Origin of the sequence: Janthinobacterium paucivorans, assembly GCF_051380805.1 — a bacterium.
Taxonomy (GTDB): domain Bacteria; phylum Pseudomonadota; class Gammaproteobacteria; order Burkholderiales; family Burkholderiaceae_D; genus Janthinobacterium; species Janthinobacterium lividum_D.
The window spans coordinates 115,344-157,392 of the sequence record NZ_JBNYXR010000014.1; the positions used below are offsets into that span (position 1 = coordinate 115,344).

The 42,049-nt window shown below is 61.4% G+C and carries 38 protein-coding genes and 1 pseudogene (1 of these 39 running past the window's edge); 14 read left to right on the forward strand and 25 right to left on the reverse strand.

Going from position 1 to position 42,049, the window contains the following annotated elements:
- On the reverse strand, positions 1–162 hold the 5' portion of the coding sequence (gene rplU, locus ACQ4V8_RS16835) for a 50S ribosomal protein L21 (protein ID WP_038500602.1). 150 nt of this gene lie to the left of the window's left edge; only the first 162 of its 312 coding nucleotides appear in the window; its start codon is at positions 160–162; its stop codon lies beyond the left edge, outside the window.
- Positions 163–466: 304 nt separating this feature from the next.
- On the opposite strand from rplU, the gene ispB reads away from it, so the two are divergent.
- Positions 467–1,456 (forward strand): octaprenyl diphosphate synthase, encoded by a 990-nt coding sequence (gene ispB, locus ACQ4V8_RS16840; protein WP_043460840.1) that lies wholly within the window; start codon positions 467–469, stop codon positions 1,454–1,456.
- Between the two features lie 90 nt (positions 1,457–1,546).
- Here ispB and arsH read toward each other — a convergent pair whose 3' ends face one another.
- The 4 genes from arsH to ACQ4V8_RS16860 all read right to left on the reverse strand — a co-directional run bounded on the left by arsH (position 1,547) and on the right by ACQ4V8_RS16860 (position 3,410).
- Complete coding sequence (gene arsH / locus ACQ4V8_RS16845) at positions 1,547–2,296, reverse strand: arsenical resistance protein ArsH (protein ID WP_010395151.1); 750 nt, start codon at positions 2,294–2,296, stop codon at positions 1,547–1,549.
- A gap of 1 nt (position 2,297) precedes the next feature.
- A complete protein-coding gene (arsC, locus tag ACQ4V8_RS16850; RefSeq protein ID WP_070345735.1) occupies positions 2,298–2,720 on the reverse strand; it encodes an arsenate reductase (glutaredoxin) in 423 nt (140 codons plus the stop codon).
- Positions 2,717–3,091 (reverse strand): ArsR/SmtB family transcription factor, encoded by a 375-nt coding sequence (locus ACQ4V8_RS16855; RefSeq protein ID WP_010395149.1) that lies wholly within the window; start codon positions 3,089–3,091, stop codon positions 2,717–2,719. Before ACQ4V8_RS16855 ends, arsC begins: the two co-directional genes overlap by 4 nt.
- A 112-nt stretch (positions 3,092–3,203) precedes the next feature.
- The gene (locus ACQ4V8_RS16860) at positions 3,204–3,410 is read right to left on the reverse strand and encodes a peptidase (RefSeq protein WP_436571878.1); all 207 of its coding nucleotides are present in this window, start codon (positions 3,408–3,410) and stop codon (positions 3,204–3,206) included.
- Positions 3,411–3,537: 127 nt separating this feature from the next.
- On the opposite strand from ACQ4V8_RS16860, the gene ACQ4V8_RS16865 reads away from it, so the two are divergent.
- The gene (locus ACQ4V8_RS16865; RefSeq protein ID WP_436571896.1) at positions 3,538–3,873 is read left to right on the forward strand and encodes an SOS response-associated peptidase family protein; all 336 of its coding nucleotides are present in this window, start codon (positions 3,538–3,540) and stop codon (positions 3,871–3,873) included.
- A 232-nt stretch (positions 3,874–4,105) separates the two neighbouring features.
- Here ACQ4V8_RS16865 and ACQ4V8_RS16870 read toward each other — a convergent pair whose 3' ends face one another.
- From ACQ4V8_RS16870 to ACQ4V8_RS16880, 3 genes and pseudogenes are all read right to left on the reverse strand, one after another.
- Positions 4,106–5,425 (reverse strand): hypothetical protein, encoded by a 1,320-nt coding sequence (locus ACQ4V8_RS16870; protein WP_436571879.1) that lies wholly within the window; start codon positions 5,423–5,425, stop codon positions 4,106–4,108.
- 34 nt (positions 5,426–5,459) lie between these two features.
- Positions 5,460–6,728 (reverse strand): zinc metalloprotease, encoded by a 1,269-nt coding sequence (locus ACQ4V8_RS16875; RefSeq protein WP_142303293.1) that lies wholly within the window; start codon positions 6,726–6,728, stop codon positions 5,460–5,462.
- 420 nt (positions 6,729–7,148) lie between these two features.
- Positions 7,149–7,466: pseudogene (locus ACQ4V8_RS16880) on the reverse strand (transposase); the annotation flags it as partial.
- A gap of 262 nt (positions 7,467–7,728) precedes the next feature.
- Here ACQ4V8_RS16880 and ACQ4V8_RS16885 point away from each other — a divergent pair.
- From ACQ4V8_RS16885 to ACQ4V8_RS16905, 5 genes are read left to right on the forward strand one after another with little or no spacing between them, the layout of a single operon-like run.
- Positions 7,729–8,751 (forward strand): glycosyltransferase family 2 protein, encoded by a 1,023-nt coding sequence (locus ACQ4V8_RS16885; protein WP_142303292.1) that lies wholly within the window; start codon positions 7,729–7,731, stop codon positions 8,749–8,751.
- Positions 8,752–8,768: 17 nt separating this feature from the next.
- Entirely contained in the window at positions 8,769–9,761 is a 993-nt protein-coding gene (locus ACQ4V8_RS16890; protein WP_436571880.1) for a hypothetical protein, read from the forward strand.
- A gap of 55 nt (positions 9,762–9,816) precedes the next feature.
- A complete protein-coding gene (locus tag ACQ4V8_RS16895) occupies positions 9,817–10,476 on the forward strand; it encodes a hypothetical protein (protein WP_436571881.1) in 660 nt (219 codons plus the stop codon).
- Entirely contained in the window at positions 10,473–11,591 is a 1,119-nt protein-coding gene (locus ACQ4V8_RS16900) for a glycosyltransferase family protein (RefSeq protein WP_010395127.1), read from the forward strand. The genes ACQ4V8_RS16895 and ACQ4V8_RS16900 overlap by 4 nt, the downstream gene beginning before the upstream one ends.
- Before the next feature lie 10 nt (positions 11,592–11,601).
- Positions 11,602–12,789, forward strand: a complete 1,188-nt coding sequence (locus tag ACQ4V8_RS16905) for a fatty acid desaturase family protein (RefSeq protein ID WP_436571882.1) — start codon at positions 11,602–11,604, stop codon at positions 12,787–12,789.
- A 149-nt stretch (positions 12,790–12,938) separates the two neighbouring features.
- On the opposite strand, the gene ACQ4V8_RS16910 is transcribed toward ACQ4V8_RS16905, so the two are convergent.
- The 9 genes from ACQ4V8_RS16910 to ACQ4V8_RS16950 form a co-directional block, all read right to left on the reverse strand.
- The gene (locus tag ACQ4V8_RS16910; protein ID WP_436571883.1) at positions 12,939–13,325 is read right to left on the reverse strand and encodes a hypothetical protein; all 387 of its coding nucleotides are present in this window, start codon (positions 13,323–13,325) and stop codon (positions 12,939–12,941) included.
- Positions 13,326–13,396: 71 nt separating this feature from the next.
- Entirely contained in the window at positions 13,397–14,743 is a 1,347-nt protein-coding gene (locus tag ACQ4V8_RS16915) for a PepSY-associated TM helix domain-containing protein (protein WP_436571884.1), read from the reverse strand.
- A gap of 8 nt (positions 14,744–14,751) precedes the next feature.
- Positions 14,752–16,863 carry a TonB-dependent receptor family protein gene (locus ACQ4V8_RS16920; protein ID WP_436571885.1) on the reverse strand — a complete coding sequence of 704 codons (2,112 nt, stop codon included), beginning with the start codon at positions 16,861–16,863 and terminating at the stop codon, positions 14,752–14,754.
- A gap of 77 nt (positions 16,864–16,940) precedes the next feature.
- Complete coding sequence (locus tag ACQ4V8_RS16925) at positions 16,941–17,339, reverse strand: DUF2946 domain-containing protein (protein WP_010395120.1); 399 nt, start codon at positions 17,337–17,339, stop codon at positions 16,941–16,943.
- A gap of 53 nt (positions 17,340–17,392) precedes the next feature.
- The gene (locus tag ACQ4V8_RS16930) at positions 17,393–17,998 is read right to left on the reverse strand and encodes a PqiC family protein (protein ID WP_436571886.1); all 606 of its coding nucleotides are present in this window, start codon (positions 17,996–17,998) and stop codon (positions 17,393–17,395) included.
- On the reverse strand, positions 17,995–19,623 hold the full coding sequence (locus ACQ4V8_RS16935) for a PqiB family protein (protein WP_436571887.1): 1,629 nt from the start codon (positions 19,621–19,623) through the stop codon (positions 17,995–17,997). The genes ACQ4V8_RS16930 and ACQ4V8_RS16935 overlap by 4 nt, the downstream gene beginning before the upstream one ends.
- Positions 19,616–20,953 (reverse strand): paraquat-inducible protein A, encoded by a 1,338-nt coding sequence (locus ACQ4V8_RS16940; RefSeq protein WP_436571888.1) that lies wholly within the window; start codon positions 20,951–20,953, stop codon positions 19,616–19,618. Before ACQ4V8_RS16940 ends, ACQ4V8_RS16935 begins: the two co-directional genes overlap by 8 nt.
- A 142-nt stretch (positions 20,954–21,095) precedes the next feature.
- A complete protein-coding gene (locus ACQ4V8_RS16945) occupies positions 21,096–22,331 on the reverse strand; it encodes a M20/M25/M40 family metallo-hydrolase (protein WP_070345750.1) in 1,236 nt (411 codons plus the stop codon).
- Positions 22,328–23,560, reverse strand: a complete 1,233-nt coding sequence (locus tag ACQ4V8_RS16950) for a urate hydroxylase PuuD (RefSeq protein WP_010395112.1) — start codon at positions 23,558–23,560, stop codon at positions 22,328–22,330. Before ACQ4V8_RS16950 ends, ACQ4V8_RS16945 begins: the two co-directional genes overlap by 4 nt.
- A 131-nt stretch (positions 23,561–23,691) precedes the next feature.
- Here ACQ4V8_RS16950 and ACQ4V8_RS16955 point away from each other — a divergent pair, with 131 nt between their 5' ends.
- Together ACQ4V8_RS16955 and ACQ4V8_RS16960 are read left to right on the forward strand one after the other, a co-directional pair.
- On the forward strand, positions 23,692–24,630 hold the full coding sequence (locus ACQ4V8_RS16955; RefSeq protein WP_010395109.1) for a LysR family transcriptional regulator: 939 nt from the start codon (positions 23,692–23,694) through the stop codon (positions 24,628–24,630).
- A gap of 73 nt (positions 24,631–24,703) precedes the next feature.
- A complete protein-coding gene (locus tag ACQ4V8_RS16960; RefSeq protein ID WP_436571889.1) occupies positions 24,704–26,464 on the forward strand; it encodes an allantoate amidohydrolase in 1,761 nt (586 codons plus the stop codon).
- Here the strand turns inward: ACQ4V8_RS16960 and ACQ4V8_RS16965 are convergent.
- From ACQ4V8_RS16965 to aptA, 8 genes are all read right to left on the reverse strand, one after another.
- Positions 26,461–27,873: a tetratricopeptide repeat protein gene (locus ACQ4V8_RS16965; protein WP_010395104.1), complete on the reverse strand. Its 1,413-nt coding sequence runs from the start codon at positions 27,871–27,873 to the stop codon at positions 26,461–26,463. The two genes, ACQ4V8_RS16960 and ACQ4V8_RS16965, sit on opposite strands and share 4 nt — an antisense overlap.
- 56 nt (positions 27,874–27,929) lie before the next feature.
- Complete coding sequence (locus ACQ4V8_RS16970; protein ID WP_436571890.1) at positions 27,930–29,177, reverse strand: Zn-dependent hydrolase; 1,248 nt, start codon at positions 29,175–29,177, stop codon at positions 27,930–27,932.
- 15 nt (positions 29,178–29,192) lie between these two features.
- Entirely contained in the window at positions 29,193–30,584 is a 1,392-nt protein-coding gene (gene hydA / locus ACQ4V8_RS16975; RefSeq protein WP_196856694.1) for a dihydropyrimidinase, read from the reverse strand.
- A 21-nt stretch (positions 30,585–30,605) separates the two neighbouring features.
- Positions 30,606–32,090: an NCS1 family nucleobase:cation symporter-1 gene (locus ACQ4V8_RS16980; RefSeq protein WP_010395100.1), complete on the reverse strand. Its 1,485-nt coding sequence runs from the start codon at positions 32,088–32,090 to the stop codon at positions 30,606–30,608.
- Between the two features lie 111 nt (positions 32,091–32,201).
- Entirely contained in the window at positions 32,202–33,482 is a 1,281-nt protein-coding gene (preA, locus tag ACQ4V8_RS16985; protein ID WP_010395098.1) for an NAD-dependent dihydropyrimidine dehydrogenase subunit PreA, read from the reverse strand.
- On the reverse strand, positions 33,482–34,849 hold the full coding sequence (locus ACQ4V8_RS16990) for an NAD(P)-dependent oxidoreductase (protein ID WP_436571891.1): 1,368 nt from the start codon (positions 34,847–34,849) through the stop codon (positions 33,482–33,484). The genes preA and ACQ4V8_RS16990 overlap by 1 nt, the downstream gene beginning before the upstream one ends.
- Positions 34,850–34,896: 47 nt before the next feature.
- Positions 34,897–36,399, reverse strand: coding sequence for a CoA-acylating methylmalonate-semialdehyde dehydrogenase (locus ACQ4V8_RS16995; protein ID WP_010395093.1), 1,503 nt, complete (start codon positions 36,397–36,399; stop codon positions 34,897–34,899).
- Positions 36,400–36,407: 8 nt separating this feature from the next.
- Positions 36,408–37,724: an omega-aminotransferase AptA gene (gene aptA, locus ACQ4V8_RS17000; RefSeq protein WP_436571892.1), complete on the reverse strand. Its 1,317-nt coding sequence runs from the start codon at positions 37,722–37,724 to the stop codon at positions 36,408–36,410.
- A gap of 200 nt (positions 37,725–37,924) precedes the next feature.
- On the opposite strand from aptA, the gene ACQ4V8_RS17005 reads away from it, so the two are divergent.
- From ACQ4V8_RS17005 to ACQ4V8_RS17025, 5 genes are all read left to right on the forward strand, one after another.
- Positions 37,925–39,394, forward strand: a complete 1,470-nt coding sequence (locus ACQ4V8_RS17005; RefSeq protein WP_436571893.1) for an aminotransferase-like domain-containing protein — start codon at positions 37,925–37,927, stop codon at positions 39,392–39,394.
- A 10-nt stretch (positions 39,395–39,404) separates the two neighbouring features.
- Complete coding sequence (locus tag ACQ4V8_RS17010) at positions 39,405–40,082, forward strand: TetR/AcrR family transcriptional regulator (protein ID WP_010395086.1); 678 nt, start codon at positions 39,405–39,407, stop codon at positions 40,080–40,082.
- A gap of 91 nt (positions 40,083–40,173) precedes the next feature.
- On the forward strand, positions 40,174–40,689 hold the full coding sequence (locus ACQ4V8_RS17015) for a hypothetical protein (RefSeq protein WP_070345755.1): 516 nt from the start codon (positions 40,174–40,176) through the stop codon (positions 40,687–40,689).
- 137 nt (positions 40,690–40,826) lie between these two features.
- A complete protein-coding gene (locus ACQ4V8_RS17020; protein ID WP_436571894.1) occupies positions 40,827–41,093 on the forward strand; it encodes a hypothetical protein in 267 nt (88 codons plus the stop codon).
- A gap of 160 nt (positions 41,094–41,253) precedes the next feature.
- A complete protein-coding gene (locus ACQ4V8_RS17025) occupies positions 41,254–41,676 on the forward strand; it encodes a VOC family protein (RefSeq protein WP_070345756.1) in 423 nt (140 codons plus the stop codon).
- Positions 41,677–42,049: the final 373 nt, after the last annotated feature.

Consider the following 42,049-nt stretch of genomic DNA (forward strand, 5'->3'; position numbering starts at 1 on the left):
GACCAATGGCGCACCAAATTTAATGGTGTCGCCCGCGCCTACTGCGAGAACTTGATCGATGGTGATTTCGGAACCAATGTCTGCCGGTATCTGTTCTACTTTAAGTTTTTCGCCAGCGACAACTTTGTATTGTTTGCCACCGGTTTTTATGACCGCGTACATGATTTGAAACCTCATCAAATGTTGAAAGAATATGTCCCACTGCTACGCAAAGCAAGCCGTACACAACAGGGGGAACCTGCAATTATACATGGACTGAGAAATTGCGTCAAAAACTATTCACAAAGCTTGACGATCGTGGTATGTCGACAACCTGACCATCGTGTCAGGCTTGCGCCAAGCGGACAGGAAAGTGTGCGCCAGTGCCAATAAGGTCAAACAATTGCTCCGCAGCCATAGGCAAACATCACGCCCGCGCATGCCTTGTCGTATAATCGGCGCACCCACAATCTAATGCAGGTTCGCCTTGTCTGACGCCAACAAACACGTTAACCAAAACACCATCGTGCAAACGATTGCCGCCGACATGGATGCAGTCAACACAGTGATCCGCCAAAAACTGCACTCCGATGTGATGCTGATCAATCAGATCGCCGAATACATCATCAGCGCAGGCGGCAAACGCATTCGTCCCGTGCTGATTTTGCTAGTGGCCAATGCCCATGCCTATCGCGGCACGGCGCACCATGAACTGGCTGCCGTCGTCGAATTCATCCATACCGCCACCCTGCTGCACGACGATGTCGTCGACGAATCGTCGATGCGCCGCGGACGCCAAACGGCCAACGCCCTGTTCGGCAATGCCGCCTCGGTGCTGGTGGGCGACTTCCTGCACTCGCGCTCGTTCCAACTGATGGTATCGCTGAACAATATGCGCGTCATGCAAATTCTCTCCGACGCCACCAACGTGATCGCCGAAGGCGAAGTGCTGCAATTGCTGAACATGCACGATCCGGACGTGACGCAAGACAGCTACCTGAACGTCATCCGCTCGAAGACAGCCAAGCTGTTCGAAGCGTCGGCGCAACTGGGCGCCCTGATCGCCGGCGCCAGCGAAGACGATATCGAAGCGGCGGCCGAATACGGCCGTTCGCTGGGCACGGCTTTCCAACTGATCGACGACGTGCTCGACTATGCAGGCGATGCCAGCGAAATCGGCAAGAACGTGGGCGACGACTTGCGCGAAGGCAAGCCGACCATGCCGCTGATCTGGTTGATGGAAAACGGCACGCCGGAACAGCGCGAACTGGTGCGCAGTTGCATCGAGCAGGGCGACGAACAGCATTTCGACGCCATCCTGGCCGCCATCACCAGCAGCGGCGCGCTCGACTACACGCGCCAGCAGGCGGAAATCGCCGGCCGCCGCGCCGCCGATGCCATCGCCGGCTGGCCGGACAGCGCCTACAAGCAATCCATGCTGCAACTGTGCTCGTTTGCCGTCGACCGCAATCACTGATCGCGTTTCACTCTACACAAGGCAAAGCGGCAGCACTGCACTGTACCGCGCAAGTTGGATAGCAACTTGCGCGGTTTTTTCATGGCCGCCCTACTTGCGCTCATGCTCCATGGCCGCGTCCGCCAATGCGCGCACGACGGCCGGCTCCGCTTGCAGCCGCTCGCTGTAGCGGCTGCCCAGGTAATCGCGGCGGTCGCGTACCAGCAAAGTAAATTTATACAATTCTTCCATCACGTCGACCAGCCGCTCGTAATACGGCGACGGCTTCATGCGACCCGCATCGTCGAATTCCTGATACGCCTTGGCCACCGAAGACTGGTTCGGAATGGTCACCATGCGCATCCAGCGCCCCAGCACGCGCAAGCCGTTGACGGCGTTGAATGATTGCGAACCACCCGACACTTGCATCACGGCAAGGGTGCGTCCCTGCGTCGGGCGCACGCTGCCCGTCTCCAGCGGCAGCCAGTCGATCTGCGATTTAAACACGCCCGTGACGGCCCCATGCCGCTCTGGACTGCACCAAACTTGCCCTTCCGACCAGAGCGACAGCGCGCGCAATTCCTGCACTTTCGGATGCTCGGGCGAGACGCTGTCGACCATGGGCAAGCCATGCGGATCAAACACGCGCGTGTCGGCGCCAAAGTGGCGCAGGATGCGTTCCGCCTCCAGGGTCAGCAGCTTGCTGTACGAGCGTTCGCGCAAGGAACCGTACAGCAGCAGGATGCGCGGCGCGTGAGTAGAAACCGTGAGCGGCGCCAATTTATCCAGGCTGGGCAGGTCCAGGTGAGCGGCGCTGATGTTGGGCAGCGCATTCGATAGTTCCTCGGGAAAATCATCCATCTCAGGCTACCGGCTTGCCGCCGTCGCCCACCACGGGCTGACCATCTTCCTTGACGAAGGCGCCTAGCTGCGGCAGCGGCAAGATCTCCAGCACTTTTTCGGAAGGCCGGCACAGGCGCACGCCCCGTTCCGTGACGACGATGGGGCGGTTGATCAAAACAGGATGAGCTTGCATGGCATCGAGCAGGGCCGCATCGCTCAGCTCAAGATTGGCCAGGCCCAGTTCCTCGTACAGGGCGCCCTTGTCGCGCATCACGGCGCGCACGGACAGTCCGGCGCGCTTGATCAGGTCGACCAATTCTTCACGCGATGGCGGGTGCTTGAGGTAATCGATGATGACGGGCTCGACGCCCGTATTGCGGATCAGAGCCAAGGTGTTGCGCGAGGTGCCGCAAGCCGTGTTGTGATAAATCGTGACACTCATGGTGTGCTTTCGTTGGTTATATGGCCGCTGTCCGTGACGCAGCAAGGGGCGCCGGCGCAGCAGTTCTCGGTCAAAAAGGCCAGCAAGCCGTTCATGCCCGCATAGTTAGCGGCGTAGATGATGGAGCGCCCAGCCTTGCTCGCCGTCAGCAGATCGGCGTGCGCCAGTTCCTTCAAGTGAAACGACAGCGACGATGGCGCAATGGCCAGCGCCTCGGCGATTTTCATCGCGGCCATGCCCTCCGGCCCCGCTTGTACCAGCAGGCGGAACACGGCCAGCCGCGATTCCTGTGCCAATGCCGCCAAGGCAACGATGGCGGAAGCACTCGTCAGCGGCGTTACCCGACTGGCTATTGTCTTTTCATTTTCCATATTTCAATAATACTCGAATTATGGAATTATCTCAAGCGACAGCCCTGGCATCAGATGGCACATCAGGCGCGATGGGCTGTTGGCTTAGCGTACCGATGTATACGATTTTCTGCTACTCCACACCCAGTGCCTTGAACACCGCATCCACCGGGTCCGAGTAAAAGCTTGTCTGAAACTGGGCAAACAACTCCCCAGGAACCGTCGCAATATCGGTCACGCTCGACATTGACAGCAAAATGCGTTTGGCGCCGGCATCAAACGCGACCTGCATGCACTCAGCCAGATTGCGCACCTGCACGATGGTGCCGCCCAGGCTCAACCGCAGAGGTCTAACCGGCAACTACGGATTCATCCTCAAACGGCACATGCCGCCCGGCCAGCGCCTCACGACAATGAACGCCCATGCAGAGACCGTTGGCCAACTTAGGACGTAAAAGTCAACATGGATCAAGTCTCAGCTCTGCCTGGTCCGGATGGTCCGTTTCTTCGAGCCAAACTGGGAGCTGCCTACGCGCGTGCGGTGGTCCATCGGGATGGCTACCGGTAAGCCATTCGCCCTCGCCGGCCTTTACAGGGAATGGAAAAAAAAGAATGAAAAGAAGTCGTTTTCGTTCACCCAGCTGACTATCAACGCCGACGACCATTCTTTCATGAAACGCTTCCACCGCCAAGGTGAGGAAAAACGCTCGCTAGTCATCGTTCCAAGCGCTGACGACGACTGGCTTGGATGCAAAAAACCGAATGCGCGAGAACATACTTTCAGCCGTGCCCGGCCGAACTGATGTGTGGAGAGCCTGCACCAAAGGTAGTGCCGATTGCCAAACAAACTGAACTATTTTGAGCTTGAGTCAGCATCCCTCGTCGTCACTGCCCTTATGCCGTGGCCCGTTGATTAGAGGCTGGCGTGGCTGCTGCGTTGATTCATAACCATTACCCTGATATCCCGACGAACGCAATCCAACTCTGCCTGGCCCGGGACCGAGCTTTCAGCTGACACACCGCTGACTTCTTGTATTAACGTCCCGTGACAGCTTGCAGTGCGCGTTTACAACTGGTGGGCTGGCCATCCGGTCGCGCGGCCCGAAATGCCTTGTTGTGGATCTTGGGCGGCGCCGGCATGCCGCTGATGAAAGCCCAGGTAACAATGTCGGCGTCGTCATGATTCAGGCCCAACTTGATCACGATATTTTGTATTTCAGTGCAGACCCGGTCAGCCACCGCGGCATCTTTGACCGCGTCGCCACTGTAGGCGCCAGCTGCGGTCACGTACCACGAATTGCGGGTCACCAGATTTTCCATCGTCGCCAGCTCGCGGTTTTCGGCAAGCAGCGAGTAATTTAGCACCTGGCGAGCCGACACTTCCTGGCGCAGTGCCGCCAGCGCAGCCGCCCGGGTGGGGGCGCAGCGGATAGCAGGGTTGGCGGGGCAGATCTTCCAATCTGAAAAAATCGATGGCCGCGGCGATTCGAAAGTGATGGTCCAGCTACCCACATGGGTTAATTGTTTTTCCCATGATGACGATTCGGTGGCCGGTAACTGGAGCGACACAACGATACCCCCGGCCCGGTTCCATTTTAGGAAATCGCGGTGTACGGTATGTTCTTCCGACATGCCGTTGGAAAATAGCTGGCCGATCGCCGTGTCGATCGCCTTTGAGCGGTTTTTAGCGGACTCTGCTGTTAAGGAACTGAGTACGCCAGCCTCCGGCGCCACTTCCTTGAGTCCCGCAACAAGCAGATCGAGCGACTTGCCAACCATATTGCTGGAATATGCCTTACTACCAGCCACCTTGATATTGAAGGTGGGAATGCTGGCCTCGCCGTCAGCTTTTACCAGGAACAAAGGGAAATTGCCGAGCCGTTGAGAAATCGTGCGTGACCATTGCTCGCCATTCGAATTGCTCTGGTGGCTGAGCGTGACCAGCGGCGCGGTCGCTTCGAAGGCGCCGATTTTCATCCTGACCGACAGGTTCATATCGTATTTTTCCCCCACCAGGTAGCGCGCGAATGCGCTCCGGGATTTGTAGGGCAAAATGGCGATTTCGCCCGGAGTCTTGCTGGACAGTTCGTCAGCGACAGAACTGAAGATCAACACGCGGGTGTAAGCATTGGTAAAAATTCCGCCTTCGGCTTGGGCGGAGCCGTCGTTGTCTGCCAGTGTGGTTAGCGGCGTGACGTTGAGCATCTTGGGCCCAGTTGCTCCCACATTCCCCGGATCTGTCGGCATGGAAGGAGTCGGGGGATTCGACGTCGGTGGCGTGGTGCTGCAGCCGCTGGCCAGCAGCGTGAACAGTACGCCCGGGACGAGGCGGAACAGGCTGGATGAGTTGAACATGGCTACCTCTTCTGGATAGTTGACGGCGTTCCGTTTACAGACGGGATGCTGCGCGTAGGTTGTTTTTCAGGGTTATATCCTTGGCCGCCGTCAGCTCTTGGCTCAGCCGCTCGCGTGCACCTGAAGACAGTGCGAGCTTGCTGCGCTGATTGGCCAGCGCGACTGCCACGCCAAGTTTGTAGCGATAGCTGCTCCCGCGCATATCCTCGATCAACCCATTGATTTCGCTGCTGGACGCTGCCGGCATCAGATCTGCCAGACGGGCCCGGGCATCGCGGCGGATGAAGACGTCGCTTGATTCGAGGTCAACCTTGGCGCGGGACAGTGCATCGTCACGGGTTGGCGCACTAGCGGACTTAGGCATTGCTTTAATTGTCGCCCCGGCGATGTTGAGTTCGCCGGTTGGAGCAGTGCCCGTATTTGGTGGATACATGATAGCGACGCCTTTCTTGTCTAGTCGCGAAATCTCATAGTTCACATTGCTATAGCAGGGACTATTTTCACCTTTTTTGAACACCTGCGCCGGTAGCCAATACTTCAGGTTAGAGTCCTTGTCCCCCTCGCCCACGATGTTTTCCGCTTGGCTGTCCACATCCAGGTTGAACTTGACTTTGTCGCGCTGCCAGTAATTCGGCGGACCGGCGAAATAGTCGAACACATTATTCGGCCCCTCCCATTTGATTTCATCGGCGCAGCGGAGGTTTGGGTTTTGTAGCTCGTGCACCAGGCCAAGTGCATGGCCGAATTCATGCCGAATCACGGCCTTGTCATAGGCGTCGGCCTGGGCCACGACCTGACCCTGGGCAAATTTAGATTCCGTGTACTTCAGGTTGAAATGTTCTAGATTCATTGATGGCGCCAGGGCATCCATCAGCATCTCGCTATCGCGGCCCATGGTTGACCAGTAGCCGCGTTCGGAAAATCCGATGCGGATCTGAAAATGTCCGCTGGCCGGTGATAGGCAGTTGTACCAGCCCCGTTCCTTGCCGAAATCAAACTTGACGCCGGAATACTGGTTCCACTCGCCGGCGACTTCCGCGATCAAAGTAGCGACCGTCTGATTACCGGAAAACAAGCATACCCGCAACGTGCGTCCGTTTTCCCACTGGCGCGCACCTGGGACCATGACTTGGTCAGACTTTCGCACGCTGGCATTCGAGGGAACGGGCCTGCTGTACAGGTACTGCAGATGCTCGGGTAGCGCTTCGACGATGACGGATGTCTGCTGAGCGTGCAGAGCGCGGGGCGAGAGCAGGATAGCTTGGGACAGGACAAAGATTACCGCATGGAGATGGGGTCGCACGGTGCCTCCGAAATAGTGAGGGAACTTGCAGTGTCATAAAAGCATACCTCAAATCGTCGGGCCAAAACTGCACGCCAATATTAGATTCGCAAGGCAGCGACACTTTTAATTTATTTCGTTACAACTATTGATTAAACGCAGGAACATGGCATTTGTTGGGGAGGACAGGTTTGACTTTCTCCAATGCGCGACCTACATTGGGCGATTAGTTTTTGCACAGGCGAGTGACAGATTGCTTTACGCACAGTCGGTTTTGGAGGTGGTGGCAAGACGCGGCTCGGGAGCGTGTCAATAATTTTGAAACACCTAGTTGAATCGGCGAGAGTCTAAGTCTCGTGTATCAGGCAGCTTTATTCTCCATCGGTGGTGGCTGATCCAGGCAGCCGTTGGCAGCGTCTAGACGTGCTCTCAGTGCCGCGGGATCGCGGCAGCTCGGCTATCGTGGCGCTGTGCCGGCGTCACGAATTTCAGGCCGCTATGTTTGTGCTGGTGCTTGCACCATTACACGAATTTCAATGTCCATTCGCGCGCCTCATCGATGCTGTCGAACGGCTTTCCTGGCCAGTTCGGCAGGTATTTACACGTCCGAAAAAAGGACTCTGCGTAAGCATGATCGTTGCTCACCCGGCGCCGGCTGAACGACGGCACGATGCCCAGTTTTTTCAGCGTCGCCAGCATCGTCGCGCTTTTCATCGAGCTGCCCTTATCCGACTGCAGCACAACCGCGCGACCCGCCACACTTACATCCCCGCCCTGAACGACGGGTTTTACGCACAAATCCGACAAACGCCCCGGGGAAAACTAACGATGACATTGTCCAAAAACAAGATGGCTTCGGAACTGGCAAAGCAAAATGGCATCTCGGAATAGACAATCCATACGCCTGCAGCTGGGCTTGGTTAGCAGCCTCATCCGGGTAGAGTTGAGGGGCTGGCCGCGCAACGGTGCACCGATTTGACCAATTAACGGCCCTCGTCTTGTTTGGGCAATGGAAATCAATATGCCGCATGAACACGTAGCCGCGCGTACCGCTCTGGTATTGGAGACGAATAACCTGCGCGGCGGCGCCGACTTGGATGCTGCCGGCGCCAGCCTGCTGCATGTGATCGGCCTGCTGGCGCAACAGAGCGTAGCCCTGAGCGCACTCGCGCAAGTGGTCGTCACGCACGACGGCTTGTGCGAGGGCATTCTCACAAGCGTTGAACGCCTGGCAGGCCGCAGCATCGACTTCGTGCGGATCAATGCCGGCACCGGCTACTACCAGGCCAAGAACGACGGTTTCGACGCCGTCCATGCCGACCGCTGCGACTACGTCTGCTTCGCCGACGCCGACTGCAAGCCCGAACAAGACTGGCTTGAACAGCTGATCGCGCCGCTGACGGACGCAGCGCCACCGGCTGTGGTGGCCGGCCGCACCAGCTACGCCGCCACCGTGGCAGGCACCGCCCTAAGCACGATTGACTTCATGTACTTCCCCAGCCAGCTGCAAGCTCGCGCAACGCGCAACTTCTACGCCAACAACGTGGTGTTCTTGCGCGAGGTGTTCGCGCAGCACCGCTATCAGCCACTCGACGGCGTGTATCGCGCACACTGTCAGGTGCTGGGCCTGCGCCTCCAAGCTGCGGGCGTGGCTCTGCGCTATGCGGCGCGGGCGCACACCGAGCACAAGCTGCCAGATACCGGCTTCGAGCTGCTCAAATTGCGCTGGATGCGCGGACAGGACACGCTCGGCCTGACGCCCCACCTGGTACGCACCTATCTGCCAAGGTCCATGCAATGGCTGAGTCATAGCGGCCCTATCGGGCCGCTATGCGTACTGACGGCGCGGCTGTGGTACAGCCTGCGCGCACTCAACCATCAGGATGCAGCGCCGGTGCGCGGCCTGCGCTGGGTGTCGGCCGTCGTCCTGATTGGGATTTTTTCCGGCCTCGACATGCTTGGCGCACTGTGCCGGGGCCTGGGTATCGGCAGCGTCGCCGCCGACGGCGCCGACGCACAATCGCTGTCCTACCATAAACGCTAACCACGGGAAACACTACCATGACCTTGCACCGTTCCCATACCATTTTGCAATGGGCAGCCCTGAGCACGCTGGCGCTGACCGGTAGCGCCAGCGCCACCGACCTGGAGGGGCGTGGCGTTCACTATTTTGCATCAAGCAGCGGCTGCCCACTTCCCGAGGTGAGCATGCGCGCCGAGATGTGCAACCGCATCGGCCTAGACGACCAGGCCACCACGGCAGCAGTGGACACCAGCTCGCACCAGATCCACTTCAACAACGCCCGCAGTTATGACAAAAAGACCATCGTCGGCGACGTGCTGTTGCAAGGCTCGGCACTGGATGAAGCGGGCCGCCGCGTACCGGTCAGCGTCCACCTGATACTAAGCAAATCCGGAGACCGCTGGTCAGTCAGCAGCCATGCGCATACACCGGTCAAGGGAACGTTCAGCGCGGTACGCATCGACCCCTATATGGTGGACGTACCAACAGCAAATGGCCGACGTGTGCTGGTATCGTTCGAGCAAGCCACAAAGCTGGTGTCCGATCCCGCCTTGGGCGCGCGCCTGTCCAGCCACCTGGTGCAGGTACGTGACAATCGCAGTGCGAAGACGGGCGATGCCGACATTTCCATCGCGCTCGGTGCAGGTAAGGCAGCCAAGTCGGTGATGCGCGCACGGCTGCACAGCGATCCGCCAAGCGCTGGCAACGCCGGCGGCCTGCTGGCACACGGCACTTGGTCATTCGAGCTGGAAGCGCTGACCGGCAAAATCCCCGACCACGTAGTCCAGCGCGAACTGTTCCTGTACGGCCTGAGCGACCAGCCGCTGCTCAAGCCGCTGATGAAGCGTGGCTTCGCCGCGCGCGACAAGTTGACCATCGGCGCCGTGCACGGCCAGGGCTACCTGCGTTACGGCGACCAGCAACAGGCCTTTGCCGGGGCCGGCGATGCGGCGGCAGCTTTCCTGCAGCAAAGCTTTATCGGGCTCGTGCTGGGCAATCAGCTGGCGGCGGGCGATGCGCTTGCACGCTGATGAATGGCCGCTGCCGGCCAGCTTGGCAGAGCCGCCACTACGCGGCTTGCCGGCCATGCAGGCGCGCTGGATCGACAGCATCAAGCGTGCCGCCCTGCGCCAACTGCATGCCAGCGTGGCCGGTGAACGGCTGCTGTTGCGTATCTACCTGATCGGCGAGGAGGCCAGCGAAATCGCGCTGCAGTCTGACCTGCTGGGTAAGCCGCCGGCCTGGCTGGCACGACAAATGGGAAAGCACCTGGCCGACGAACGGCGTCATGCGTCGCTGTTTGCGGCTGCGCTTACGGCGCGGGGCGGGACAGCGCCGGTGCCTTTGTCCGCGCGGCCCGATGCGCTCACTCTGCGCAAGATCGCGCAATGGCGCACACTAGCGCATCGCTACGGTAGCAGCTTTTCCGCAGGCCACCTCATCCCGGCGTTCGCTGTCGGCTTGTGCGCCGAACAGACGTTCACCCGCGTTCTGCGGCGCCATTGCGCGCTGATTGGCGCAGTTCATCCGCTACATCCTCTGTTGGTTGGCGTGCTGAGCGATGAAGACCGCCACGTTCGCTTGTGCCAACATACGCTGGCGCGTCTGGTGCTGCCGTCCGAACACGGGAGCCTAGCATCGCTGCTCGATGAGATTCGCGCCATCGACCGTGCCTGGGGCATTTCCAGCGCGCTCATCATGTATCTGGCCGGCGCCGCGTTGCGGCTGTGGCCCGCACGTCCATGAACGCTATCAAGGTCACCTATCTGGCAACGGCCGACGCCCGAGGCCACCTGATGCGCGCGCAACTACTCACGCATGCGTTGCGCGAATACGGTGCCGATGTCGATGTACTGACCACATCGGACGAAGGGGTCGCTTTCCTGGCCGGCTTCGGCATCACTGCGCACGTGCTGTCGCATGACTACGCAGTCCAGTTCGACACCAGGCAAAACATGCTACCCGCAGAAACCGACGCAAATATCGCCAACTATCTGTTTCGACCGTCGCGCATGTGCCGCGACATTCTGCAACTACGCGTCGCTCTGCGCAGCGCGGACTTAATCATCAACGACTCCTTTCACCCGGCGTTGCTGTTCATGGGCTGCATGCCGGCATGGCGGGGCAAGGTGGTACACGTCTACGGCGCCAGCTTGCGGCAGGCGGTCCAAAACAATTTTTCCGGGCGACTACCAGCTATCGTGTCACGCCTATTCCATCGCATCGTCGGATGGCAAATCAACGCCAGCTTAGCGCGCATTGAGCACGACTTCAGCTACGAGGCGACTTGCGACAGCGGCACATTCCGCCTGCCGACGCCGGTCGTTGTGGCTGCGCTGTTTGACGCCCCAGTGCCGCGCGCACAGGCTTGCGCAGCCGTCTACCTCAATCCCCATTTCCGTGACCCCTGCCTGGCCGATGGCATCGAAACCGGCTTGAGCCTCGCCGGCATGCACGCAACGCTGGTCGGCGAGGGCTATGCCGGACGCGCGCGATGGGAGGCGCAGGACGCCGACTGGGTGCGGCAAGCTGCCGCCAGCAACCTGATCGTCTCGGCACCCGGCATGGCGGCGTTGTCGGTGGCGCTAGTCTACGCTCGGCCCATCGTGCTGGTGCTAACCGAGCAACCGGAGCAGAAAATCAATGCAGCACGCGCGGCAGCGCTGGGGCTGGCACATCGCATCGTCGTCTGGCGCGACGACGCGGCAACGTTCGCCCAAGACCTGTGCAGCGCGTGCGCCGATTTGCTACAAAGCGCCCCCACCTTGCCTGCGCCGGAAGGCCGCGCGGTAGCCGGCGCACGCCTGCAGAGCTGGGTAGCGGTGCTGCACGAGCTGGCCGCGCGGTCTGTCCAGCGATGAGGCGTCCATCATGAAGCCCCCATTGCCGGCGCATCTAACAAGGATCAGCAATCTGCGCGCACTACTTGCCATCGCGCTTGACTGGGCGCTGATTGCTGCCTGCTTCGTCGCGGCTATCCGCTTTTCCCATCCGCTAGTGTTCCTGCTGAGCGCGATCCTGATTGCCCGCACGCAGCTCGCACTAGCCGTGCTGATGCATGATAGCGCTCACGGCACCCTGCTATCGCATCGGCGCCTGAACGACATCGCAGGCCAGCTGTTCGCGGCAGCGCCACTACTGCTGGTGATGGACTTCTATCGCCGCGGGCACTTGCAGCATCACCGCGCGCCGATGGTGGCCGATGATCCGGTCGCCAACATCTTCGGCATTGACGACTACCCCGTGACGCGTAAGCAATTAGTGTGGCGTTTGTTCAAAGATGCCACCGGCATTGCTTACTTCCTCAGCGCGCGCAATCTGGTGCGCGCCAGGCAGCGTGGTCGCAATCGGCACAAGGCTGCCGGCCACAGCAAGGGGTTCTACGCAATCGCCAGCATCGTTGCGGTGCAGGGCGTGATGATCGGCCTGCTCACAGCGGCGGGACATGCAGCGCTGTATTTCGGGCTTTGGATCTTGCCAGCGCTGACCTTGCTACCGCTGTTCGGGCGCATACGCGCGATCACCGAGCATGCCGGCTACCGGGCGTCGGAAGATCAGCGATTCAGTGCGCGTACCGTCGTGCGGCGCAGCTGGCAAACCTTTTTCGTCGGACCGCATCGTATCCATTACCATATCGAGCATCATGAATATCCAAACGTCCCCTTCTATCACCTGCAGCAGGTGCATGCGCTAATGGCGCAACAAGGCCGCCTGCCGGCGGCCCACTTGTATAGATCGTATGGACAGGTGCTGAAAGACGTCAGCCAACTCAAGCAAACTGCTAACACTGAACGCATGCTTTGCATCCGTACGCGATCAATTGCTGAGCTAAGCGTCTATGCCATGACGAATCATTTGCCAGAGCAGCCAGCAAATAAGAAGAAAGCATATCTGCTTGGGCTACTCATCGGATTTCTCCCGATCCTTGCCTTTTTCCTGCTCATCATCGATCACCCGACTACATTGCTTGGGATATTCACAGGTATCAGCGTGCCTGATTTCAATGACAGAACACTGAAAATCGCACTTGCGTGCGTCGCTATGTACCTGTTTCTTTGAGCATCGTTCAAGCTGCAAAAATCAGGCCTAATCACAATGGGCGAGCAGTATGGATTGGTTTTTATTGCCCGTCCTCGCCGCCGTGTATTCCATCTACGCTGAACACGGCCTTGCACAGGCCAAGACCAGCCTGTAACGCTTGGCGCGGATTACAAGGCGGCGTCGGCCAGCAACTCGGGGCGCAGCGCGCGGATGCGCAGTTCCGTGAAGTAGCCGCCCGCCTCGTTGTAGCGCAGGTAGTGGCGGGCGCAATTGAGGCAGCGCGCCACCTGGCTCAGGTTGGCGGGATAGTAGCGCGGCGCGATGGGTGCATCGACGCTGTCATAGCGCGTGCCATCGGGATGGTATTCTTCAAACGTGGGCTCCTCGTACGGGTCTTCGCGCAGGGTGCCGACCTCCTCGAAACGGTCGAGTTCCAGCGAGGTGGGCAGTCGCTGCCACGCGGCCAGCGACACCGTGCAGCAGCTGCATTTTTTTGTTACCAGTGCCGAAGCGGCGGCCAGCACGGACAAGGCGGGGAAGTCGATGAATAACATGCGTCAACCAATACAAGGGGGGAGGCCCCAGGCAACGAGCCGGGCCGCACCCCCTATTTTAGCGCAGACTTTTAGCGCAGGCCCGCCCTGCCGATACGCTTACCCCATTTTGCCAGCCCCAGTTCGAGCAGCATCAGCACGCAGGCGGAAATGAACAGCAATGGCATCAGTGCACACATGGCGGCGCCAAGCAGCCAGGCCAGAGCTGAAGGCGAGGTCCAGGCGCCGGGCAGCAAGCGGGGCAAGCCCAGTGAGCCTGGCAAGCGCCGCTTGAAGAACATCACCCAGCCCGATACCAGCGAGAACAGCACGCTGGCGCCAAACAGCAGTAACAGCGCCTGGTTCCACCAGCCGAACTCACCCCGGTGAAACGGTATGCCGATGGCGGTGGCTTTGCCGAACGCCGTCTGCGCCTCCCACCCGGCGTAATACAGGGGCTTGCCGCTATAGGCATCGAATTGCAGGTCGAAGCGCAACGTGGGCTGGCTGCGGTCGGCCATGGTGGCGCGCCACACATCGTCCTGGCTGGCCGGCGCTGTCAGCTGCAAGGCGATGGCCGGTGCATGGCTGCGCGCCACCTGCCAGGCGTCCTGCCAGTCGAGCGGACCTCCCGCGCCATGCTCGCTTGAGTGCAAGCCGCGCGGCACGGGCGGCGGCGCCTGGCCGCTGATGTCGCGCAGCGCGCGTATGCGCCCGCCCGCCTGCTGGCTCCACGTCAAGCCCGTCGCCAGGATGACCAAACTGATGACGCCGAGCGCCACGCCCAGGAAGGCATGCCATTGGCGCCAGCCATTGCGCCCCCGCGCGCCACGCTTGGGCAAGCCCGATTGGCTGCCGCGCGGCCACCACAGGACTACGCCCGTCACCAACATCACCATCAGCCAGCTGGCCGCCAGCTCGATCATCCAGCGCCAGCCATCGTTTTGCAGCAGGCGCGAATGCAGCTTTTTAGCCCAGTTGCCGAAGCGCTCCGCAACCGCCAGGCTGCCCAGCACTTGCGCATCATACGGATTGACGTAGACGATGATGGCTTGCGCGGGCAGGCCGAACTTCGGTTTGCGCGGCGCGCCATGTCCGCCATGGCCCGCATGCTCGTCCACGCCGCCGCCGGGTGGCGCGAACGCCACCTGCACCGCGTCGTCCCCTTGAAATGGCGGCACCACGTGCTGCACGGTCCAGCCACGCGGCGCCGCCTGTTCCGCTGCCGCGACGGCGGCGTCCAGCGCCAGCATGGACGCTTGTGGGGCCACGTGGTCAAGTTGCTGGTACAGCCTGGCCTCGATCTGCGGCGTGAACACATACAAGATGCCCGTCAAGGTAGCCACCAGCGCAAACGGCGAGGCGATCAGCGCGGCCCAGAAGTGGATGCGCCAGTACAGGCTTTTACGCCGTGCGATGAGAAAAGTTGCGTCGTCCATGGCCGTCTTCACAGTGCATTGAAGGTATAGCCCAGGCCCAACATCACGCTGCGCGGCGCACCGGGCGTGTACTGGTTCTGGCTGTTCGGCGCGTAACTGCCCACGCCCGAGTAGCTGCTGCTGGCCGAATCGGCATAGCGCTTATCCATCAGGTTGCGCACCTGCGCCCACGCTTCCAGACCACGCGCCAGCTGGTAGCTGGCGCGCAGGTTCAGCAACGCGTGGCCTTTGTACTGCACCGTATTGGCGTTGTTCATCCAGTAGCGGCCTTGATGCACGGCTTCGAGCGCCACCCTGGCGCCGGCCACAGGCTTGTAGCCGATCTCGACCGAGGTGATGTCGCGCGGCGCCTGCGGCATGCTGCGTCCACTGTAATCGAGGCTGGCAGACACCTGGTAGCGCAGATAGCGGTGACGCGCGATCGCCGTGGCGAAGCGCGCGTCGAACGGGCCGCTATCGTAGTTCAGCCCAAGCTCCAGGCCTTCGCTGCGCGTGCGGCCTGCATTGCGGTTTTCGCTGTTGCCCGGCGAAAGCGTATAGCTGACGATGGTGTCACGCCCATCGAGGCGGTACACGGCCGTATCGAGTTTCAGGCGGCCCTGCAAGAAGGCCCAGCGCAAGCCCAGCTCATAGTTGTTGTAGACCGACGGCTGCAGGTCGGCGATGCCCGTCTTGCCATACAGCTGACTCACTTCTGGCGGCGTAAAACCCTGGCTGACGTTGGCATACGCGCTGCCCGCATGGCCGAGCGCGTAGGTGCCACCGAGCTTCGGACTGAGGTGCGAAAAGCTGCGCGACTCGTCTGGTGCGCCGTAATTGACGCTGCCACCGGGCGCCAGCTTGTTGTGGTAATCGTAGCGAATGGCATCCGAGCGAGCGCCCAGCACCACGCGCGCGCGCGCCAGCGGAGAAAATTCCCATTGCGCGAAGACGGCCGTATTCAGAATGTCCGTCTGGTAGTCGCGCACGCCCTGCGGATTGCCGGCATTGGCCAGCGTATAGCGCAGATAGCGGCCCGTGGCGGCATCGCGCACGATGGACAGGTTATCGCTGACAAAAGGGTTGTCGCTCTTGTCCACGTACACGCCAGCGACCAGGCGCGAACGCAGCCAGGTGAATTCCTGCTGGTGTTTCACATCCAGCCCCAGCGAATCGACGTGGTTGTTATTGATGACACCCTTGCACAGCGTACCGACGCAACTACCGATGGAATACGCGGGAATCTGCCCATGGTCGTTCTTGCGCGTAAACACGGTGACGGTGCTTGTGCCGTTGACCGTCGTCTCGCCTTCCCACGCCAGATTCATGCGCGTGGTCTTGTCTTTGCGGTAAGTAAAGGTGTTCAGGCTCTTGCCGGGCGCATTGCGGTAGTCATTTTCAAACAGACTGCCCGTCATGGCCGCATCGAGATCCGTGTGGACCAGGGTGGCGCGCAGCTGCGAGGTAGGACTGAGCGCATAGTCGGCGCGCAGCGAGAACGAATCCTTGTCGCCATAGCTGTACTCTTGCCAGTTGTCGCGCGAACGGCGCGAACTGTAATGGGAAAAGCGCAGTCCCAGCGGCCCCCAGGTATCGCTGGCAGAGGTGTCATAGCGGCTGAAGCCGGCCACATTATCGCGCCGCACGCCCACCTTGGCCGTCGGCGTGGCGCTGGCGCCAGCGCTGAGGAAATTGACGGCGCCGCCCACGGCATTACTGCCATACAGCGAGGAAGCAGCGCCCTTCACCACTTCCACGCCGCTCGCCCCCGCCATATTCATCTCGTTGAGCGAGTTGTGGTTGAAGACGCCCAGCGGGCGGATCGGAATACCATCTTCCAGGTACTGGTAGACGGCATTCGTGCCGATAGGCTGGCGGATGCTCATGCTGTGCTGCTCGTTGCCCAGATCATTCCAGTACACGCCGGCGATGCGGTTGAGGATATCGCCCATGGTCTTGGGCTTGTCGCGTTCCAGCAATGCCGCATTGACGACGCCGATGGCTTGCGGCGTCTCGGACAGCCACGATTGTGCGCGCGAACCGGAAACGACGACGGTATCGATGGCGTGATCGGCTTGCGCCTGCGCGCAGGGGTAGGCCAAGGTGATGGCCACGGCCAGCACCAATAATCTTTTATTCATGTGATTCTCGTTTAAATGTGCGGATGCCGCCCGTCACGCTCAAGGGCGCAAGAGGCAAGCACTAAAGATGCTAGAAATTAAACGAGGCCGGGCGGCGCGCGCGATTGCGCGGTAGACCAGATGAACAGCGGGGACGGCGACTGGTAGTACAGGGCCGGGAAAATGGCCGTGCCGCTGGCCACAAGCAGCGGCAGCACGGGACTGGGCGGCAAGCCTATGGAGCCCGCATGCGTGGAACAGAAGGCACAATGCTCCATCTGCATGGCCTTGCCGCCGGTCTTGCCGTCGGCGGCGCCGTCATCGACCTGGACAAGCTGGACGAAACGGATGCCGGCCACCGAACAGATTTCCGCCCAGCCGGAGCCGGACTGCTGCTTGGCATTGGCGACGGCGTGGGAAATCGACGGCGCGAGCGCCGCCAGCAGAATCGCGAAACAGGCGATCCAGGCAGCGCAGCGGCGTGTGAAAGAGGTCATTCCCATGCCAGCATTTTACCAGCGGCCGGCGGGACTGGGTAGCAGAAAGCGGCTCAGGCGGCCGGGCAGGCAGCGTGGCCGTTGTCAAAAGCACGCACCACATTCGCCACATCGGCAGCGATGCGCCCGACGGCGCGGCGGTGGCCCTGCACCAGTTCAGCGTAGCCTGCGCCCACTTTTTCATTGGCGATGGTGCGGCAAGTGAGCACCTTGTTGCTGGCCAGTTGGCGCGCGCTCCACACGGCATCGATCAGCGCATACTGGCCCATGACGGACTCGAAGCGCTGCACATTGGTGCTGATGCGGTACACGGGCAGGTTGTCGGGGTGCGGCGTGCGAAATACATCGATGGCGCCCAGGTCATTCGTCAAGGCCGTCGACAAGGCCTGACCGATCTCGCCGGCCAGCGGGCCCGCCCAGCGCTGCTGCTCCAGCAATTCGATGCGTCCAGACGGCGCCGTCACGACGAACTGATTGCGGCTCACCTGTTGTGGCACGCTGACGGCCAGCACCTCGACATAATATTTGACGGCTTTGGCCGGCTGCGCGTCAACGCCGCCACCGAGCGTATAGAAATACTCGGGCTGGGGCGTGGAGCAGGCGCCCAGCAAGACGCTCGCCAGCAGCGCTGCACAGCTTACAAGGACGGGCTTCATCATTTTTCATCTCCTTTTTTACCGCGGATCAGGGACTCGGGATGCCGTTCCAGGTAATCCGACAGGGCATTGAGTGATTGCAGGGTTTGCGTCAGCTGTTGCAAGGCCTGGCGCACGTCCGACTGCAGCGGCGAATCCTTTTGCAGTACCTGTTCGGCCGTACCGAAGGTCTGTTTTGCCGCCGTCAGGGTATCGCGCATTTCCGGCACTACCTGGCTATCGAGCTGCTTGAACAGGGTGTTGGCCTGCTTGATGGTCGCGTTCAAATTGTTGCCAAGCTCGGCGTAGGGCACTTGGTCCAGCTTGCGCGCGATACTGGAGATCTGCGTCTGCAGTTCATCCAGGGTATTGGGCACGGTGGGCACTTCCAGCGGATACCTGTTCAAGTCCAAGGCCACTTTCGGCGCTTTCGGGAAGAAGTCCAGCGCGATATACAACTGGCTGGTGAGCAGGTTGCCCGTGCGCAGCTGGGCGCGCAAACCACGACTGACCATGCGTTCGAGCAACTGATGACCGGCCGAGCCTTCCGCATCATCGACGGCCGCCTTGAAGCGCGTGCCCAGGCGCGCAGGATACAGATTGACGGTGACAGGCATGCGGAAATTGTTTTTCACGGGGTCGAACTCGATGCCCACCGAGCGCACCTCGCCCAGTACGATGCCACGGAAGTCGACGCTGGCGCCAGGCTGCAAGCCGCGCAGGGACTGGTCGAAATAGAATACGGTGGTAATGGCGTCACCATCGGGCTCGCGCATGGCGCTGGCCTCGTCGGCCGCCAGGCGGTAGCTGGTGCCAGCGGGCGCCGGATCTTCCGGCTTGCGGCCATTTTCCGCCTCGAAGGCTATACCTCCCACCAGCATGGCGGCCAGGGACTGCGTATTTAGCTTGAAGCCGTTCGAATCGAGGCGCACGTCGACGCCGCTGGCATGCCACCAGCGCGCATTCTTGCCGACGAATTGATCGTACGGCGCATTCACGAAGACGGACATGCTGATGCCGTTGCCATCCTTGTCCAGCGCGAAGCTGACCACCTTGCCCACGCGCAGGCGGTGGAAAAACAGGGGCGAACCGACGTCGATGGAACCGAGGCTGTCCGCATGCAGCGTGTACAGCTTGCCCTTCTGGTCACCGGCCACGGCGGGTGGGTTCTCCATGCCGACGAAGTTTTCCCTCTTCTGCTCCGACTTGCCCGTATCAACGCCGATGTAGGCGCCCGACAGCAAGGTACCCAGCCCTGTCACGCCGCTGGCACCGATCTGCGGACGCACCACCCAGAAGCGCGAATCGTTGGTCGCAAAACGGCGTGCTTCCTTGCTCATGTCTATCGTTACGAGCACCTTGCTCAAGTCCTCGCCGAGAGTGATAGCGCGCACCTGACCGATGTCGACATCCTTGTACTTGACCTTGGTCTTGCCCGGCTCCAGCCCTTCGGCGCTCTTGAAGCTGACCGTCAGCGTGGGTCCCTGATCGAGGATGGACTTGGCAGCCAGGCCGGCGCCGATCAACGCGGCCAGCAGCGGAATGAGCCATACCAGCGACGGCAGCCAGCGGCTGCCCTGTTCCACATCGGGTTCGGGCAATCGGTGGCCCCCCGTTTCGGCAAGGTCGTTTGCTGCTTTGTCAGCCATGCGGTTCTCCAATCACGGTATTGTTTGCGGCATTTTTCATCATCACGGGCTCTTCCTCTCCAGGCACCTGCTCATCGACGGCGTCCCAGATCAGGCGCGGGTCAAACTGCATCGCCGCCAGCATGGTTAGCACCACCACGGCGCCAAAGGCCAGTGCACCAGGCCCGGCCGTGATCACGGCCAGCGAGTTGAAGCGCACCAGCGCCACCGTCAGGGTGACGACAAAGATATCGAGCATGGACCAGCGGCCGATGAATTCGACCATGCGGTACAAGATGGTGCGCTGGCGCGGCCGCCAGCGCGAGCGCCGCTGCGCGGTGAACGCCAGCAGCGCCAGTACGCCCAGCTTGAGCATGGGCACGACCACGCTGGCGATGAAAATGATGATGGCCAGGCCCTTCGAGCCGCTACTCCAGAACAGCACCACGCCGCTCATGATCGTGTCGTTTTGTGCGCCCAACAGGGAATGCGTCACCATCACGGGCAGCAGATTGGCGGGAATGTAGAGGATCATGGCGGCGATCAGCAAAGCCCAGGTGCGGCTGATACTGTTCGGTTTGCGCACGTGCAGGGGCGAGCCGCAGCGTACGCACGCCAGGCGCTTGCCCTTGCCCTTGTGCAGGGGCGGCGCCACCAGGGCGCAGGCGTGGCAGGGCACGACCTTCGCGCTCTGCGCGAAGCCCTGGCAGGCGATGCCAGGCTGCGCCTGCGGCGTCAAATCATCACCCAGGTTCCACAGCGCCTTGGGATCGAAGGAGACGACGATGGCCAGCAGCAGCGTCAGCGCGCCGAAGGCGAACAGTCCCGGTTGCGGCAGCACGGTGGCCAGGCTGCTCATCTTGACGACAGTGATCAAGATGCCGATCATCAGCACCTCTGTCATGCCCCATTCGCGCGCTATCTGCACGGCGCGCAGCACGCGGTTAAAGCCGGGCACCTTGACGCCGCTACGCAAGCCCAGCGCCACATACAGCAGGGACGCCAGTTCAACGGCCGGGAAGACGATGGTGGACAGGAAGACCATGCTCGCCACCACCTGCATCTGCTCGTACCACAGCACGCGGATGGAGCCGAGCAAGGTGGCGCTGGAGGTCAGTCCATTGACGTCGAGTTCGACGATAGGAAAGAACTGCGCGATCAGGAAGGCCAGCGCGGCGGCCAGGGTCAACGCCAGCACCTTGTCCAAACCTGCGCTGGCGCCCCGACCCGATGCGGCTCGGTACAGAACCGAGCGGCAACGGCTACAGCGCGCCTTCTCACGTGGACGCAGCGGACGTTTGCGATACAACACGCCGCAGTCATGACAGCTAATTAGGTCGTATTGGTGCACAGTGTGAAGTTTGCCGGCGCGCAAGCGCGACTATTTCATATCAATGCCGCCCATCATGACAGAGTTGGCATTTTCCTGCACTGCAGCACTATTCTTTTTCACTCTCCCGCAGCAGCGCCGGCACGGCGCGGCCGATGACGGCCTATTTTTCTCCCAGGAAGTCGAGCAGTGTCAGGGCGACGATCTTGCTGGCCTTGCGCAAATCGTCGAGCGCCAGGCGTTCATCGGCCTTCTTCGCGTTCGATTCGGGTACCGTGCGCGGTCCGGCGCCATACAGCACGGCAGGAATGCCGCGTTCGCCATACAGGCGCGCATCCGCGTACAAGGGCGTGCCGACGGCGGCAATGGTTACGCCCAGAATCGCCTGCGCGTTCTTTTGCAGGCTGCCGACCAGTTGCTCGGAGCCTGGCAAGGGGCGCAGCGCGTGCGACAGCAGCAGGCGACGGATCTCGATGCGGATGCCCGGCTCGCCGCACACGGCATCTTCGATCAGCGCGCGCACCTGCGCTTCCACCGCCACCGGATCTTCTTCCGGAATCATGCGGCGGTCCATCTTCATGACCACCTTGCCCGGCACCACATTGGTATTCGTGCCACCGTCGATACGCCCCACCAGCATGGTCGGGGAATCGATGCCCGCCACCTTGGACTTGATCTTTTTCAGCTCCGGCAGCTGGCCATAGATGGCATTGAGGATCTTGTTCGCTGCCTGCAGCGCATCATGCCCCGTTTCGGGCATGGCGCCATGCCCCGACTTGCCGTGTACGGTAATTTCGAGCTGCAAGCAGGCGTTGTGGGCGGTGACGATCGCGTAGCTGAAACCGGCGGCGATAACGAAGTCGGGTTTCGTCAGCTGCTGTTCCAGCAGCCAGCCCGGCCCCAGCAAGCCGCCGAATTCCTCGTCATATGTAAAGTGCAGTTCCAGCTGGCCTTGCAAGGGAACGCCCAGCGCTTCGAGCGCGCGCGCGGCAAACACATAGGTAGCGAAATCACTTTTTGACACGGCCGTCGCGCGGCCATACATAAAGCCGCCCTCGATCTGGCCGCCATACGGCGGATACGTCCAGTTGTCACCAGGCGGCACCACGTCGCCATGCGCATTGAGCGCCACCGTCGGCCCGCCCGCAGCATAAGGCCGGCGCACGATCAGGTTGGTGATGCTCTGCATGCCGTACGCCGCTACCTGCTCGGCTGGCACCGCGTGCTTTTCCACCTGCCAGCCATAGGCTTGCAGCAGTTGCGCCACCAACTGCGCATGCGGTGCGTTATTGCCCGGCGGCGTATCCGTCGGCTGCTGCACTACCTGCTGTAAAAATGCGACTTCCTCGTCGAAGTGATCGTCGATCCAGGCGGTGATCCGTTCTGCGTGCGTTGTCATTTTGCTCCTTGCATGGTCTGTTGTAGCCAGGCGCCCAGTTCATTGCGCTCGGCGTCGGTGATGTTGGTCAGGTTCCCGATCGGCATGGCTTTGAGCTCGATGGCCTGCTGGTAGATTTGCGCTGCGTGCTGGCGAATCTGCGCTTCATTATCGAGCATCATGCCCGCTGGCGCGGTGGCAAAACCGGGCTGCGTGGGCCGCGCCGAGTGGCAGGTAGCGCAGCGCTGGGCAATGATGGCATGCACGCTCTTGAACTGCGCTGCCGGATCCAGCGCAGGCGCCCCCGCCACAGCCACGGGCGCTTTCGGCGCGATGGCCACGGCCACGCCCAACAACAGTGCCACGCCGATGGCCGGATAGCGCCACTCAACCCGGCCCTTGTGGCGCAGATTGAAGAAGTGGCGTATGAAGACACCGGCCGCCATGATCAGCGCCAGCACCAGCCAGGCGTGATCGTTCCGGTAGGTCATCGCGTAGTGGTTGCTGATCATGATGAACAGCACCGGCAAGGTAAAGTAATTATTATGCACGCTGCGCTGCTTGGCTTTCAGGCCGTGCTTGGGATCGGGCAGCTTGCCGGCAGCCATGGCTTCGACCATCTTGCGCTGACCGGGAATGATGAGCATGAGCACATTGGCCACCATGATGCTGCCAATCATGGCACCCACGTGGATGTAGGCGGCGCGCCCGCTCAACAAGTGCGTCAGCACATACGCAGCGCCGACGATCAGCGCAAACACCGTCACGCCGAACCACAGTTCATGCTTGGCAAGCGGGGAACGGCATAGCAGGTCGTACACAGTCCAGCCTATGACCAGGGTGGCGATGCCGATACCAACGGCTTGCGCGCTGCTGATGTCGGCCACGGATTTGTCGATCATCATGGCCTGGGCATTGAAGTAATAGGCAATCGTCAGCAGCGCAAAGCCGGACAACCAGGTCGAATACGCTTCCCACTTGAACCAGTGCAGTTCCTTCGGCAGTTCGGCCGGCGCCAGCAGGTATTTTTGCGGGTTGTAGAAGCCGCCGCCATGCACGGCCCATAATTCTCCGGAGACGCCCTTCTTCGCCAGCTCGGAACCGGGTGCCGGCGGGCGGATCGAGTTGTCGAGCCAGACGAAATAGAAGGACGCACCGATCCAGGCGATGCCCGTGATGACGTGCAACCAGCGAACGATCAGGTTCAGCCACTCAAGGCCGTACGGAATCAGGTAGGCAAATACTTCCATAAATTTCCTCAAGTCAGACCGAAGCCATATTCGTGCCAATCTACACAAGATAAACGGATTTACCGCCCTTCACATGAAAAATATCGTATATTCGACATATTCAAATCGATATACAACGAAGCCGCCACCCCATGTCCAGCCTGCCACAACACCTCGACCTGCACTTGATCCGCATCCTTTACCTGCTGCTGGTGGAAAAGAATGTCTCGCGCGTGGCGCTCAAACTCAATCAGCCGCAGCCGTCGATTTCCGCCTCCTTGCGCAAGCTGCGCGAATTAACGGGCGACCCGCTGCTGGTACGCGGCGCGCGCGGCATGGTCCCCACACAGCATGGTGAAAGCCTGCTCAATCCGGCCAAGCGCATCCTCGACCAGACCGAGAGCCTGTTCATCAAGAAGACGCCGTTCGTGGCCCAGGAAGAGGCGCGCACCTTCCATATCGCTGCGCCCGACTACCTGGACAGCCAGTTCCTGCCCAATGTGGTGGCCATGCTGCGTCGCGGTTCGCCGAAAAGCCGCGTGGTGCTGCACAGCCTGGGGCCGGGCATCGACCATATCCGCCAACTGTCCGACGGCGGGCTGGACCTGGTCATCGCCAACTGGGACGAGCCGCCCGCTCATCTGCACATCTCGAAGCTGTTCGAAGATCCCATCATCTGCGCCATGCATGCGGAAAACGCCTATGCGCGCCGCACGGCAAGCGACGCCATGACGCTCGACGATTATCTGAGCCTGCCCCACGTGGCGCCGTCGCAGATGATGCCGGGCTACCATGGCGTCATCGATGCCTTTCTGGAGCGTCAGAACCTGCAGCGCAACGTGGTGGTGGAGTCGGCATATTTCGGCCTGATTCCCTATATGCTGACGCAGACCGACCTGGTGCTCACCACGGGCCGGCAATTCATGCGCTTCTATGAAAAAACCCTGCCGCTGAAGACGTATACGGTGCCATTGAAATTCCCGCCCATGCGCTTTTACCAGCTGTGGCACCAGCGCGTGCACCAGGCCCCAGAACACAAATGGCTGCGCGACCTGGTCAGCGCTGCCGCCAAGGCGCTGGTACAACGATAGCCGCTATCAACGCGCGCATATAATGGACGCAGGAACGGGGCGCTATCATCACCGCTTGCATGATCGGAAAACCATGACCACCCTTTCAGACCTGAACACCGGCAGCCAGGCCGATTTTATCGCGCAACTGCATGGCATCTATGAACATTCGCCCTGGATCGCCCAGCGCGCGGCCGCAGCCCGGCCGTTTGCCAGCCTGACGGCACTGAAGACGGAACTCCAGCGCGTACTCGCGCTGGCCTCCCCCGAAGAGCAGCTGGGGCTGATACGCGCCCATCCCGAACTGGCCGGCAAAGCCGCCATCGCGGGACAATTGACGGCGGAATCGACGCGCGAGCAGGCCAAGTCCGGCTTGCATCTATGCAGCACCGAGGAATTCGCCACGCTGCAGCATCTCAACGGCGAGTACAACGCCAAGTTCGGTTTTCCCTTCATCCTCGCCGTCAAGGGCCCGACGGGGGAAGGCTTGACACGCCAGGACATCATCGCCACGTTTGCACGACGCCTGAAAAACCGTCACGCCGACGAACTGGCCGAATCGCTGCGCCAGATCAAGCGCATCGCCGAACTGCGCCTCAATGACTTGTTCGACGTGCGCCTGGACTTCGGCCCGGCCATCATGCAGCATGCGGAAACGCTGGCCGCCTGGAGCGACAGCGATGACAGCCTGACCTGCGCCTACCTGACGCCGGCCCACCAGAAGACGGCCGCACAACTGGCCGACTGGATGCGCGACGCGGGCATGCAGGTGCGAATCGACGCCGTCGGCAATGTCGTCGGACGCTACCTGTCCGACGTGCCGGGCGCAAAGACACTGATGACCGGATCGCATTACGACACGGTGCGCAACGGCGGCAAGTACGACGGCCGGCTAGGTATCGTGCTGCCGATCGCCGTCGTGCGCCACCTGCATGCGCGGGGTGAAAAACTGCCGTTTCATGTCGAGATCGTCGGCTTCGCCGAAGAGGAAGGCGTGCGCTTCAAGAGCACCTTCCTGGGCAGCACGGCTGTCACCGGCAAGTTCGACTTGTCGCTGCTGGAACAGTGCGACACGAATGGCGTGAGCATGCGCGAGGCGCTGGCTGGCGCCGGCCACGAGGCCAGCGCCATCGGCGCCATCGCGCGTGATCCGTCCGACTTGCTCGGCTATGTGGAAGTGCATATCGAGCAAGGGCCCGTACTGCTGGAGCGCGATTTGCCGCTGGGCGTGGTGACGGCGATTGCCGGCAGCTCGCGCTACCTGGTCAATCTTGGCGGCGTGGCCAGCCACGCGGGCACCACGCCCATGACCATGCGCAAGGATGCCGCCAGCGCGGCCGCCGAAATCATCTTGCTGGTGGAGCAGCGCTGCAAGCAGGGCGAGGCGCTGGTCGGCACAGTAGGCCAGTTGCAGGTGCCCAACGGTTCCGTCAATGTGATCGCCGGCGCCTGCACCCTGTCGCTCGATATCCGCGCCGCCAGCGACGCGGTACGCCAGGCGGCCGTCGACGACATCCTCCATGGCATCGCCGCCATCTGCGCGCGGCGCCAGATCGACTGCCAGCTGGAACTGCTGCTGTCGGCGCGTGCCGCGCCATGCGCGCCATGGCTGATGGCGCAGCTGGCGCAGGCCGTGGAATCGGTCGGCATCGAACCATATGCGCTGCTGTCGGGCGCCGGCCACGACGCCATGGCCATGGCCGCCATCACCGACGTCGCCATGCTGTTTACGCGCTGCGGCAATGGCGGCATCAGCCACAATCCGCTGGAAACCATGACGGCGGACGACGCCGACATGGCAGCGCGCGCACTGCTGGCGTTTTTGCGCCAGTTCCAGCCCAAGCCCCACGACTAAGAGTCACTCCCGGCGCGGAGCGTCTTCTGTCGCCAGCGCGTCAGCTGCTCGGCCACCTGCGCGATCAACGGTGCCCAGCCGCCTGGCGCAGGCTGGTGGAAAAGGCGCATCGCGCAATACCAGGGACTATCGCTGCGCCCCGCCAGCCAGCGCCAGTCGGGCCGGTAGTGCGGCAACAGCAGCCAGCACGGCGTACCCAATGCGCCCGCCAAGTGCGCCACGGCCGTATCGACGCTGATCACCAGGTCCAGGTTGGCGATCAGCGCCGCCGTATCGGCCATGTCGCCCAGCGCTGCGCCACCGCCGACCAGGGCCAGTGACGCCGAAGTGTCATCCTCGCCGGCACCCTTCTGCAAGCTGACAAACTGCACGCCGGCCACCGCTCCCAGCGGCGCCAGCGCGTCGAGCGCCGCCAGCGAACGCTCGCCATCGTTTTCAAATGCGCGATTGCCTCGCCAGGCCAGGCCCACGCGCAGCGGCGCGGGTGGCAAGCGCGCGGCCCAGGCGGCCACGGCGCACGCATCCGCGTGCACATACGGCACGTTCGACGGTATCGTTTCCAGGACCGTACCGCACAGGCCGGGAATGCTCAGCAGGGCGACCCAATAATCGCGTCCGCCCTGCGCGACCGCCTCGCCGATGGCCAGCACCTCGTCGATGCCAGGCACGGTCTGCAGCAGCGCCTTGAGCGGCGCATGGCACAGTAGCGACACGCTGGCCGCGCCCATATCGCGCAGCAAGGGCACGTAGCGGCACAGCAGCAGCATATCGCCCATGCCCGCTTCGGGGCAGATCAGCAGCGACTTGCCGGCCAGCGACTCCCCCTGCCAGCGCGGGAAGTCAAAGTAGTCGCCAAACGCGGACGGTTGCGGCCGCGCTTCGAGCATTTGCCAGCCTTCCGCCAGGCGTCCCTGGCGCAGCAGCAGGTAGGCGAGGTTGTAGCGCGCGTTCGCGTAGGCCGGATCGAGTTCCATGGCATGGCGGTAGCAACGCTCTGCCTGTGTTTCGCGCTGCAGGCTGGCCTGCAGCACGCCCAGGTTGGACCAGGCGGAAGAGCGTTCCGGCTCCAGCGCCAGCACGCGGCGCAAGATTTGCTCGGCTTCCTCCATGCGACGCATGCGCAGCAGCAGCGCGCCCAGGTTTTGCAGCAGATGCGTATCGTCCGGCATGTGCGCCAGCGCGCGCAGGTACAAGGCCACGGCGTATTCGAGTGCGCCCTCCTGTTCCCCCATCCAGGCCAGGTTGGCCAGGGCAAACACGTTGTCGGGGTCAAGTGCCAGCGCCTGCTGGAAACACGCCTGCGCACCCGCCGCGTCGCCCATCGACAGCAGTTCGCCGCCACGCGCAGCGTGCTGCGCGGCCGGACGCTGCCGGGTATCGGTATCGGTATCGGTATCGGAAATGCTCATCGCTGGGCCGCCTGTTGTCGCAAGACGCCCAGCATAGCATCGCCGCGCAGCGACAGCTACACGGCCACGGCCCGCTCCAGCATCGCGTGCAGCAACACATTGCAGCCAGCTTCCAGGTGTTCGGGCTTGGCGTCTTCGATTTCATTGTGGCTGATGCCATCCTTGCAGGGCACGAAGATCATGCCGGCCGGCGCCAGCCGGGCCGCGTAGATGGCGTCGTGACCAGCGCCGGAAACCACGTCCATCACCGAGTAGCCCAGCTTTGCCGTGGCATTGCGCACGGCGTCCACGCAGTCTGTGTGGAACGGGCATGGCGGGTAATAGGAAACCCGCTCAAGAGAGATATCGAGTCCCGTAGCGGTGCGCGTGGCGTCGATGAAGGCCGTGATTTCGCCGTGCATGGCGTTGAGCAGATCATCGTTCACATTGCGCAGGTCGATGCTGAATGTCACTTCGCCGGGGATCACGTTGCGGCTGTTCGGGAACACCTGCACCATGCCCACCGTGCCGCGTCCGAATGGCGGATAGCGATTGGCGATGGCGACGACTTCCTGCATGATGCCAGTGGCCACCTGCAACGCATCCTTGCGCAGCCCCATGGGGGTCGGTCCCGCGTGCGCTTCCATGCCCGTCACGACGCAGTCATACCACGACAGTCCCATCACGGCGGGCACCACGCCGATGACCTTGTCGGCGTCTTCCAGCACGGGGCCCTGCTCGATATGCGTTTCAAAATACGCGCCAATGGGATGCTCGCCCGGTACCTGGTCTCCACGATAGCCGATGCGCGCCAGCTCCTCGCCCACCGTTTTCCCTTCCGTGTCTTTCGCCGCATATGCGGTTTCGAGCGAGAAGGCGCCGCAAAACACGCCGGAACCCATCATCACGGGCACGAAGCGCGAGCCTTCCTCGTTGGTCCAGAAGGCCACCTCGATCGGCGCTTGCGTCTTGATTTTCAGATCGTTCAGGGTGCGCACCACTTCCAGGCCCGCCAGCACGCCGTAATTGCCATCGAACTTGCCGCCCGTGGGTTGCGTGTCGATATGGCTGCCCGTCATCACGGGCGGCAAGCTATTGTCCGTGCCGTCGCGGCGCATGAAGACATTGCCGATCTGGTCGATGGTGATGCTCATGCCCGCTGCGCGGCCCCAGCCCACCACCAGGTCGCGCCCCTGTTTGTCCAGGTCCGTCAGGGCCAGGCGCTTCACGCCGCCCTTCGGCGTCGCGCCGATCTGCGCCAGTTGCATCAGCGCTGCCCACAATCGTTCACCATTAATGCGTAGATCATCGCGTAGATCAGCCATTTTTACCTCCTGAATTCATGCGGTGGTGGTGGAAAACGCAGGGCGCTCAATATAGCGCCCTGCGCCCTCGATGGCCGTCAGCTGGCCCTGATGGAACACCACCTTGCCGGCGGCAATCGTGGTGCGCGGGATGCCGCGCACGGTGCGTCCTTCAAAGACGTTGAAGCCGCCCTTGGCGAACTGCGTGGCGGCGGAAATGGTACGCGTGCCTTGCGGATCCCACAGCACGATGTCGGCATCGCTACCCGCAGCGATAAGACCCTTGCGCGGATACATATTGAAGATTTGCGCCGCATTGGTCGACGATACCTTGACGAACTCCGAGGGCGTCAGCATGCCGGAATTGACACCCGCGTCCCACACCACGGCCATGCGCTCTTCCACGCCGCCGCAGCCATTCGGAATACGCGTGAAATCGTGCTTGCCGGCCGCCTTCTGTTCGGCGCAAAAAGTACAATGGTCGGTGGCCGTCGTGTGCAGGTTGCCGCTTTGCAGGCCGTGCCACAGCGCCGCTTGATGATGCTTGCCGCGGAACGGCGGGCTCATGACGTGGCCCGCCACAAAGTCGAAATCATCGCTCTGGTAGACGCTGTCATCGATCACCAAATGGCCTGCCAGCGCTTCGCCATACACACGCTGGCCATTCGCGCGTGCGCGCGTGATCGCGTCGAGCGACTCCGCGCACGAGACGTGCACGATGTAGACGGGCGTATTGAGGACATTGGCGATGGCAATAGCGCGGTTGGCCGCCTCGGCCTCCACGGCGGGAGGGCGCGACAAGGGATGCGCCTGCGGCCCGGTAATGCCTTTTTTCAGCAAGGCTTGCTGCAATTGAAAAACCAGCTCGCCGTTTTCCGCATGCACGGTAGGCAGCGCCCCAAGTTCCAGCGAACGGCTGAAGCTTTTCACCAGCGTTTCATCGTCGGCCATGATGGCGTTCTTGTACGCCATGAAGTGCTTGAAGCTATTCACGCCGTGCTCGCGCACCAGCGTGCCCATCTCTGCATGTACCTGCTCGCTCCACCAGGTGATCGCCACGTGGAAGGTATAGTCGCCGGCGGCCTTGGCCGACCACGCGCGCCATTGGTGATATGCCTCGATCAAGGACTGCTTCGGCGCGGGAATGACGAAGTCCATGATGGTGGTGGTGCCGCCCGCCAGGCCAGCCGCAGTGCCGGTGAAAAAATCGTCGGATGTCACGGTGCCCATGAAGGGCAAGTTCATGTGCGTGTGGGTGTCTATCCCGCCCGGCATCACATACAGGCCGCCCGCGTCGAGCACAGTGGCGCCCACCGGCAGCGCCAAATTCTCGCCGACGGCGGCAATCGTGTCGCCCTCGATGAGTACATCGGCGCGGAAGGCACGGTCAGCATTGACAACAGTACCGCCACGTATCAGTGTAGTCATCTTGTCTCCTTATCGAAACGATCAGGACTGCGGCACCTGCTGTACGCGCGCCGCCGTCTTGCCCTTCATCATGACGCCGTAGACGGCTGCGGCGATGGCCACGCCCACGAACCAGGCATAGGTGTAAATCGTTTTAAAGCCTTCAGCCACGTCGGGAAACGCCGTGGGAAAGGCCGCATTCAGGAAGCCCGGGATATTGGGCAGCACGGCGACGACAAAGGCGATCAGCGCCGCCATGTTCCAGCCATTGCCATATGAATAGATGCCGTCATCGCGGTACAGTTGCTTGACATCGAGTTGCGTCTTGCGCACAAAGTAGTAATCGACGATGAGGATACCGGCGATGGGACCGAGCAGGGCAGAGTAGCCGATCAGCCACGTAAAGATATAGCCCTGCGTCGACTCGAGCACCTTCCACGGCATCATGACAATGGCGATGAAGGCAGTGATGTAGCCGCCCATCTTGTACGAAATCTGCTTGGGTGCCAGCGAAGAAAAATCATAGGCCGGTCCCACCAGGTTGGCCGCCAGGTTGACGCTAACCGTGTCGATCAACAGGATGATCAGGGCGATCAGCACGGCCGCGCCCGTCATGCGGCTGGCCAGATCGACGGGGTCCCAGATGGCCTTGCCATACATGACCACGGAGCCTGCCGTGACGATCACGGCCAGCATGGCCAGCAATCCCATAGGCACCGGCAAGCCGACCGATTGACCCACGATCTGGTCGTGCTGCGTTTTGGCGAAGCGCGTAAAGTCGGGAATATTCAGTGCCAGGGTAGCCCAAAAACCCACCATGGCCGTCAACGATGGCCAGAAAACACTCCAGAACTGGCCCGCTTTTTTACCACCGGGGATGAATTGCGATGGCTGGTCCAGCAGCGCGCCCACGCCACCGGCCTTGCTATGCACCCAGTACAGCAGCACGAAGCAGATGAGGATTTTCAGCGGCGCCGTGTACGTTTCGAGCTTGCGGATCGATTCCATGCCATGCAGGATGAAATAGAACTGGATGGCCCAGAAAGCCAGGAAGCACAGCAACTGGCTGCCGTTGATGCCCAGGCCTGCGATCTTCTCGCCGCCCAGTTCATGCCCTATCAGCACGCCCATCAGGGTATAGATCATCTGCCCGCCGAACCAGGTCTGGATGCCATACCAGCCGCAGGCGACGATGGCGCGCATCAGCGCCGGCAAGCGCGCACCCATGGTGCCGAACGAAGCACGCGCCAGCACGGCATACGGGATGCCGTACTTGGTGCCCGCATGGCCGATCAGCAGCATGGGCAGAAGCACGATGGCGTTGGCGAGAAAGACCGTCAGCACGGCCTGATAACCGGACATGCCGCTGTCGATCAGGCTGGCCGACAGGGTGTAGGCGGGAATACACATCACCATGCCCACCCACAGCGCGGCAAAATGGTACCAGCGCCAGGTGCGCTGCGCCGCCGTGGTGGGGGCGAGGTCTTCATTCCAGAGTTGGGTGTTGCCTGAATAGTCTTGGTTCACAGCTATGCTCCATCGGTTGGGAGGGGATCGGTATTATAGAAACGGCTGCAGTTTAGCTTACCGCAAAGACCCGCCGCCGTTTATCTAATAAATACACGCAAAAAGCGTGCCCTATGCCGTCTCCACCAACGCATGCGGGTTGCGTGGGTCCTGTGTCCAGTTCATATAAGGCTTGCCCGTGGCCTGCGGCACCATCGTAATGCAGCCCTGCACCGGACAAGTGATTTCGCACAGGTTGCAGCCCACGCAGTGCTCCTTGATCACTTCATACGTGCGCGTGCCGGCAGCGTCGATCAGTTGCGCGATCGACTGGTGCGAGGTATCTTCGCAGGCCACATAACACTTGCCGCACTTGATGCAGTCATCCTGCTTGATATGCGCGATGACCTGGTAATTCATGTCCAGGTATTTCCAGTCCGTTGTGTTGGCCACAGCCTTGCCGGAAAAATCACTGATACGTTCATAGCCCTTTTCATCCATCCAGCGCGACAGGCCATCCTTCATCTCTTCGACGATGCGAAAACCATGCAGCATGGCCGCCGTGCACACCTGCACGCAGCCGGCGCCCAGGGCAATGAATTCGGCCGCGTCACGCCAGTTACCGATGCCGCCAATGCCGGAAATGGGCAAGCCGCGCGTCTGTGGATCGCGGGCGATTTCCGCCACCATGTTCAGCGCGATCGGTTTCACGGCGGAGCCGCAATAGCCGCCGTGCGTGCTGGCGCCGCCCACGATGGGCAGCGCCACCATGCGGTCCAGGTCCAGCGAGGTGATCGAGTTGATGGTGTTGATCAGCGAGACGGCGTCCGCGCCACCGGCCTTGGCCGCGCGCGCCGGCATGCGCACGTCCGTGATGTTCGGTGTCAGCTTGACGATAACGGGAAGACGGCTGTACTTCTTGCACCAGGCAGTCACCATCTGCACATACTCGGGCACCTGGCCTACGGCGGCGCCCATGCCCCGCTCCGGCATGCCGTGCGGGCAGCCGAAATTGAGCTCGATGCCGTCCGCCCCCGTCGCCTCTACCTTGGGCAGGATGTCGGCCCAATAGTGCTCTTCGCAGGGCAGCATCAGGGAGACAATCATGGCGCGGTCGGGCCAGTCCTTTTTCACCTGCGTAATTTCGCGCAGATTGATTTCCAGAGAACGGTCGGTAATGAGTTCGATATTGTTGAAGCCCACGACTTCGCGGTTCTTGCCATACAAGGCCGAGTAGCGCGACGAGACGTTGACGGCGGCCGGGTCTTCGCCTAGCGTTTTCCACACCACGCCCCCCCACCCCGCCTCGAACGCGCGTACCACGTTATACGCCTTGTCGGTCGGCGGCGCGGATGCCAGCCAGAAGGGATTCGGCGCCTTGATGCCGCAAAAATCGATGCTGAGATCAGCCATTATGCAACCTCCAATTTACTCATTAAATCGGCATGAATGGTGAGTGCGGCCAGCTTGCCATGCTGGACCGCTTGCACCGTCAAGTCCTGTCCCGGCGCCACGCAGTCGCCGCCCGCGTAAATGCCCGGCAGTACCGTGCGAAAGCGCGCGTCGACGGCAATCTTGTCGCCCTCGCGTTTCAGCAGCGAGGCCATCGGGTCATGCAGCACCTGCGCATCGAGGCTTTGGCCGATGGCCTTGAAGATGGCGTCGGCCGCCACGTCGAACGTCTCGCCGGTACCTGTCAAACGCGTGCCCTGCATGCGCGTCTTCTCGAAACGCATGCCGGCAACCTTGCCACCAGCGTCGAGCAAGACCTGCTGCGGCTGGGCCCACGTCAGCATGCGCACCTGGTTCGCCTTGGCGATGTCCTGCTCATGCTCAGTGGCCGTCATGGCGTCGAAACCGCGCCGGTACACCAAGGTGACTTCCTCGGCGCCCAGGCGCTGTATCTGCACCGCCATATCGATGGCCGTATTGCCGGCGCCGATAACGATGGCGCGCCGGGGAACGGGCAGCGCGGCCAAGTCGTCCGCCTGGCGCAGCGCACTGATGTAATCGACGGCGGCCAGCAAGCCCGGTGCATCCTCGCCCGTCAGGCCGAGTGCGCGGCTGGCACCCAGGCCCAGGCCCAGAAAGACGGCGTCATACTGCGCGTGCAACTCGCGCAGCTGCAGGTTCTCGCCCAAGGCCTGGCGACATCGGATGACGATGCCGCCTATCTGCAACAGGAAGTCGATTTCCTTCTGCGCAAAATCGTCCGTCAGCTTGTATTTGGCGATGCCGTATTCATTCAGGCCGCCGGCCTTGTCTGCCTTTTCAAAGATCACCACCGCGTGCCCCAGCATGGCCAGGCGGTGCGCGCAGGACAGGCCGGCCGGGCCGGCGCCGACGATGGCAATCGTCTTGCCGGTGGCGGCGGCGCGCTGGAACGGATGTCTGGCGAAATGCATATGATCGACGGCGTAGCGCTGCAGCAGCCCTATCTTGACGGGCTGGGCTTCCGCATCGTGGTTGCGCACGCAAACATCCTCGCACAGGATTTCCGTGGGACAGACGCGAGCACAGCTGCCACCGAGGATGTTCTGTTTCAGGATGCCGGCTGCGGCGCCGTTAATGTTCTTCTCGTGGATATTGCGAATGAAGCTCGCCACGTCGATTTCTGACGGACAGATGCGGCTGCACGGTGCGTCGTAGCAGTACAGGCAGCGGGCGCTTTCGATGGCCGCCTGACGCGCCGTCAGGGGCGGCGCCAAGTCCGTGAAATGGCCCGCCAATGCCTCGTTAGGCAGGGCGGGATGCGGCAAATAGTTCAAGGACTCGATCATCGCGTTTTCCTTATCTTATCCGGCAGTGGTTTTTTGGTTTGGAAGCGTCACTTCATCTGGGGAAATGCAAATTCCACGCCAGCGCTTGCCGTGTTCGGCCAGCGCTGCATCACGGCTTTGTGGCGCGTGTAGAAACGCACGCCTTCGGGACCATAGGCGTGGTGGTCGCCGAACATGCTGCGCTTCCAGCCGCCAAAACTATTGAAGGCCATCGGCACGGGCAAGGGAATGTTGACGCCCACCATGCCGACCTGGATCTGGCGCACGAATTCGCGCGCCACACCGCCATCGCGCGTATAGATAGCCACGCCATTGCCGTATTCGTTGGCATTGATCAGTTGCACCGCATGCACCACGTCAGGACAGCGCAGCACGCACAGCACGGGACCGAAAATCTCCTCCTTGTAGATATTCATGTCGCGCGTGACGTGGTCGAACAAGGTACCGCCGACGAAGAAGCCATTTTCACGTCCAGGCACCACATGGTTGCGGCCATCGACAAGCAGGGTCGCGCCCTGTTCCACGCCTGAGGCGATCAGGTTTTCAATGCGCTGCTTGGCGGCCAGCGACACGACCGGACCCATTTCCGCACCATCATCCATACCGTCGCGCACTTTCAGTGCAGCCGTGCGCGTTGCCAGTGCGTCGATCAATTTGTCGCCCGCATCACCCACGGCCACCACCACCGAAATGGCCATGCAGCGTTCGCCCGCCGAACCGTAGGCGGCGCCGATCAGCGCATCGACCGTCATGTCCATGTCCGCGTCGGGCATCACCACCATATGATTCTTCGCGCCACCCAGCGCTTGCACGCGCTTGCCGCTGGCGCTGCCGCGCGCATAAATATATTCGGCAATCGGCGTCGAGCCGACAAAGCTGATCGCCTGCACCACGGGGTGATCGAGCAAGGCATCGACCGTCACTTTATCGCCCTGCACCACGTTGAAGACGCCATCGGGTAAACCGGCTTCTTTCAGCAACCTTGCGTGCAGCAAGGAAGCAGAGGGATCGCGCTCGGATGGTTTCAAGACGAAGGTATTGCCGCAGGCGATGGCGACGGGGAACATCCACATCGGCACCATCACGGGGAAGTTGAATGGCGTGATGCCGGCCACCACGCCGAGTGCCTGGCGCATGGACCAGGCATCGATGCCGCGCGAAATCTGGTCCGTGAATTCACCCTTTAACAGTTGCGGGATACCGACGGCAAATTCCACCATCTCGATGCCGCGCGCTACTTCGCCCTGCGCATCGGCAAAGGTCTTGCCATGCTCGCGCGTGAGCATGGCGGCAAATTCATCGGTGTGTTGCTGGCACAGCTGCAGGTAGCGAAACAGGACACGCGCACGCGTCAACGGCGGCGTGGCCGACCACGAGGGAAAGGCGGCGGCCGCCGCCTGCACGGCTGCGTCCACGTCCTCCACGGTACCGAGCGCCACGCGGGCCACGGGTACGCCCAGGGCCGGGTTGTAGACGTCGCCGTAGCGGCCACTTTGCGTATCGACATTGGCGCCGTTGATGTAATGGGTGATGGTGTCGAGTTCGTTCATGTGCTTCCTTAATCGAGATTTTTTAATACCTTGGCCAGCTTGCCGAACAGCTCGTCAATATGCTGTTTCTTCAGCACCAGCGGTGGTGACAGGGCGATGATGTCGCCCGTTGTGCGTATCAGCAGGCCGTCAGCGAATGCCTGCTTGAAGGCGCTGAAAGCGCGCGCGCCGGGCTTGCCGGCGATGGGCTCAAGTTCGATGCCGGCGATGAGGCCTATGCTGCGCAAGTCGATCACATGCGGCAGTCCCTTGAGCGAATGCACGCCATCTTGCCAATACGCCTGCATGTTTTTAGCCTGGCCGAGGATGTCCTGTTCCTCGAACACTTGCAGGGTCGCCAGGGCAGCGGCGCACGCCAGCGGGTGGCCGGAATAGGTGTAGCCGTGGAAAAGTTCGATGCCCGGTGGCGCATCCATGAAGGCATCGTGGATATACTGTTTGCTGAACACGGCACCCATGGGCACCATACCGTTGGTCAAGCCTTTGGCGGTCGTCATCAGGTCCGGCTCGACATCGAAATAGTCGGCCGCAAACGGCGTCGTCATGCGACCGAAACCCGTGATCACTTCATCGAAGATGAGCAGGATGCCGTGCTTGGTGCACAGCTCGCGCAGGCGTTTCAGGTAGCCTTTCGGCGGGATCAATACACCAGTGGAACCGGCCACAGGTTCGACGATGACGGCGGCAATCGTCGAGGCATCGTGCAGGGCGACGATGCGTTCAAGTTCGTCGGCCAGGTGCGTGCCGTATTCTGGTTCGCCCACCGTATAGGCATTCTTTTCCAGGTTGTGCGTGTGCGGCAGGTGGTCCACGCCCGGCAGCAGGGGTCCGAAGTTCTTGCGGTTGCCGCCGATGCCGCCCACGGAAATGCCGCCGAAGCCGACGCCGTGATAACCGCGCTCGCGGCCGATCAGGCGCGTGCGTGCGCCCTGTCCACGTGCCCGGTGGTAGGCCAGCGCTATCTTGAGGGCCGTATCGACAGCCTCGGAACCGGAGTTGGTATAAAACACGTGGCCGAACTTGTGGCCCGTGTACTGCATTAGCTTTTCCGCCAGCTCGAAGGCGGACGGATGCCCCATCTGGAAAGTAGGCGCGAAGTCGAGCTGGCCCACCATCTCGCGGATGGCGCCGACGATTTTTGGCTGTGCATGGCCGCATGGCACGCACCACAATCCGGCCGTGCCATCGAGGATGGCGTTGCCATCGACGTCCTTGTAGTACATGCCTTCGGCCGAAACCAACAGGCGCGGATTAGCCTTGAAATCGCGGTTGTTAGTAAAAGGCATCCAGAATGCCGACATCGATTCTGGCCTTGTTTCGTTCATGACATTCTCCTTTGGATCGGCTGCTGCAACGCCCAGATGGTTTTTGACGCGGCATAAAATAATTTACCAGTTGGCAAAAATCTGATGTAATAATAGACAGGCCATCCCCAATGGCACAGGTACACAAACGGCAAAGTATTCCAACCGTACAGGTCGAAAAAAACACTACAGTTTTGTGCAAGGCAGCATAAGGAGTCGCATTGAAGCCCAGCGAGAGCACAGACGATGCCCCCGAGCAAGCCAGCGGCTGGCCCGTGCTGGAAATCGAACGCCAGAAAAAAGGCGGACTGGTAGAACAGATCGTCAGCGCCATCAGCGTCATGGTGGGCAGCCGCGCCCTGCGCATCGGCACGCGCATGCCGTCCGTGCGCCAGTTCGCCAAGTGCAATGGCGTGTCGACCTTTACCGTCGTCGAATCGTATGACCGCCTGGTCAACCTGGGCCTGTTGTCGTCGCGGCGCGGCTCCGGCTACTTCATTGCGCGCCACGATATCGCCGCCTCGCCGCATACGGCCCTCAGTGCCAACACCATTGCCAGCCCCACCGCCATCGACGCCCTCACGCCTGACCTGTATTCGGGCGTATCGGATGCCCTGCCTGTGGGCGCGGGCTGGCTGCCACCCCAGATGTACGGCGAAGCGACCGTGCTCGATGCCGTGCGCCAGGCCATGCGCGTTCCCGCCAGCCGGCTGCGCGGCTACGGTCACCCGCTGGGCTTTCCCTCGCTGCGCCAGCACTTGGCGACGACCTTGTCCACAGACCTGTTCCAAGTAGAGCAGGAGCAGGTCCTGCTGACACATGGCGCCACGCATGCCTTCGATTTGATACTGCGCAGCCTGACCAAGCCGGGCGACACGGTGCTGGTGGAAGAACCCGGCTATAGCAATCTGCATTCGCTGATCCGCCACCATGGCTGCATCCCCGTCGGCGTCAACCGTGGCGAAGCGGGCCTCGATCTCGATACGCTGGCCAACGAGGCCGCGCGTACCCAGCCCAAGCTGATGTTCGTCAACACGGTGCTGCAAAATCCGCTGGGCACCTCGCTCAGCCAGGCGCAGGCGCACCGCTTGCTGGCGCTGGCCGAGCAGTTCGATTTCTGGCTGGTGGAAGACGATATCTACCGTGAACTGGCGGCGCGCGGCGAAGCATCGCTGGCGGCCATGGACGGCTTGCGCCGCGTGATCCGCGTGGGCAGTTTTTCCAAGACCCTGTCGCCCGTGCTGCGTGTCGGTTCCATCTGCGCCTCTCCATCGCTGGTGGCCGAACTGGTACGCGTGAAAATGCTGGCGGGGTTGACGACGTCGGAAATCAACGAGCGCGCCGTCTACCACGCCATCTCCGCGCGACCCTACAAGCGCATGGTCGAGCGCCTGGTGGCGCAGCTCGATGCGGCCCGCGAGCGCAGCATCGATTGCCTGGCGCAGACGGGCATGGCGCCCGTGGCGCGGCCCCGCGGCGGCATGTTCGTCAGCGCCGGCTGGCCCGAGCTGCAGACGCCGGAATGGAATGGCAAGATCATCGCCGACATGGCCTTGAAGGCAGGCATCCTGCTGTCGCCAAACGAATTTTTCATGCTGCGCGCGCCCGAGACAGTATGGTTCCGCTTCAACGTGGCCTACACTGACACCCCCGTGCTGCAAGCGTTCCTGCAATCGATACGTCCACGCTAAAGAATCAGCCATGGCCAGCGAAAACTCCCCTGCCGTTTGCGTAAAAAATGCCGCTGGCCGGCGTCTGCAAAACCGCGACCGCCTGGAAGCGGACATCCTGCAGCATGCGGTGCGCGCATTTGCAGAAAGCGGCTATGAGGGCGCCTCGATCGCCAGCATCGCCAAGCGGGCCGGCTTGTCGAAGCAAAACCTGCTGTATTACTTTCCCTCCAAGCAGTTGCTCTACCAGCGCGTGCTCGACGATGTTCTCGACGACTGGCTGGCGCGCATGGCGTCGCTGGCCAATGAACACAACGAACCGCATGACGTGCTGCGCGCGTATATCGGCGCCAAGCTGCGTTTCTCGCGCGAACAGCCGTGGGCCTCGCGCGTGTATGCGCTGGAGGTAATCAATGGCGCTCCGCTGTACGGCACGCAGATACGCGACAGGGTCGTGCCGCTGCTGCGCAAGGATATCGCCGTCTTCGAGGCCTGGATCGCCGCCGGCAGGATCGCGCCTGTCAACGCCACGCACCTGATGTTTGCCATCTGGGCGATGACGCAATCATATGCGGATTTTTCAGCGCAGATGGCCCTGGTGCTGGAACGCAAGCAGCTCACGCGCAAGGATTACGAGGACGCCGAAATGCTGATCACGCGCATGGTACAGACGGCCATTGCTCTGCCTGCGGCAGCGCCGGGCGCGTGAGGAAATTTCCAATGAATAAACTGGCAGTGATAGCATGACGCGCTGGAGCGTTTGCAATCGCGGCGCCAGAGCGACAGGATAAGGAGCAGGCATGAAACAATGGTCATCGGCGCGCACGGCGTCATTGCTGGGCAAGGCTGCCGGCACGCTGTTGCTGGCAGTAGCATCGACAGCACAGGCGCAGACAGTGGGCATGATAGAGAACGCGCCGCTAAGCGAAACCTGGCTCAATGCGGGCTTTTATTCGCATCACTTTCAACGCGACAAGAATTTGAATGATAGCAATCCGGGTCTGGGCGCCGAATACCGATTTTCCACGGTCGCATCGGCCACGGCCGGGCGCTTCTATAATAGCGACCGCGCCTACTCGAACTATCTGGGCGTGTATTATCAGCCCATCAAGGTGGGCCCGCTGCGCGTGGGCGCCGTCGTTGGCGGTTTCAGCGGCTATCCGAAAATGCGCGACGGCGGCTGGTTCCCGGCCCTGGTCCCCACCATCAGCTATGAATACCAGCGCGTGGGTGTGAATATCGCCATCGTGCCTTCCTACAAGGACCGCTTGTATGGCGCCCTCAGTTTCCAGCTGAAACTCAAGGTATTTGAATAGCCGTTCGTCCCCGTCTTTCACCGTTCGCTCCGCCATTCCTGCCACTCGTCGCATACGCGATGTCCGACAACAAGGTTTTGTCTACAGTGGCTTCATCGCCAGCCTGCATACGGCAGCGGCAACCACTGGAGAACGGCATGAAAGACATCAATTGGGCACCGGGCAACACTTCCTTCCGCGCTTTCTGGAGCGAACTTTGTACCTATGCGCGCGAGGGCTTGGCCGCCCTGCGCATCATGTCCTGGCCCATGTTGCTGGGGTGCTGCCTGGGACTGGCGTTCCTGATCACCATCTTGCCACTGGCCATCATGCTGTTTGCCCTCGTCATGCTGTTGCGATGGGCAAGCAGCGGCGACGACACGCACGCGGGCACGCAGGCGGAAAATCGACAGTCAGCGCAATAAAAATTGTCGTCGTGGCAGGAGTGCCAAGATTGTTTTATGGCACTATGCCTGGGTGCAGCACTGACGGACATCAAGGCCATCCTGATGGATGGCCTTGATACGGAACGCTGCGCTCGATGAATGATCGAAGCTACTCCCCATCTGCCATAGGAGTTTTCTGATGACCACGACAGCAAAAGCGACTGCAGCTACGACCATTCCCTGCCTGCGCTACCGCGATGCTCCCGCCGCCATCGAATGGCTGTGCAGCGCACTCGGTTTTGAAAAACAATTGATCGTGCCTGACGGTAACGGTGGCGTCGCCCACGCACAACTGAGCTTTGGTAACGGCATGGTCATGGTGGCACCGGCGCTCGACAGCGACTATGGCCGCCTGATGAGACTGCCTGGCGACATCGGTGGCGCCAACACGCAAAACTGCTACCTGGTCGTCAGCGATGCCGATGCCGTCTACCGCAGCGCACGCGAGGCCGGCGCCGAGATCGTGCTCGACATCAAGGATGAAGACTACGGCGGACGGGGCTTTACCTGCCGCGACCCGGAAGGCCATATCTGGAGCCTGGGCACCTACGATCCATGGTAAGACGCAGAACGATGATGAGCAGCAGCCTCGCCGCCAGCCTTGCCCTGCCCGACAACGCGAGCTGAACCGCGACAGCCAGCGTGGACATGTCGACTTTCCTCGCTTGCAACAGGCTAACGAGGCGCTGCTCGATGCGGGCTTATCAAAGGTGCAAATCGGCCGCATAGCGGTAATGCCGTTCAGTTAAGGATTTTGGCGTGATTTATGAGCGCCAGTAAATTCACTAACCCCAGAGGCAAAGAGCTGGGGTCGGACCCCAATCCACCCAAGTTAAGGAGCAAGCCCGCGCAATTGATGGCAAATCAATGAAATAGTGCTTGACGTGGCACCGGCTTTGCGCGGCCGCCGCCTTGCTGACCTCTCTTTTTTCGAC

Excerpts from the sequence above, each read along its gene's own strand:
- arsH (WP_010395151.1), bottom strand. The coding sequence starts at position 2,296 with ATGGATGATTTTCCCGAGGAACTATCGAATGCGCTGCCCAACATCAGC.
- arsC (WP_070345735.1), bottom strand. The coding sequence starts at position 2,720 with ATGAGTGTCACGATTTATCACAACACGGCTTGCGGCACCTCGCGCAAC.
- ACQ4V8_RS16855 (WP_010395149.1), bottom strand. The coding sequence starts at position 3,091 with ATGGAAAATGAAAAGACAATAGCCAGTCGGGTAACGCCGCTGACGAGT.
- ACQ4V8_RS16870 (WP_436571879.1), bottom strand. The coding sequence starts at position 5,425 with ATGTTCAACTCATCCAGCCTGTTCCGCCTCGTCCCGGGCGTACTGTTC.
- ACQ4V8_RS16885 (WP_142303292.1), top strand. The coding sequence starts at position 7,729 with ATGCCGCATGAACACGTAGCCGCGCGTACCGCTCTGGTATTGGAGACG.
- ACQ4V8_RS16890 (WP_436571880.1), top strand. The coding sequence starts at position 8,769 with ATGACCTTGCACCGTTCCCATACCATTTTGCAATGGGCAGCCCTGAGC.
- ACQ4V8_RS16895 (WP_436571881.1), top strand. The coding sequence starts at position 9,817 with ATGCAGGCGCGCTGGATCGACAGCATCAAGCGTGCCGCCCTGCGCCAA.
- ACQ4V8_RS16900 (WP_010395127.1), top strand. The coding sequence starts at position 10,473 with ATGAACGCTATCAAGGTCACCTATCTGGCAACGGCCGACGCCCGAGGC.
- ACQ4V8_RS16905 (WP_436571882.1), top strand. The coding sequence starts at position 11,602 with ATGAAGCCCCCATTGCCGGCGCATCTAACAAGGATCAGCAATCTGCGC.
- ACQ4V8_RS16910 (WP_436571883.1), bottom strand. The coding sequence starts at position 13,325 with ATGTTATTCATCGACTTCCCCGCCTTGTCCGTGCTGGCCGCCGCTTCG.
- ACQ4V8_RS16915 (WP_436571884.1), bottom strand. The coding sequence starts at position 14,743 with ATGGACGACGCAACTTTTCTCATCGCACGGCGTAAAAGCCTGTACTGG.
- ACQ4V8_RS16920 (WP_436571885.1), bottom strand. The coding sequence starts at position 16,863 with ATGAATAAAAGATTATTGGTGCTGGCCGTGGCCATCACCTTGGCCTAC.
- ACQ4V8_RS16925 (WP_010395120.1), bottom strand. The coding sequence starts at position 17,339 with ATGACCTCTTTCACACGCCGCTGCGCTGCCTGGATCGCCTGTTTCGCG.
- ACQ4V8_RS16930 (WP_436571886.1), bottom strand. The coding sequence starts at position 17,998 with ATGATGAAGCCCGTCCTTGTAAGCTGTGCAGCGCTGCTGGCGAGCGTC.
- ACQ4V8_RS16935 (WP_436571887.1), bottom strand. The coding sequence starts at position 19,623 with ATGGCTGACAAAGCAGCAAACGACCTTGCCGAAACGGGGGGCCACCGA.
- ACQ4V8_RS16945 (WP_070345750.1), bottom strand. The coding sequence starts at position 22,331 with ATGACAACGCACGCAGAACGGATCACCGCCTGGATCGACGATCACTTC.
- ACQ4V8_RS16950 (WP_010395112.1), bottom strand. The coding sequence starts at position 23,560 with ATGGAAGTATTTGCCTACCTGATTCCGTACGGCCTTGAGTGGCTGAAC.
- ACQ4V8_RS16955 (WP_010395109.1), top strand. The coding sequence starts at position 23,692 with ATGTCCAGCCTGCCACAACACCTCGACCTGCACTTGATCCGCATCCTT.
- ACQ4V8_RS16960 (WP_436571889.1), top strand. The coding sequence starts at position 24,704 with ATGACCACCCTTTCAGACCTGAACACCGGCAGCCAGGCCGATTTTATC.
- ACQ4V8_RS16965 (WP_010395104.1), bottom strand. The coding sequence starts at position 27,873 with ATGAGCATTTCCGATACCGATACCGATACCGATACCCGGCAGCGTCCG.
- ACQ4V8_RS16970 (WP_436571890.1), bottom strand. The coding sequence starts at position 29,177 with ATGGCTGATCTACGCGATGATCTACGCATTAATGGTGAACGATTGTGG.
- hydA (WP_196856694.1), bottom strand. The coding sequence starts at position 30,584 with ATGACTACACTGATACGTGGCGGTACTGTTGTCAATGCTGACCGTGCC.
- preA (WP_010395098.1), bottom strand. The coding sequence starts at position 33,482 with ATGGCTGATCTCAGCATCGATTTTTGCGGCATCAAGGCGCCGAATCCC.
- ACQ4V8_RS16990 (WP_436571891.1), bottom strand. The coding sequence starts at position 34,849 with ATGATCGAGTCCTTGAACTATTTGCCGCATCCCGCCCTGCCTAACGAG.
- ACQ4V8_RS16995 (WP_010395093.1), bottom strand. The coding sequence starts at position 36,399 with ATGAACGAACTCGACACCATCACCCATTACATCAACGGCGCCAATGTC.
- aptA (WP_436571892.1), bottom strand. The coding sequence starts at position 37,724 with ATGAACGAAACAAGGCCAGAATCGATGTCGGCATTCTGGATGCCTTTT.
- ACQ4V8_RS17010 (WP_010395086.1), top strand. The coding sequence starts at position 39,405 with ATGGCCAGCGAAAACTCCCCTGCCGTTTGCGTAAAAAATGCCGCTGGC.
- ACQ4V8_RS17015 (WP_070345755.1), top strand. The coding sequence starts at position 40,174 with ATGAAACAATGGTCATCGGCGCGCACGGCGTCATTGCTGGGCAAGGCT.
- ACQ4V8_RS17020 (WP_436571894.1), top strand. The coding sequence starts at position 40,827 with ATGAAAGACATCAATTGGGCACCGGGCAACACTTCCTTCCGCGCTTTC.
- ACQ4V8_RS17025 (WP_070345756.1), top strand. The coding sequence starts at position 41,254 with ATGACCACGACAGCAAAAGCGACTGCAGCTACGACCATTCCCTGCCTG.